This window comes from Streptomyces lunalinharesii, from assembly GCF_039532155.1.
Lineage (GTDB): Bacteria > Actinomycetota > Actinomycetes > Streptomycetales > Streptomycetaceae > Streptomyces > Streptomyces lunalinharesii.
In genome coordinates, this window is sequence record NZ_BAAARK010000041.1 from 1 (window position 1) to 51,923 (window position 51,923).

General features: G+C 72.8%; 51 protein-coding genes. 30 read left to right on the forward strand and 21 right to left on the reverse strand.

The annotated features are described in order from the left end of the window. Window positions 1-117: 117 nt before the first annotated feature. Window positions 118-1,227, reverse strand: a complete 1,110-nt coding sequence (locus tag ABD385_RS35085) for a DUF5937 family protein (RefSeq protein WP_344583553.1) — start codon at window positions 1,225-1,227, stop codon at window positions 118-120. 100 nt (window positions 1,228-1,327) lie between these two features. Between ABD385_RS35085 and ABD385_RS35090 the strand changes: the two genes are divergently transcribed. Next, complete coding sequence (locus tag ABD385_RS35090) at window positions 1,328-1,690, forward strand: hypothetical protein (protein ID WP_344583554.1); 363 nt, start codon at window positions 1,328-1,330, stop codon at window positions 1,688-1,690. Window positions 1,691-1,873: 183 nt separating this feature from the next. Here ABD385_RS35090 and ABD385_RS35095 read toward each other — a convergent pair whose 3' ends face one another. Further along, on the reverse strand, window positions 1,874-3,085 hold the full coding sequence (locus ABD385_RS35095; RefSeq protein WP_344583556.1) for a threonine aldolase family protein: 1,212 nt from the start codon (window positions 3,083-3,085) through the stop codon (window positions 1,874-1,876). Window positions 3,086-3,334: 249 nt separating this feature from the next. Here ABD385_RS35095 and ABD385_RS35100 point away from each other — a divergent pair, with 249 nt between their 5' ends. The 10 genes from ABD385_RS35100 (at window position 3,335) to ABD385_RS35145 (ending at window position 12,123) form a co-directional block, all read left to right on the forward strand. Further along, a complete protein-coding gene (locus ABD385_RS35100) occupies window positions 3,335-4,483 on the forward strand; it encodes a Rossmann-like and DUF2520 domain-containing protein (RefSeq protein WP_344583557.1) in 1,149 nt (382 codons plus the stop codon). Further along, complete coding sequence (gene panC / locus ABD385_RS35105; protein ID WP_344583558.1) at window positions 4,480-5,682, forward strand: pantoate--beta-alanine ligase; 1,203 nt, start codon at window positions 4,480-4,482, stop codon at window positions 5,680-5,682. The genes ABD385_RS35100 and panC overlap by 4 nt, the downstream gene beginning before the upstream one ends. Continuing rightward, window positions 5,679-7,493, forward strand: a complete 1,815-nt coding sequence (locus ABD385_RS35110; protein WP_344583560.1) for an L-aspartate oxidase — start codon at window positions 5,679-5,681, stop codon at window positions 7,491-7,493. Before panC ends, ABD385_RS35110 begins: the two co-directional genes overlap by 4 nt. Next, on the forward strand, window positions 7,490-8,554 hold the full coding sequence (gene nadC / locus ABD385_RS35115; RefSeq protein ID WP_344583562.1) for a carboxylating nicotinate-nucleotide diphosphorylase: 1,065 nt from the start codon (window positions 7,490-7,492) through the stop codon (window positions 8,552-8,554). The genes ABD385_RS35110 and nadC overlap by 4 nt, the downstream gene beginning before the upstream one ends. 2 nt (window positions 8,555-8,556) lie before the next feature. Next, window positions 8,557-9,354 (forward strand): type III pantothenate kinase, encoded by a 798-nt coding sequence (locus tag ABD385_RS35120; RefSeq protein ID WP_344583563.1) that lies wholly within the window; start codon window positions 8,557-8,559, stop codon window positions 9,352-9,354. 157 nt (window positions 9,355-9,511) lie between these two features. Further along, window positions 9,512-10,225, forward strand: a complete 714-nt coding sequence (locus ABD385_RS35125; RefSeq protein ID WP_344583624.1) for a hypothetical protein — start codon at window positions 9,512-9,514, stop codon at window positions 10,223-10,225. A gap of 60 nt (window positions 10,226-10,285) precedes the next feature. Beyond that, on the forward strand, window positions 10,286-10,465 hold the full coding sequence (locus ABD385_RS35130; RefSeq protein WP_344583564.1) for a hypothetical protein: 180 nt from the start codon (window positions 10,286-10,288) through the stop codon (window positions 10,463-10,465). A gap of 169 nt (window positions 10,466-10,634) precedes the next feature. Further along, a complete protein-coding gene (locus tag ABD385_RS35135; RefSeq protein WP_425585550.1) occupies window positions 10,635-11,105 on the forward strand; it encodes a BlaI/MecI/CopY family transcriptional regulator in 471 nt (156 codons plus the stop codon). Window positions 11,106-11,114: 9 nt separating this feature from the next. Continuing rightward, window positions 11,115-11,633: an amino-acid N-acetyltransferase gene (locus ABD385_RS35140; protein ID WP_344583567.1), complete on the forward strand. Its 519-nt coding sequence runs from the start codon at window positions 11,115-11,117 to the stop codon at window positions 11,631-11,633. A gap of 157 nt (window positions 11,634-11,790) precedes the next feature. Continuing rightward, entirely contained in the window at window positions 11,791-12,123 is a 333-nt protein-coding gene (locus ABD385_RS35145) for a histone-like nucleoid-structuring protein Lsr2 (RefSeq protein ID WP_344583568.1), read from the forward strand. Here the strand turns inward: ABD385_RS35145 and ABD385_RS35150 are convergent. Continuing rightward, window positions 12,054-12,734, reverse strand: a complete 681-nt coding sequence (locus ABD385_RS35150) for an SCO3374 family protein (RefSeq protein WP_344583569.1) — start codon at window positions 12,732-12,734, stop codon at window positions 12,054-12,056. The two genes, ABD385_RS35145 and ABD385_RS35150, sit on opposite strands and share 70 nt — an antisense overlap. A gap of 497 nt (window positions 12,735-13,231) precedes the next feature. Here ABD385_RS35150 and ABD385_RS35155 point away from each other — a divergent pair, with 497 nt between their 5' ends. Continuing rightward, on the forward strand, window positions 13,232-15,757 hold the full coding sequence (locus ABD385_RS35155) for an ATP-dependent Clp protease ATP-binding subunit (RefSeq protein WP_344583570.1): 2,526 nt from the start codon (window positions 13,232-13,234) through the stop codon (window positions 15,755-15,757). Between the two features lie 33 nt (window positions 15,758-15,790). Here the strand turns inward: ABD385_RS35155 and ABD385_RS35160 are convergent, their stop codons facing one another. Both ABD385_RS35160 and ABD385_RS41450 read right to left on the reverse strand, forming a co-directional pair. Further along, on the reverse strand, window positions 15,791-16,411 hold the full coding sequence (locus ABD385_RS35160; protein WP_344583571.1) for a hypothetical protein: 621 nt from the start codon (window positions 16,409-16,411) through the stop codon (window positions 15,791-15,793). After that, window positions 16,297-16,593: an NACHT N-terminal Helical domain 1-containing protein gene (locus ABD385_RS41450; protein ID WP_425585547.1), complete on the reverse strand. Its 297-nt coding sequence runs from the start codon at window positions 16,591-16,593 to the stop codon at window positions 16,297-16,299. The genes ABD385_RS35160 and ABD385_RS41450 overlap by 115 nt, the downstream gene beginning before the upstream one ends. Window positions 16,594-17,087: 494 nt before the next feature. On the opposite strand from ABD385_RS41450, the gene ABD385_RS35165 reads away from it, so the two are divergent. Further along, window positions 17,088-17,777 carry a M23 family metallopeptidase gene (locus ABD385_RS35165; RefSeq protein WP_344583572.1) on the forward strand — a complete coding sequence of 230 codons (690 nt, stop codon included), beginning with the start codon at window positions 17,088-17,090 and terminating at the stop codon, window positions 17,775-17,777. On the opposite strand, the gene ABD385_RS35170 is transcribed toward ABD385_RS35165, so the two are convergent. Further along, a complete protein-coding gene (locus ABD385_RS35170; RefSeq protein ID WP_344583574.1) occupies window positions 17,759-18,376 on the reverse strand; it encodes a TetR/AcrR family transcriptional regulator in 618 nt (205 codons plus the stop codon). The two genes, ABD385_RS35165 and ABD385_RS35170, sit on opposite strands and share 19 nt — an antisense overlap. A gap of 200 nt (window positions 18,377-18,576) precedes the next feature. On the opposite strand from ABD385_RS35170, the gene ABD385_RS35175 reads away from it, so the two are divergent. Continuing rightward, a complete protein-coding gene (locus tag ABD385_RS35175) occupies window positions 18,577-20,184 on the forward strand; it encodes an MDR family MFS transporter (protein WP_486388775.1) in 1,608 nt (535 codons plus the stop codon). Window positions 20,185-20,251: 67 nt separating this feature from the next. Here ABD385_RS35175 and ABD385_RS35180 read toward each other — a convergent pair whose 3' ends face one another. Then, window positions 20,252-20,551 (reverse strand): DUF397 domain-containing protein, encoded by a 300-nt coding sequence (locus tag ABD385_RS35180; RefSeq protein ID WP_344583578.1) that lies wholly within the window; start codon window positions 20,549-20,551, stop codon window positions 20,252-20,254. Next, window positions 20,529-21,323: a helix-turn-helix domain-containing protein gene (locus tag ABD385_RS35185; protein WP_344583579.1), complete on the reverse strand. Its 795-nt coding sequence runs from the start codon at window positions 21,321-21,323 to the stop codon at window positions 20,529-20,531. Before ABD385_RS35185 ends, ABD385_RS35180 begins: the two co-directional genes overlap by 23 nt. A gap of 174 nt (window positions 21,324-21,497) precedes the next feature. Between ABD385_RS35185 and ABD385_RS35190 the strand changes: the two genes are divergently transcribed. Next, window positions 21,498-21,692 (forward strand): hypothetical protein, encoded by a 195-nt coding sequence (locus ABD385_RS35190; protein ID WP_020930216.1) that lies wholly within the window; start codon window positions 21,498-21,500, stop codon window positions 21,690-21,692. Then, window positions 21,692-22,057 (forward strand): ATP-binding protein, encoded by a 366-nt coding sequence (locus ABD385_RS35195; protein WP_344583580.1) that lies wholly within the window; start codon window positions 21,692-21,694, stop codon window positions 22,055-22,057. Before ABD385_RS35190 ends, ABD385_RS35195 begins: the two co-directional genes overlap by 1 nt. A gap of 18 nt (window positions 22,058-22,075) precedes the next feature. On the opposite strand, the gene cseC is transcribed toward ABD385_RS35195, so the two are convergent. From cseC to ABD385_RS35210, 3 genes are read right to left on the reverse strand one after another with little or no spacing between them, the layout of a single operon-like run. Next, window positions 22,076-23,380 (reverse strand): two-component system sensor histidine kinase CseC, encoded by a 1,305-nt coding sequence (cseC, locus tag ABD385_RS35200; RefSeq protein ID WP_425585548.1) that lies wholly within the window; start codon window positions 23,378-23,380, stop codon window positions 22,076-22,078. A gap of 8 nt (window positions 23,381-23,388) precedes the next feature. Then, on the reverse strand, window positions 23,389-24,099 hold the full coding sequence (gene cseB / locus ABD385_RS35205) for a two-component system response regulator CseB (protein WP_344583582.1): 711 nt from the start codon (window positions 24,097-24,099) through the stop codon (window positions 23,389-23,391). Between the two features lie 7 nt (window positions 24,100-24,106). Beyond that, the gene (locus ABD385_RS35210; protein WP_344583584.1) at window positions 24,107-24,733 is read right to left on the reverse strand and encodes a hypothetical protein; all 627 of its coding nucleotides are present in this window, start codon (window positions 24,731-24,733) and stop codon (window positions 24,107-24,109) included. Window positions 24,734-24,740: 7 nt separating this feature from the next. On the opposite strand from ABD385_RS35210, the gene ABD385_RS35215 reads away from it, so the two are divergent. Further along, on the forward strand, window positions 24,741-24,905 hold the full coding sequence (locus tag ABD385_RS35215; RefSeq protein ID WP_344583585.1) for a hypothetical protein: 165 nt from the start codon (window positions 24,741-24,743) through the stop codon (window positions 24,903-24,905). A 120-nt stretch (window positions 24,906-25,025) separates the two neighbouring features. Here the strand turns inward: ABD385_RS35215 and ABD385_RS35220 are convergent, their stop codons facing one another. After that, complete coding sequence (locus ABD385_RS35220; RefSeq protein WP_344583625.1) at window positions 25,026-25,571, reverse strand: SigE family RNA polymerase sigma factor; 546 nt, start codon at window positions 25,569-25,571, stop codon at window positions 25,026-25,028. A gap of 489 nt (window positions 25,572-26,060) precedes the next feature. Further along, window positions 26,061-27,020, reverse strand: a complete 960-nt coding sequence (locus ABD385_RS35225) for an HhH-GPD family protein (protein WP_344583587.1) — start codon at window positions 27,018-27,020, stop codon at window positions 26,061-26,063. A 166-nt stretch (window positions 27,021-27,186) separates the two neighbouring features. Between ABD385_RS35225 and ABD385_RS35230 the strand changes: the two genes are divergently transcribed. Then, window positions 27,187-27,702, forward strand: a complete 516-nt coding sequence (locus ABD385_RS35230; RefSeq protein ID WP_344583589.1) for a pyridoxamine 5'-phosphate oxidase — start codon at window positions 27,187-27,189, stop codon at window positions 27,700-27,702. Between the two features lie 37 nt (window positions 27,703-27,739). Here ABD385_RS35230 and ABD385_RS35235 read toward each other — a convergent pair whose 3' ends face one another. Further along, window positions 27,740-28,324: a phosphatase PAP2 family protein gene (locus tag ABD385_RS35235; protein ID WP_344583591.1), complete on the reverse strand. Its 585-nt coding sequence runs from the start codon at window positions 28,322-28,324 to the stop codon at window positions 27,740-27,742. Between the two features lie 221 nt (window positions 28,325-28,545). Here ABD385_RS35235 and ABD385_RS35240 point away from each other — a divergent pair, with 221 nt between their 5' ends. From ABD385_RS35240 to ABD385_RS35250, 3 genes are all read left to right on the forward strand, one after another. Further along, window positions 28,546-29,373: a hypothetical protein gene (locus ABD385_RS35240; RefSeq protein WP_344583593.1), complete on the forward strand. Its 828-nt coding sequence runs from the start codon at window positions 28,546-28,548 to the stop codon at window positions 29,371-29,373. A 123-nt stretch (window positions 29,374-29,496) separates the two neighbouring features. Beyond that, window positions 29,497-30,489, forward strand: coding sequence for an NAD-dependent epimerase/dehydratase family protein (locus ABD385_RS35245; RefSeq protein WP_344583595.1), 993 nt, complete (start codon window positions 29,497-29,499; stop codon window positions 30,487-30,489). Window positions 30,490-30,645: 156 nt separating this feature from the next. Beyond that, window positions 30,646-31,059 carry a nuclear transport factor 2 family protein gene (locus ABD385_RS35250; RefSeq protein WP_344583597.1) on the forward strand — a complete coding sequence of 138 codons (414 nt, stop codon included), beginning with the start codon at window positions 30,646-30,648 and terminating at the stop codon, window positions 31,057-31,059. Window positions 31,060-31,360: 301 nt separating this feature from the next. On the opposite strand, the gene disA is transcribed toward ABD385_RS35250, so the two are convergent. Next, window positions 31,361-32,485, reverse strand: a complete 1,125-nt coding sequence (gene disA, locus ABD385_RS35255; protein ID WP_344583598.1) for a DNA integrity scanning diadenylate cyclase DisA — start codon at window positions 32,483-32,485, stop codon at window positions 31,361-31,363. A gap of 132 nt (window positions 32,486-32,617) precedes the next feature. After that, window positions 32,618-34,030 (reverse strand): DNA repair protein RadA, encoded by a 1,413-nt coding sequence (gene radA, locus ABD385_RS35260; RefSeq protein ID WP_344583599.1) that lies wholly within the window; start codon window positions 34,028-34,030, stop codon window positions 32,618-32,620. A gap of 230 nt (window positions 34,031-34,260) precedes the next feature. Between radA and ABD385_RS35265 the strand changes: the two genes are divergently transcribed. Next, a complete protein-coding gene (locus ABD385_RS35265) occupies window positions 34,261-36,009 on the forward strand; it encodes an RNA polymerase sigma factor (protein ID WP_344583600.1) in 1,749 nt (582 codons plus the stop codon). A 40-nt stretch (window positions 36,010-36,049) separates the two neighbouring features. Here the strand turns inward: ABD385_RS35265 and ABD385_RS35270 are convergent, their stop codons facing one another. Continuing rightward, the gene (locus ABD385_RS35270; protein WP_344583602.1) at window positions 36,050-36,916 is read right to left on the reverse strand and encodes a DUF3109 family protein; all 867 of its coding nucleotides are present in this window, start codon (window positions 36,914-36,916) and stop codon (window positions 36,050-36,052) included. A 57-nt stretch (window positions 36,917-36,973) separates the two neighbouring features. Here ABD385_RS35270 and ABD385_RS35275 point away from each other — a divergent pair, with 57 nt between their 5' ends. The 3 genes from ABD385_RS35275 to ilvD all read left to right on the forward strand — a co-directional run bounded on the left by ABD385_RS35275 (window position 36,974) and on the right by ilvD (window position 40,966). Beyond that, window positions 36,974-37,906 carry a Ppx/GppA family phosphatase gene (locus ABD385_RS35275; protein WP_344583604.1) on the forward strand — a complete coding sequence of 311 codons (933 nt, stop codon included), beginning with the start codon at window positions 36,974-36,976 and terminating at the stop codon, window positions 37,904-37,906. Window positions 37,907-38,128: 222 nt separating this feature from the next. After that, window positions 38,129-38,953: a sugar phosphate isomerase/epimerase family protein gene (locus ABD385_RS35280; RefSeq protein ID WP_174505038.1), complete on the forward strand. Its 825-nt coding sequence runs from the start codon at window positions 38,129-38,131 to the stop codon at window positions 38,951-38,953. A 162-nt stretch (window positions 38,954-39,115) separates the two neighbouring features. Continuing rightward, window positions 39,116-40,966 (forward strand): dihydroxy-acid dehydratase, encoded by a 1,851-nt coding sequence (gene ilvD, locus ABD385_RS35285; protein ID WP_344583607.1) that lies wholly within the window; start codon window positions 39,116-39,118, stop codon window positions 40,964-40,966. Window positions 40,967-41,086: 120 nt separating this feature from the next. On the opposite strand, the gene ABD385_RS35290 is transcribed toward ilvD, so the two are convergent. Then, a complete protein-coding gene (locus ABD385_RS35290) occupies window positions 41,087-43,369 on the reverse strand; it encodes a protein kinase domain-containing protein (RefSeq protein ID WP_344583608.1) in 2,283 nt (760 codons plus the stop codon). Between the two features lie 194 nt (window positions 43,370-43,563). Between ABD385_RS35290 and ABD385_RS35295 the strand changes: the two genes are divergently transcribed. Together ABD385_RS35295 and ABD385_RS35300 are read left to right on the forward strand one after the other, a co-directional pair. Then, a complete protein-coding gene (locus ABD385_RS35295; protein ID WP_344583610.1) occupies window positions 43,564-43,932 on the forward strand; it encodes an SH3 domain-containing protein in 369 nt (122 codons plus the stop codon). Window positions 43,933-43,985: 53 nt separating this feature from the next. Beyond that, window positions 43,986-44,513 (forward strand): hypothetical protein, encoded by a 528-nt coding sequence (locus ABD385_RS35300; RefSeq protein ID WP_344583612.1) that lies wholly within the window; start codon window positions 43,986-43,988, stop codon window positions 44,511-44,513. 5 nt (window positions 44,514-44,518) lie between these two features. Here the strand turns inward: ABD385_RS35300 and ABD385_RS35305 are convergent, their stop codons facing one another. Further along, window positions 44,519-45,508: a glycoside hydrolase family 113 protein gene (locus tag ABD385_RS35305; protein ID WP_344583614.1), complete on the reverse strand. Its 990-nt coding sequence runs from the start codon at window positions 45,506-45,508 to the stop codon at window positions 44,519-44,521. 101 nt (window positions 45,509-45,609) lie between these two features. Between ABD385_RS35305 and ABD385_RS35310 the strand changes: the two genes are divergently transcribed. Then, entirely contained in the window at window positions 45,610-46,431 is an 822-nt protein-coding gene (locus ABD385_RS35310) for a class I SAM-dependent methyltransferase (RefSeq protein WP_425585549.1), read from the forward strand. Window positions 46,432-46,546: 115 nt separating this feature from the next. Next, window positions 46,547-47,497 carry an RNA polymerase sigma factor SigJ gene (gene sigJ / locus ABD385_RS35315; protein WP_344583617.1) on the forward strand — a complete coding sequence of 317 codons (951 nt, stop codon included), beginning with the start codon at window positions 46,547-46,549 and terminating at the stop codon, window positions 47,495-47,497. 60 nt (window positions 47,498-47,557) lie between these two features. On the opposite strand, the gene ABD385_RS35320 is transcribed toward sigJ, so the two are convergent. Beyond that, a complete protein-coding gene (locus ABD385_RS35320) occupies window positions 47,558-48,976 on the reverse strand; it encodes a M1 family metallopeptidase (protein WP_344583619.1) in 1,419 nt (472 codons plus the stop codon). Between the two features lie 209 nt (window positions 48,977-49,185). On the opposite strand from ABD385_RS35320, the gene proC reads away from it, so the two are divergent. Next, entirely contained in the window at window positions 49,186-49,998 is an 813-nt protein-coding gene (proC, locus tag ABD385_RS35325) for a pyrroline-5-carboxylate reductase (RefSeq protein WP_344583621.1), read from the forward strand. A 257-nt stretch (window positions 49,999-50,255) separates the two neighbouring features. On the opposite strand, the gene trpS is transcribed toward proC, so the two are convergent. Further along, window positions 50,256-51,293: a tryptophan--tRNA ligase gene (gene trpS / locus ABD385_RS35330; RefSeq protein WP_344583622.1), complete on the reverse strand. Its 1,038-nt coding sequence runs from the start codon at window positions 51,291-51,293 to the stop codon at window positions 50,256-50,258. Window positions 51,294-51,923: the final 630 nt, after the last annotated feature.

Here is a 51,923-nt window from a genome sequence, read left to right on the forward strand (position 1 = left end):
CCGTCCGTTCGGGCCCCCCCCCGCCCCCTCCCCTCCCCACCCCCTCGGCCTCTCCTCCCCTCCTCCCTCCTCCCCGCCCCGGTTGCCGTCCGGTGCCACCGCTCACTTCAGCTCACTTCACCGCAGTACGCCCTCCAGGAAGTCGCTGCCCAGTCGGGCCACGACCTGGAGGTCCAGCTGGTGCAGGACGTAACGCCCGCGGCGCCGGGTCTGGAGCAGGCCGGCCTTCTTCAGCACCGCGATGTGGCGCGACACCTCCGGCGACGTGATGCCGAACGCGTTGGCCAGTTCTCCGGTCGTGTGCGGTCCCCGCGAGAGGGTGCGGCACAGCTGCATCCGCATCGGGTGGCCGAGTGCCTCCAGTCGTTGTTGGACGAGTTCCAGCGTGGCGGGTGCCGGCAACTCCGGGCTGGCGACGGGGTATTGGAGCACCGGGCGCCAGCCGGGTGCGTGGCTGAACACCAGATGTGGCCAACCGAACGACGTCGGGATGAACGTGAGGCCGGGGTCGGCCGGGTCGGCGAATCCCGTCGTGCGCCCACTGGCCAGCTTGTCGACCAGGATGCGGGTGGTGCCAGTGCCGTCTTGGGCCTCCTCCAGCGTCAGCGCCAGTGAGGTCGCGGTCAGCGTTTCCGCGAGCCCCTTGCGGCGCAACAACTCGGTCTTGTGTCGTGCGTCGGCGGCCAACTGGATGCTCACCCGCCGCCAGATGTCCCCGAAGAACGCGGCTTCGCAGTCCTCGAAGAGGCGGCGCAGCCACACCCGCAGGCCGTCGGGGTCGGTCAGCATCCGGTCCGTGAACGCCGCCTGCCGTGGTCCGCGAGCCGCCGCCATCTCCCGCACGCGTGCCCGCTCGTGCTCGTCGACCAGGGGCGACGGCGTGGGGCGGGTGTACTTGGGGGAGCAGCTGATCTCGAACGCGGCGGCCACGAACCGCTCGTCGTCGATCCCGTCGAGTTCGTCCAGTTCCTCGGCGAGGGTCGCTCCGGGGCGGGTGGGCAGCAGGATGTCCGAGCGGGCGGACCGCCACAGGAAGTCCGCTTCGCACAGCCGGTCCGCCAGGTCGGTCTTCAGCCCGGCGTTGGTCGCGGTGACCCAACCGTGCAGCCCGGGGTGGTGTCCCGGCTCGGACAGCGCGTGCAGCGCCGCACCCAGCTCCGCCAGCGGTGAGGGCGCGAAGACGAGGCGCTCCAGCGGCAGCCCGGTGATGTCGATGACGTTGGCCATGTGACCATCATGCGCGAGGCCGTGACCTGCGGCGTCGTCGATTGACGGCTCTCGTCAATCGGCGCGCCAGGGGTCGTCCGGCGGTCTCACAGTGAGGGCCATGGACACCATGCAGCAGCACCTCCTCGACAGCTACCGTGCCGCCCAGCGGGGCGAGGCCGCCCCGCCCGCCCCGGGTGAGGCCACCGTCCGCACCGTCCGGGAGATCCGGCAGTGGCGCCGCTTCAAGGCCGTGGTCACCGATCCCGCGGAACGCTGGTGGGGGAGTGACGGGCGCATCGCACGGGGGCTCGCGGCACGGCTGGCTCGCCGCGTCCGGCCCCTGGACGACAGCGCCGCCGCACCGGTCCGTCCCGCTCCCAGCCGACCGGTCGCCGACCGCGAGGCCGGCGCCCGCGGGAGTGCGGACCGTGCCACCACCGCGCTCGCAGGCCGGCCCAACGCCGGAGCGAGCGATGCCTGAGCGGGTCGCCCGGGAACGGTCGCCCAGGAACGGCCGCCCCGGAGCAGTCACCTCGGAGCAGTCACCCCGGAGCCACCTCCGAGCAGCCACCCCGGAGCAGGGCACACCGGGAACGACCGGGCCGCGGCCCTTCCCGCACGTGCCGCGAAGGCGTGGCTGTCACCGGTCCCGCTGCTGCCACCGTCAGTCGTCGATGCGCCGGACGAACTCGCCCACCGCCGTGCGTATCTCCTCCGCCGTCCATTCCAGTGCGGGGGAAGCGACCGTCACCTCCGTCATCGCGACGCCGGGCGGTCCGGTCGAGTCGGGTTCGTACCACTGTGGGAACAGCGCCGTGCGGGTCTCTTCCGCCTGACGGGTGCCGGCTTCGTTCAACACCTGCGGTGAGTGGGGCAGCCACAGCTGGAACTGGTGGGTGTGCGGCTCTTCGGGGTGCACCCGGAACCATGGCACGCCGGCCTCCGCCAGGCCCTCCCGCAAGGCCCGCGCGACGGTCTTGGCCTGGGCGGTGTACTCGGGTAGCCGAGGGAGCTCGTGGTCCAGCCCGACCAGGGCGGCGAGCGCGGTCGGCCACTGCTGGAACAGCTGACCGCCGTAGCGGTGGCGCCAGGCGCGGGCTTCCGCGACGAACTCCTCGGTGCCCGCCAGCGCGGCGCCCGCGATGCCGCCCAGCGACTTGTAGAAGGAGACGTAGACGCTGTCCGCGAGAGCGGCGATCTCCGGGAGCGGTTTGCCGAAGTGCGCGGTGCACTCCCAGAGTCGGGCGCCGTCGAAGTGCACCACCGCGTCGAGGTCCCGGGCCGCGGCGACCACCGACTTCAGCTCCGGCCAGCTGGGGAGGACGTATCCGGCGTCCCGCAGCGGGAGTTCGAGGGCGAGGGTGCCGAACGGTTCCTCCAGGTCGTAGACCTCCGCGGCGGTCGGCAGGCGCGGGGCGCGCGTCGGGTGCACCATGCGCAGTCCGCTGACCACGGCGTAGGCGTGGCGCTCGTGGACCTCCAGGTGGGACAGCGGGTGGCCGGCGACCGTGGCGTTGCCGGTGCGGCCTGCCCAGCAGCGGAGCGCCACCTGTTGCGCCATCGTGCCGGTCGGGAAGAACACGGCGGCCGCGGTGCCCAGGGCTTCGGCGGTGCGGCGCTCCAATGCGCCGACGATGCCGTCGTCGTTGCCGTAGAGGTCCGTCCAGTCGTCGAGGTCGTACGCGCCGGGGGCGTCGGTCGTCAGGCGGGCCAGCCGCTCGGCGAGCGTCTCCGGCGGGCGGGAGCCGGACAGCGTCCGCACCGCACCGCGGTACGCGGCGAACCGTCGCGCCCGGTCGTCGGCCGTGTCGCGCTCCCCGTCGTCCACCACTGGGGTGTCGAGCCCCGTCGTGCGCTGTTGTCCGTTCTCGGTCATGGCCCCCGCCTTCGCTCCGTCCCGCGCCGTCCGCGCCGGGTGTCGGGACCGATCATCGCGCAGCCGGCGACGGCGCCGCGAGGGCTGTGGATAACTCTCCGAACCGGTGCGGAGTGAGGGGTTCCGTTTGTCGTTCGAGACCCTCGTCTCACCCTCCGTACGGCTCTCCGGGCGGCGGGAGGCACTCGCGTAGCATGGCGACGAATCGTCCGGTACCCCTCGCGGACTGGAACGGAAGGCCGTCGCCCCGTGAACCCACATCCCTCCATCGAGGCCCAGGACCGGCCCGCCCGACTCACCGTCGGAGTCGTCGGCGCAGGTCGCGTCGGGCCCGCGCTCGCCGCGGCGCTGCGCCTCGCGGGGCATCGTCCGGTGGCCGTCTCGGGGGTCTCCGACGCCTCCGTCCGACGCGCCGCCGAGATGCTGCCCGGCGTCCCCCTGGTCACCCCGGGCGAGGTGCTCGCCCGTGCGGACCTCGTGTTGTTGACCGTCCCCGACGACGCCCTGGCGGACCTGGTGGCGGGGCTCGTCGAGACCGGTGCGGTACGCCCGGGCCAGCTGCTGGTGCACACCTCCGGCCGCTTCGGAACGGCCGTGCTGGAGCCGGCCACCAGGGCCGGTGCGCTGCCGCTGGCCCTGCACCCGGCCATGACGTTCACCGGGACGTCCGTGGACGTGCAGCGGCTGGCCGGCTGCCCGTTCGGGGTGACCGCCCCGGAGGAACTGCGGATGGCCGCGGAGGCGTTGGTCATCGAGATGGGCGGGGAGCCCGAGTGGATCGCGGAATCTGCCCGTCCGCTCTACCACGCGGCGCTCGCCATCGGCGCGAACTACCTGGTCACCCTGGTGGCGCAGGCCATGGAACTGCTCCAGAAGGCCGGCGTGCAGGCTCCGGACCGGATGCTCGGCCCGCTGCTCGGCGCGGCCCTGGACAACGCGCTGCGGTCCGGTGACGCCGCCCTGACGGGCCCGGTGGCCCGGGGCGACGCCGGCACGGTCGCGGCCCACGTGGCGGAGCTGCGCACGCACGCCCCGCAGGCCCTCGCCGGCTACCTGGCCATGGCCCGCACGACCGCCGACCGGGCGCTGGCGCACGGTCTGCTCAAGCCGGAACTGGCCGAGGAACTGCTGGACGTGCTCGCGGGACCCGCTCCCGACAGCGGTACCGACCCGGGCGCGCGGCCGGGGGAGCAGGGGTCCCCCGACGGCCCCCAGGGCGAGCGGTCCGAAGCCGCCGACCACCCCACCGGCGAACCGCCGGCCGCCCGCCCCCAGGGCACGGACCCCATGAACGCCGCCGGCCCCGCGCCCGCGGACGGTTCCGATGCCCCGGGCGACTCCGCGTCCCCCGACGACCCCGCGTCGCCCGACCACGGCCCCCACGGAGGCGGCTCATGACCTCCTCGCCCGTCAGCCCGCCCCCGGGCACCGCCCGACCGGCCCCGGGCCCCGAGCTCGTCCACACCGCCGCGGAGCTGCGGGCACTGCCGCGCCGCAGCGGCGTCCGCGCCGTTGTCATGACCATGGGTGCGCTGCACGACGGGCACGCCGCCCTGATCCGCGCCGCCCGGGAACGGGTCGGACCGCACGGCCAGGTAGTGGTCACGGTGTTCGTCAACCCCCTGCAGTTCGGGGCGGGCGAGGACCTCGACCGCTACCCGCGGACCCTGGACGACGACGTGGTGCTGGCCGCCGGGGCGGGCGCCGACGCCGTCTTCGCACCGTCGGCCGACGAGGTCTACCCGGGCGGGGAACCGCAGATCCGCATTTCCGCCGGCCCCATGGGCACCGTCCTGGAGGGCGCCAGCCGCCCCGGGCACTTCGACGGGGTGCTCACCGTCGTTGCCAAGCTGCTCCACCTGACCGCGCCGGACCTGGCGCTCTTCGGGGAGAAGGACGCCCAGCAGCTCGCCGTCATCCGACGGATGGCCGCCGACCTGAACTTCCCGGTCGAGATCGTCGGCGTCGCCACGGTCCGGGAGGCCGACGGACTGGCCCGCTCCAGCCGCAACCGCTACCTGTCCGGCCCGGAGCGCCACACCGCGCTCGCGCTGTCCGCGGCGCTGTTCGCCGCCCGCGACCGACTCACCGCCGAGGAGGCACTGCGCGACCGCGCCGCCTCCGCCGGACACCCCGGACAGGACCGTTCCGCGGCACTCGCCGCCCTCGGCGAGGACCGGGCGGCCGCCGACGCGCACGCCGTCGCCCACGCCGCCGGCCCCCTGCACGGCCCGTCCGTGGCCCGCGCCGCGGCCGGTGTGGTGCTGGAGGACGCCGCCCACCTGGACCCGCCGCTCGACCTGGACTACCTGGCGCTGATCGACCCCCGCGACTTCACCGAGGTCCGCGACGGGTACGAGGGCGAGGCGATCCTCGCGGTGGCCGCCAAGGTGGGCACCACCCGGCTCATCGACAACATCCGGCTCGTGTTCCCCGCCGGCGGGGACCCGTCCCCGGCCGTCGCCAAGGAGCCGCACACCGCCTCCCGGGAGGAGCCCGCCGCCTCCCAGGAGCCCACGGCCGGAGCGATCCCCGCAGCCCCCCGGAAAACCAGGAAGTCCACTCCACCTCACGGCCCCCTCGGAGCGACCCGATGACCGCTACCGGAACCGCCGCCGGCCCCACCGGCATACGCCTCACCGCCCCCGCCCCCGGCTGGTCCATCACGGCGGACGTCGTCGTGGTGGGCTCCGGCGTGGCCGGGCTGACCACCGCGCTGCGCTGCGCCGCCGCCGGCCGCCGGACCGTCGTCGTCACCAAGGCCCGGCTCGACGACGGCTCCACCCGTTGGGCACAAGGCGGCATCGCCGCGGCCCTGGGGGACGGCGACAGCCCCGAACAGCACCTGGCCGACACCCTCGTCGCGGGCGCCGGCCTGTGCGACGAGGAGGCCGTGCGGACGCTGGTGACCGAGGGCCCGGACGCCGTCCACCGGCTGATCGCGGCCGGCGCCCGCTTCGACACCGCCGCCGGGAGCGACGAGATCGCGCTCACCAGGGAGGGCGGCCACCACCGCCGCCGGATCGCGCACGCCGGCGGCGACGCGACCGGGGCGGAGATCTCCCGCGCGCTGGTCGCCGCGGTCCGCGCGGCCGACAGCGGCGCGCCCGACGCCCCCACGCCCCGGGGCGACGGCCGGCCGGCGGACCTGCGCACCATCGAGAACGCCCTGGTCCTCGACCTCCTCACGGACGCCGAGGGCCGCACGGCCGGCGTCACCCTGCACGTCATGGGGGAGGGCCAGCACGACGGCGTCGGTGCCGTCCACGCGCCAGCGGTGGTGCTCGCCACCGGGGGCATGGGCCAGGTGTTCTCCGCGACCACCAACCCGCCCGTCTCCACCGGCGACGGGGTGGGCCTGGCGCTGCGCGCCGGCGCCGAGGTCTCGGACCTCGAATTCGTCCAGTTCCACCCGACCGTGCTCTACCTGGGGCCGGACGCGGAGGGCCAACAGCCGCTGATCTCCGAGGCCGTGCGCGGCGAGGGCGCCCACCTGGTCGACGCGGACGGCACCCGCTTCATGGTCGGCCAGCACGAACTCGCCGAACTCGCCCCGCGCGACATCGTGGCCAAGGCGATCATGCGGCGCGCCCAGGAGCAGGGCGTCGGGCACATGTACCTGGACGCCCGGCACTTCGGCGCCCAGATGTGGGAGCACCGCTTCCCGACCATCCTGGCCGCCTGCCGCGCGCACGGCATCGACCCGGTCACCGAGCCGATCCCGGTAGCCCCGGCCGCCCACTACGCCTCCGGCGGCGTCCGCACCGACCTGTACGGCCGGACCACCGTGCCCGGCCTGTACGCGTGCGGCGAGGTGGCCTGCACCGGCGTTCACGGCGCCAACCGGCTGGCCTCCAACTCCCTCCTGGAGGGCCTGGTGTTCGCGGAGCGGATCGCCGCGGACATCACCGCCAACGGGACGACGGCCCCGGCCGCCGCCCCCGTGGAGGCCCGCGCCCCGCTGCCCCTCCTGGTGCCCGAGGCCCGTACCGCCGTCCAACGGATCATGACCGCCGGTGCCGGCGTGCTGCGCAGCGCAGCCAGCCTCGCCCGCGCCGCCGACGACCTCGACCGCCTCCAGCGGGAGGCCGCCGAGGCGGCTGTGGACGCCTCCCCGGCCGCCGCCAAGGCCCCCGAGCCCGGTGTGGAAGCCTGGGAGGCCACCAACCTGCTGTGCGTCGCCCGCGTCCTGGTCGCCGCCGCACGGCGCCGCGAGGAGACCCGCGGCTGCCATTGGCGCGAGGACCACCCGGACCGCGACGATGCCCTGTGGCGCCGGCACTTCCGCATCACCCTCGGCGCCGACCGCACCCTGAACATCCGCACCACACGGACCGCCGGCTTCCCGCCGACCGCCGGCACCGCCCCTCAGCCCGCCCCCACTCCCGATACGGAGCCCACCCCGTGAGCAGCACCCCCGACGACCTCCCCCTCCTCCAGATCGGCCGGCCCGGCGCCGCTGCCGCCGGTGGAGGCTGCGGCGACGCCTGCGGGTGCGCCGCCGACGACGGCGACGGCTACGAGCTGGACCCGCTGACCTGCGGGCTCGACCCCGACCTGGCCGCGCTCCTGCTGACCGCCGGGCTCGACCCCGTCCAGGTGGAGGACATCGCGCACATGGCCATCGAGGAGGACCTCGACCAGGGCGTGGACGTGACGACCGTGGCGACCGTCCCCGAAGACGCCGTCGCCACCGGGGACTTCACGGCCCGTGAGGACGGCACGATCGCCGGGCTGCGGATCGCAGAAGCGGTGCTGTCCGTGGTGTGCACCGACGAGTTCGCCGTCGAACGGCACGTCGAGGACGGCGAACGGGTCGTGGCCGGGCAGAAGTTGCTGTCCGTCACCACGCGCACCCGCGACCTGCTCACCGCCGAGCGCAGCGCGCTCAACCTCCTGGGCCGGCTGTCCGGCATCGCCACCCTGACCCGCACCTGGGCGGACGTCCTCGACGGCACCGCGGCCAAGGTCCGCGACACCCGCAAGACGACGCCGGGCCTGCGCGCCCTGGAGAAGTACGCGGTGCGCTGCGGCGGCGGCGTCAACCACCGCATGTCGCTGTCCGACGCGGCGCTCATCAAGGACAACCACGTCGTGGCGGCGGGCGGCGTCGCGGCGGCGTTCACGGCCGTGCGGAGCGAGTTCCCCGGCGTCCCGATCGAGGTCGAGGTCGACCGGATCGACCAGATCCCGCCGATCCTCGCCGAGGGCGCCGACCTGATCCTGCTGGACAACTTCACGCCGGAGCAGACCCGCGAGGCGGTGGAGCTGGTCGCCGGCCGCGCGATGCTGGAGTCCTCCGGCCGGCTCTCCCTCGACAACGCCGCCGCATACGCCCGGACCGGCGTCGACTACCTCGCGGTGGGCGCGCTCACCCACTCCGCCCGGGTCCTCGACATCGGCCTGGACCTGCGCGAGGGCGACGACGCCGACGCCCCCGCCGGCCCGCACGACGACGAGAGCCGCTGACCATGTTGCTGACCATCGACGTAGGCAACACGCACACCGTGCTGGGCCTGTTCGACGGTGACGAGATCGTCGAGCACTGGCGGATCTCCACCGACTCCCGGCGGACCGCCGACGAACTGGCCGTCCTGCTCCAGGGCCTGATGGGCATGCACCCGCTGCTCGGGGACGACCTGGGCGACAACATCGAGGGCATCTCCATCTGCTCCACGGTCCCCTCGGTGCTCCACGAGCTGCGCGAGGTGACCCGCCGCTACTACGGGGACGTCCCCGCCGTCCTGGTGGAACCGGGCGTCAAAACGGGCGTCCCGATCCTCATGGACAACCCCAAGGAGGTCGGCGCCGACCGGATCATCAACGCGCTGGCGGCCGTCGAGCTGTACGGCGGCCCCGCGGTCGTCGTCGACTTCGGCACCGCGACCACCTTCGACGCGGTGAGCACCCGAGGGGAGTACGTCGGCGGCGTGATCGCCCCCGGCATCGAGATCTCCGTGGACGCACTGGGCGTCAAGGGCGCCCAGCTCCGCAAGATCGAACTGGCCCGGCCGCGCAGCGTCATCGGCAAGAACACCGTCGAGGCGATGCAGTCCGGCATCCTCTACGGCTTCGCCGGCCAGGTGGACGGCGTGGTGCAGCGGATGGCCCGGGAACTGGCCGACGACCCCGACGACGTGACGGTGATCGCCACCGGCGGGCTGGCCCCGATGGTGCTCGGCGAGTCCTCGGTGATCGACGAGCACGAGCCCTGGCTCACCCTCATCGGCCTGCGGCTGGTGTACGAGCGCAACGTGGGCCGGCTGTAACCACGGCCCGCGGGCAGCAGGGGCGCGCCCGGCACCGCACTGGCGCGCCCGTGTGACGTGCGCCCCGCTGCCGCGCCACCGATCCAAATTAAGAGGCTTTTGTCCGAATTAGTCGTAAAGTCGCGGCATGCCAATGCCATACGGATCCCGCGGCGGCATGGCCTTCGGCGCCGATGAGTTGCGTGTTCTCCGTCGCGCCCTCGCCCATGCCCTCCAGACGACCTCCCGCGCCGCGCCCCTGGGCGTCCCCGCCCCCGACCGGTCGCAGGACGTCCAGGAATACCTCCGGCTGGCGGAGGCGGTGGACGAGGCGGTCCGCGAAGGCGCCCGCCTGCGCGCCTTCCTGCTCGCCGACCTCGCCCGCTACCGCGACGCCCTGCCCGGCGCCGCCACCGGCTACCTCGCGCGGCTCCAGGAGGCGCTGACGGCCGGTCACGTCCCCGGCCCCGACGACCTCGCCGCGCTGCGCGCGCTGCTCGCCCGGCCCGCCGTCGAGACCGAGCGCAAACGCCGCAGCGCCCTCCTCCGGCACTGCGAGCGACTGGCCGAACAATCCGTACGGGCCCGGCTGCGCGCGCTGCCCGGCGGGCGCTCCGGCGCCTCCCCGCACGCCCCGTCGAACGGCCGCACCGGCGCCCGCCCGCGCCCTCCGGCCCTGGCCTCCCGCAGCGCCGCGACCACCGGGGCGGACTCCGAGACGGACCCGAAGCAGGACCCCCAACAGGAACCGCGACCGGGACCCCGCCGGGAGCCGCCCAAGCCCGGGCAGCGCCCCAGGGAGCCCCGACCCGACCGCCCGATCCCGACGCCGGGCGAGGTGTTCCCGCCCCGCCGCAAGCCGGCCCCGCCCCCGGAGACCCGCACCGCCTGAGCGCTGCGTACTCTGGCGGGGTAGTCGTCGCGGGCTCATGCCCTGAAGGAGGCCCCTGCCATGGATTACGTTGCCGCGCTGCTCCCGCCCGTAGTGATGGCCGTCGCCTTCACCTGCCTGATCGTCACGATCATCAAGAGCCAGGGCGGTCAGAACAAGTCGAAGGAGGACGCGGCCGTCGACGAGGCGTTCGCCCGCGCCGAGGCCGCCGGGCAGGAGCCCAAGGCGTTCGGCGCCTGAACCGCCCCCATTTCCGGCGGATCACCCGCTCAGTACGGCCCGGGATTGACCGTCCCGGGCCGTACTTCCTTTTTCCGGACCAAACGCAACCAGATCAACCGGCATTCGCGACATCTCCCACTATTCTTCTTGTGTGCCGAGACGCTTGGGTGATCTGGAAGACGCGGTGATGACGCGGGTCTGGGAGTGGAACCGCCCGGTGACCGTTCGAGAAGTTCTGGAGGATCTCCAGAAGGAACGGTCGATCGCCTACACCACGGTCATGACCGTATTGGACAACCTGCATCAGAAGGGCTGGGTGCGCCGCGAAGCCGAAGGCCGCGCCTATCGATATGAGGCGGTCTCCACTCGCGCCGCCTACTCGGCCGCACTGATGAACGAAGCGTGGTCCGCCAGTGACAACCCCGCGGCCGCACTAGTGGCCTTCTTCGGCATGATGTCGACGGAACAACGGCAAGCCCTCCGCGATGCCGTACGGATGGTGCAGGTCGACGATCGGCCCGTCGCCGAGGAAGAACAGCCGGCGCCCCCGGAACACCCCGGGGAACCAGCCCGGGAAGAAGAGCCGCAAGCCGCGGATGAAGCGCCGGCCGGCGAAGGAGTTGAACCCGGAGCGGAGCCCGGCGGCAAGGAGCGATAGCGTCCGGGCATGCCAGCGCATTCAAAAGGCCTCACCGTCCGCCGTGCCCGGACCAGCGATGTACCGGCGGTCCGCCGCCTCATCGACGCCTACTCGCGCGACGGGATCCTGCTCGACAAAGCCACCGTCACGCTTTACGAGGACATCCAGGAGTTCTGGGTGGCGGAGCGCGACGAGGACGGCGAGGTCGTCGGCTGCGGAGCACTGCACGTCATGTGGGAAGACCTGGCCGAGGTCCGCACCCTGGCGGTGGACCGGACGGAACGCGGCACCGGGGTCGGCCACCACGTCCTGGCCAAGCTGCTGGCCACCGCCCGCTGGCTGGGAGTGCGGCGAATTTTCTGCCTCACCTTCGAAGTCGACTTCTTCGCCAAGCACGGCTTCGTGGAGATCGGCGAGACACCCGTAGACGGGGATGTGTACAGCGAACTGCTGCGTTCCTATGACGAGGGCGTTGCGGAGTTCCTCGGGCTCGAACGAGTGAAGCCCAACACCCTGGGCAACAGCCGCATGCTTCTGCACCTGTGATCAGCGTTCTATGTCCGAATCGCTCCCCTATCTCATGGCTACGGAAGCATGCGTTCCCCGTCGGGTGGGCAAGTGAACCCTACCCAAGGGTTTGTGTTTTTCCCGGAAAAGCGGTTTGCTTTCCGTCGTAATCCGCATTCGATGAAAGGGAATCCTGGTGGCACAGAAGGTTCAGGTTCTTCTTGTCGACGACCTCGACGGTGGCGAGGCCAACGAGACCGTGACGTTCGCTCTCGACGGTAAGTCCTACGAGATCGACCTCTCCGACGCCAACGCGGAGAAGCTTCGCGACTCGCTCGCCGACTTCGTGAAGGCCGGCCGCAAGACCGGTGGCCGTTCCGCTGGCCGCGGCAAGGCCCGCGCGGCTTCCGTCGGCTCCCCGGACACCGCGAAGATCCGCGCCTGGGCGAAGGAGAACGGCTACAACGTCAATGACCGTGGCCGTGTCCCCGCCGACATTCGCGAGGCATTCGAGAAGGCCAACGGCTGATCGCCGTACGCGCGATCCGATTGACCATTACGAGCACGTACCAATCGGGCCCGGTGGCACTCCGTTGCCGCCGTGCTCACGAGCCGTACGAGGTCGGGGGCGCCCCCACCGTCCCCGATTCCTGCCCCGATCCCCGTGGTGGGCAGGGAATTCTCCGCCTCGTACCCAGGTCGGGGAGGCCGCACCCACCCCGCGGCCTCCCGCGGGCCACAGTCGCCCGATGCGCGGCCCCGTGAGGGCAGCGCCGGCGCCGGCATCCGCCCGCCGGCCCCGCGCGCGGTGAGATCCGCCGCCAGGGTGCCCCACTCCAGCCAGTCCAGAATTCCCGGGAGTTCCTCCGCGCCGCCGGCCGCGATGAGCAGGAGCAGTTTCGGTCGATCCTGCGCCGCCTTCGCGCCCCCTCCGGGCCGCAGCAGCGCGACCGGGCCGGTCCGCGGCACCCGCCGCAGCACGGCGCCGCCCGCATCGGCGGGCATCTCCAGGACGTCGAAGCGCACCCCCGTGAGCAGCTCCAGCGGCTGGGTGCCGGTGGTCGCCCAGCCCAGCTCCTCCTCGTACCACCGGCGGACGGTGGCGCGAGGGGCGCGGGGTCGTGGAAGCGCGGGGGCCATGCCCGGTGCAACTCCCGACCCGGCGGAAGGTTACGTGGCGTGCGTGAACGGTTGCGTTGCGTATGCGCCTGAGGGGAGTGCGGAAGCATCCCTGGGTGCGCGGATGTTCGCCCGTAGCGGAGGGGAAAGGCCCACGCCGCATGGACTGTCAGTGGCAGCGGGTAAGAAAGTCTCAGTGGGAAGGGACGCTGTGACCGGCGCGCTCGGCGGTTTGTTGCCAGTTCTGGTCGGCGGCGGGCGGTGTGTCGGCGAGGGGCGCGTTCGCCACGGGCGTAGTGGCGGCATGCGTATATGCCTGGCCTGCGGGAACATCGTCTCGCACCATCGAGTTGGAGCAGATGTCAGCTGTTCGGCAGTAAATTTCCCCGTCGGAGCGGGGTGATCCGGACGGGTGTCGGCAGTTGGAATGAGCTGTCCCGCCCTGCGGGACTAGCATGCGGAAGGACAGGGAGGGGACCGACCCCTAACTGCCTGACCGCTCTGAGGAGCGATTAACGATGTTCGAGAGGTTCACCGACCGTGCGCGGCGGGTTGTCGTCCTGGCTCAGGAAGAAGCCCGGATGCTCAACCACAACTACATCGGCACCGAACACATCCTCCTGGGTCTGATCCACGAGGGTGAGGGTGTCGCCGCTAAGGCCCTGGAGAGCCTCGGCATTTCGCTCGAGGCGGTCCGCCAGCAGGTGGAGGAGATCATCGGTCAGGGTCAGCAGGCCCCGTCCGGTCACATTCCCTTCACCCCCCGTGCCAAGAAGGTCCTGGAGCTTTCGCTCCGCGAGGCCCTCCAGCTCGGCCACAACTACATCGGCACCGAGCACATTCTGCTCGGCCTGATCCGCGAGGGCGAGGGCGTCGCCGCCCAGGTCCTCGTGAAGCTGGGCGCCGACCTGAACCGGGTGCGGCAGCAGGTCATCCAGCTGCTCTCCGGCTACCAGGGCAAGGAGGCCGCCACCGCCGGCGGCCCCGCCGAGGGCACGCCTTCGACCTCCCTCGTCCTGGACCAGTTCGGCCGCAACCTCACGCAGGCCGCCCGGGAGACCAAGCTCGACCCGGTCATCGGGCGCGAGAAGGAAATCGAGCGGGTCATGCAGGTGCTGTCCCGCCGCACCAAGAACAACCCGGTCCTCATCGGCGAGCCCGGCGTCGGCAAGACGGCGGTCGTCGAGGGCCTGGCGCAGGCCATCGTCAAGGGCGAGGTGCCCGAGACCCTCAAGGACAAGCACCTCTACACCCTCGACCTGGGTGCCCTGGTCGCCGGCTCCCGGTACCGCGGTGACTTCGAAGAGCGCCTGAAGAAGGTCCTCAAGGAGATCCGCACCCGCGGCGACATCATCCTGTTCATCGACGAGCTGCACACCCTGGTCGGCGCGGGCGCCGCCGAGGGCGCCATCGACGCGGCCAGCATCCTCAAGCCGATGCTGGCGCGCGGCGAGCTGCAGACCATCGGTGCGACGACGCTCGACGAGTACCGCAAGCACCTGGAGAAGGACGCGGCCCTGGAGCGCCGCTTCCAGCCGATCCAGGTCGCCGAGCCGTCGCTGCCGCACACCATCGAGATCCTCAAGGGCCTGCGGGACCGCTACGAGGCGCACCACCGCGTGTCCATCACGGACGCCGCCCTGGTCGCCGCGGCCACCCTCGCCGACCGCTACATCTCCGACCGCTTCTTGCCGGACAAGGCGATCGACCTGATCGACGAGGCCGGTTCCCGGATGCGCATCCGTCGGATGACCGCGCCGCCGGACCTGCGCGAGTTCGACGAGAAGATCGCCGACGTGCGCCGCGAGAAGGAGTCCGCGATCGACTCGCAGGACTTCGAGATGGCCGCCGGCCTGCGCGACAAGGAGAAGCAGCTCCTGGCCGCGAAGGCGAAGCGGGAGAAGGAGTGGAAGGCCGGCGACATGGACGTCGTCGCCGAGGTCGACGAGGAGCTGATCGCCGAGGTCCTCGCCACGGCGACGGGCATCCCGGTCTTCAAGCTCACCGAGGAGGAGTCCTCGCGGCTCCTGCGGATGGAAGACGAGCTGCACAAGCGCGTCATCGGTCAGAAGGACGCCATCAAGGCGCTCTCCCAGGCCATCCGCCGTACCCGTGCCGGTCTGAAGGACCCCAAGCGTCCCGGTGGCTCGTTCATCTTCGCCGGTCCGTCCGGTGTCGGTAAGACCGAGCTGTCCAAGACGCTCGCCGAGTTCCTCTTCGGCGACGAGGACGCGCTGATCTCCCTCGACATGTCGGAGTTCAGCGAGAAGCACACGGTCTCCCGGCTCTTCGGTTCGCCCCCCGGCTACGTGGGCTACGAAGAGGGCGGCCAGCTGACCGAGAAGGTCCGGCGCAAGCCGTTCTCGGTGGTCCTCTTCGACGAGGTCGAGAAGGCCCACCCGGACATCTTCAACTCGCTGTTGCAGATCCTGGAGGACGGTCGCCTGACCGACTCCCAGGGCCGGGTCGTGGACTTCAAGAACACGGTCATCATCATGACCACCAACCTCGGCACCCGGGACATCTCCAAGGGCTTCAACCTGGGCTTCGCCGCCCAGGGCGACGTCAAGACCGGCTACGAGCGGATGAAGGCCAAGGTCAACGAGGAGCTCAAGCAGCACTTCCGGCCCGAGTTCCTCAACCGTGTCGACGACACCGTCGTCTTCCACCAGCTCACCGAGGAAGACATCATCCAGATCGTCGACCTCATGATCAACAAGGTGGACGAGCGGCTCAAGGACCGCGACATGGGCATCGAGCTCAGCAGCGAGGCCAAGTCGCTGCTGGCCAAGCGCGGGTACGACCCGGTGCTCGGCGCCCGTCCGCTGCGCCGCACGATCCAGCGTGAGATCGAGGACGCCCTCTCGGAGAAGATCCTCTTCAGCGAGCTGCGTCCGGGCCACATCGTGGTCGTCGACGTGGAGGGTGAGGGCGAGGCCACCAAGTTCACCTTCCGCGGCGAGGAGAAGGCGGCGGTGCCGAGTGCCCCGCCGGTGGAATCCGCGACGGGTGGCTCCGGTCCCAACCTGAGCAAGGACGCGTAGTTCCGCTCTACGTCGAACCGCCCCGGAACCGTTCTACGGTTCCGGGGCGGTTTTGCGTTGCCCGGGTTCCGGGGCGGGGCGGTTGCTCGTATTGGTGAGGCTGAGGGTTTTCATCACCTGGGGGAGACGGACGCCCCGGGGAATGCGGGAGGCTGATTCTCCTTCCGTCAGGCCGAAGGGGAAGTCCTCCAGGTCGTCGAGGCGAGAGAGGGCACGCCACTGGTCCGCGGCGAAATCGCCGGCGGCTTCGCCGAGATCGTCCATTCCGCGCGGGGCGCGCACGCCGACGCCGCGGGGGCCGCTGATCCCCGGATATCGCAGCGGTAGGCCGGTGAGTGGTGCGACGGATGTGACGGCGGGGCAGTCACGGAGGGCCAGGGATTCCAGCGCCGGGAACTCGCGGAGGAATGCCAGGTCGCCGACGACGGGATTGTCGGCCGGTACGAGACGCCCGAGCTGCTCCGGGACGAGTCCGTCGAGGAGATCCGCGACGGGGAATTCGCCACTGACGGTGATGCGGCTTCGCCCACCGACCGATTTCAGCAGGCGCAGTTCGGCAGGGGAGGGAACGGCGAGGCTGGTGTCGGCGCCGAGGTGCTGGAGGATCTCCTCCGCGTAGCGCTCGGTGCCGTGCTTCGCCCATTGAGCGCCCAACTGGGAGCGGAGGGTGGGCGATCCGCCAGCGCGGCGGGGCCGAGGGCGACGGCCTGGACGCCGTCCATGGCGAGGGGGCCGAGGCCGGCGAGGGTGGCGGCGGGGGCGTTGGCGACGGCCGTCTCCACGAGCGGTGCGACGGCGCCGGACGTGAGGCGGATGCCCAGTGCTGACGGGTCCATGTGTGGTCCGTTCCCCCCCCGGCCGGTACGGCCTGCTGGCTGTGGTGTTGTCCGGGCCAGGTCAGGAGGGTGGGCGGGGGCCGGTCAGGCGTTTTCGGATATTGCGGGGGCGGTGGATCGGTAATTGCGTAACCAGGGTCACAGATTTCCCGTAACCCGGGTCACATTGGTTCTCGGAATTGTGTAGCGCGGGTCACTCGGCGGCTCTTTGTTCTCGTGACATGACGCACAGGGATTTTGGTCCTACTAGGGGGAGTAGGGGTGTTGCGGGGGGTGGGAGGTGTGCCCGGTGGGGGTGTAAAAGTGCAGGTGGAAGTGGGTTTGGGGGGTGGCTGGGGGCGGGCTCGGGGTGAGTCCTGAGCGCGGTGGATATTACGGGGCCCGGTAGTAGAAAGGGGGCCTTGGCGCCAGGGCGGAGGCGGGTTACCAAGGAATGGCGATCCCGGACCGCAGCCGGGAAAACCAATTCACTTCTCCCTGGAGGAAAAACCCGCATGCCGAAGTTTGCCGCGATACGCAATTCCAAGAACTCCACCAAGACCGGCAAGTCCGCGCTGCGTCACCGGGTGGCCCTCGTGGCCGCCGGCGCCGGCATCACCGCCGCGCTGGGCGCCGGTGTCGCCACCGCCGCCGACAGTGGGCTGCTGCACCTGACCGCGGGCGCCGGCAAGGCCGTCGCCGCGCAGGCCGACGCGCAGGCCAAGGCCGCCACGGACGCCAAGGCGGCCGCGGCGAAGGCCAAGGTGGACGCGGCGAAGAAGGCCAACGCCTGGGTGAAGCCGGTCGAGAGCTACGTCCTCGGCGAGCCCTTCGGCATCCCCGGCAGCCACTGGGCCCACAAGCACAGCGGTCAGGACTTCGTCGTGCCGACCGGCACCCAGGTCCACGCCGTCCACGCGGGCACGGTCGTCAAGGCCGGTCCGAACGGCGGCGGCGACGGTCCGGCCTACGGCAACGCGATCGTGATCAAGCACGCCGACGGGATGTACACCCAGTACGCGCACCTGTCACAGATCCAGGTCCAGGTGGGTCAGCAGGTCTCCACCGGCCAGCAGATCGGCCTGTCCGGCAGCACCGGCAACTCCACCGGCCCGCACCTGCACTTCGAGGTCCGCACCGGCCCCAACTACGGGTCGGGCATCGAGCCGACCGGATTCCTGCGGGCTCACGGCGACGCCGTCTGAGCTGAATCCGGCCGGGCTGGCCGGCGGCCCGGCGGGTTCGCCGCCGTGACCAGTTCTGTGGCGACCCTGAGGACGGCTTCGCGCTTGTCCTCGGGGTCGCCCTCCATTTCCTGCATCGCGAACATCCCCGCGTGCATGGTGAACAGCGCGGTGAGGCAGCGCACCTGGTCCACCAGCTCGGCGTCGTCCTCCTTGAGCAGGCCGTAGAGCGTCAGCATCCGCTCCTTGAAGCGCAGCCCGATGGTCAGGTCACGGACGGTGGCCTGGTTTTCCTGCATGAAACGGAAAAGGGCCTCGGCGGACCGCAGCGACTCGTGGTAGCGGCGGATGACCTCCTGCTTCGTCTCCAAGGTGCGCGGCTGCTCCTGTGCCCAGACGATCAGCTCGTCGACGGGCCGCCCCAGGTCCTCGAAGAGGCTGACGACGATGTCTTCCTTGGTCTTGAAGTGGTAATAGAGCGCGGCCTTGGTGACGTCGAGCTGTTCGGCGATCTCCCGTAGCGAGGTCTTCTCGTAGCCGTGTTCGGAGAACAGCTCCAGGGCGACGTCCTGGATGCGCTGACGGGTGTTCCCCCGGCGCGGCTGTGATGCGCTGCTCATGCTGCTCTCCTGCGTGACGGCGGTGTCGGTGCGGGGTCGGGCGCGGCCCGTTCCTCCAGCAATCATCTGCTGCCCCGCTGGTCACGGACCTACCCACCCCGGCGCCAAGAAACTTACTTGACGCCCGGCTAGTAACCCTCTTATCTTGCACTGTACAGAACTAGCCGGGCGGCAAGTAAGTAAGAAACGATGGGGAAGTGATGGGGATGTCGCGGAAAGCGACCCCAGCGGGGGAAATACGGGAGCCGGCGCAGGACACGGGCAAACAGCCCGCCAGCGTCCGGATGGTGCTCTTCGCACTGATGATCGCGATGCTCCTCGCGATGCTGGACAACATGATCGTCGGCACCGCGATGCCGACGATCGTGGGTGAACTGGGCGGGCTGGAGCACCTGTCCTGGGTCGTCACGGCCTACACGCTGGCCACCGCGGCGTCCACGCCGATCTGGGGCAAGCTCGGCGATATGTACGGCCGGAAGGGCGTCTTCCTGACGTCCATCGTGATCTTCCTGATCGGTTCCGCGCTGTCCGGCATGGCGCAGGACATGGGTCAGTTGATCGGCTTCCGCGCCGTGCAGGGCCTGGGTGCCGGCGGTCTGATGGTCGGCGTCATGGCCATCATCGGTGACCTGATTCCGCCGCGGGAGCGCGGCAAGTACCAGGGCATGATGGCCGGTGTCATGGCCGTCGCGATGATCGGCGGCCCGCTGGTCGGCGGCACCATCACCGACCACCTCGGCTGGCGCTGGAGCTTCTACATCAACCTGCCGCTCGGCGCGATCGCACTGATCATGGTCACCGCGGTGCTGCACCTGCCGAAGAAGCGGTCCGCGGCCCGGATCGACTACGCCGGCGCGGCCCTGCTGACCATCGGCATCACCTCGCTGGTGCTGCTCACCACCTGGGGCGGCACCGAGTACGAGTGGCTGTCGAAGCAGATCGTGGGCCTGGGCGTGCTGGCCGTCGTCGCGCTGGTCGGCTTCGTCTTCGTCGAGCGCAAGGTCAGCGACCCGGTCATCCCGCTGCGGATCTTCCGGAACGCCAACTTCTCCCTCGTCACGGTCGTCGGCTTCCTGGTCGGCTTCGTGATGTTCGGCTCGATGACCTTCCTGCCGCTGTTCCAGCAGACCGTGCAGGGCGCCTCGGCCACCAACTCCGGCCTGCTGCTCCTGCCGATGCTGCTGGCGATGATGGTGGTCTCGCTGATCGCGGGCCGGGTCACCACCCAGTCCGGCCGGTACAAGATCTTCGTGACCGGCGGCGCCGGCCTGATCACGGTGGGCCTGGTGCTGCTGTCCCTGATGGGCGTCGGCACCACGCGCCTGACCTCGGGCCTCTACATGGCGGTGCTCGGTGCCGGCATGGGCTTCCTGATGCAGACCACGATGCTGATCGCGCAGAACAGCGTCGAGATGAAGGACATGGGCGTCGGCTCCTCGTCGGCCACCCTGTTCCGCACCATCGGCGGCTCGTTCGGCGTCGCGATCATGGGCGCGCTCTTCACCAACCAGGTGAAGGACACGATGATCGAGAAGCTCGGCGCCGCGGCCGGCGCGAAGATGACCGGTGGCGGTGCCCAGATGGACCCGAAGACGCTGCCGAGCCTGCCGGCGCCGGTGAAGGACGCGTACGCGCACGCGGTGTCGTCCGGTACGCACCAGGTGTTCCTGTGGGGCGCGATCATCAGCGTGATCGGCTTCGTCGCGGCGTGGTTCCTGAAGGAGGTCCCGCTGCGCGGCGGCCCGTCCGCCAAGCCGGGCGAGGCTGACGCCTCGGTCGAGCGGCCGGTGGTCGTCGAGGCCGTCTGAGCCTCGTGAGACGGAGAACGGCCCCTGGTGTACGTGCGGTTACGTACACCAGGGGCCGTTCGCGTACTCAGGCGCTGGTCAACTGCCCGCCCTTGACGGCCCCGACGAACGCCGACCAGCCGGCCGCCGGGAACACGAGCGCCGGCCCGAACGGGTCCTTGCTGTCACGGACGGGGACGAGGCCGGGGAGGGTGTCCGATACCTCGATGCAGTTGGCGCCGTCGCCGTTGCTGTAGGTGCTCTTGCGCCAGGTGGCCGCGCAGAGGAAGTCGTCGGAGACTTCGACGCAGTTGCCGCCGTCGGGGTTGCTGTAGCTGCTCTTGCGCCAGGTGGCCGTGCCCAGGTCAATCCTGTTGCTGCGCTTCATGTCGGTAGCCCCTTGCCGCTTCTTCGATCATGGCTAGGGACGCCTCAGGCGGCAGTGCGGCGGCCCTGAGCAGATCGTACGACCTTCGGTACTCCGTCACGAGCGGCGGAAAGTCGATGACTTGGCCACTGTGAACGTTCTCGGTGTAGGCGATCGGGGGCGCATCCGGGAAGGTCCTGACCCGCAGGTCACCCATCATCAGCGGGTCACTTGCCTTGGTTTCAGGCAAGAGCTGCAGGAGGCACCGGGTGGACTGGGCCACTGCCACGATGTGTTCCAACTGGTCGGCCATCTGGGCCGGTGGTAGCGACGGCCTGCGGATGAGTCCCTCGTGGAGGACGCCCCAGTAGTAGGCGCGATCGTCCTGCTTCCAGAACGCGGCGCGAGCGATGCGTGCGCGGACAAGTTCTTCGACCCCAGTGGATTTCATCCAGGGCTTCCCCATCCGGATGAGCCTGCGGACGTACGCCTCGGTCTGCAAAAGTCCGGGGAAAGCGCCGGGCGCCCACTCTTCAATCGTCGTCGCGCGCTCCTCCATCTCCGCGACGTCCGCGAAGTATGCGGCGATGCCCGAGCGGCGCGCTTGTTGGACGTTCTCGCAGTGGCGTTGGAAGAAGCCACCTGTGCTGAGCTTCTTGTCGATGTGAATGGCCAGGTCGATCGGCATGCCCAGCTCGCCACGTTCGATCTTGCTCAGGAGGGGAGCGCCGCGGAAGCTCCCCTCCACTAACTGCTCCTGCGTGAGGCCCGCGTTTTCTCGCAGGAAGCGCAACTCGGCTCCGTAGAAGCACGGGACGCTGGAAGACGGGTCAGGGTCCTTACGGGGGGACATGACTCACCACCACTTGCTCGTCGGGCCTGCAAGCCCGGTTCTCTTCCCAACGTACGGCGCGTGACGCCAGCCTGTGAGCAGTTCGTCACAATGCGCACAGGAAGGTGAACGGTCATGGATGACGTGCAGGAATGCGTCGAGGGGCTGCGGTCCGCGCTGGAGGCCAACGGGATCACGCTGCCCTCGCTCGGCGTCGATCTGCCCTCGTTCGCGGGGACGTACCCGCCCCCGCTGGTCGCGCTGGGCAACTGCAACACGGCCACCGCGCGGCAGTTGGTCGAGGTGCTGCACAAGGCGGCCGGGCAGTGATGACGGTCCGGTTGCTCGCCGTGCCGAAGGAGGTGCCGTTGCTGCGGCGGGCGGTGCGGGCGCACCTCGGGGCGGGGGCCGCCGGCGAGGTCGAGCTCTGCGTCAGCGAGCTGGTCGGGAACGTGATCCGGCACGTCGGGGAGGGCACGCCGGTCACCGTGCACGTCGGCAGGACCGGGGACGGGCGGGTGCGCGTCGAGGTGACCGATCCGGATCCGCGCGCCCTGCCGGTCCTGCTGCGGGCCGCCGCCGACGACGAGAACGGGCGCGGGATAGCGCTGTTGGACGCCGTCGCACTGCGGTGGGGCGTGCGGCCGGGGGCGGCGGGCAAGACGGTGTGGTGCGAGGTGGCGGCGCAGCCGTGAGGCGGGCGCCACGGCCCGTCAGCGGTCCGGGAGTTGGATGACCGGGAAGCTGCCGGTGGCGGTCGGGGCGTTCTCCGGGAGCCAGAGGACCGAGACCGCGCCGGTGGAGCCGTCCGTCAGCTCGTCGGCGTTGCGGAAGGTGAGCCGGGCGCCCAGGACGCGGGCCTGGCCCACCGCGATGGTCAGGCCGAGGCCGTGGCCGACGCCGGCCCGGTCGCTGCTGCCGGTGCGGAAGCGGCTGGGGCCCTCGCGGAGCAGGGCCTCGGGGAAGCCGGTGCCGTGGTCGCGGACCCGGATGACGCGGCCCTCGACGGTGACCTCGATGGGCGGCTTGCCGTGCCGGGAGGCGTTGGCGATGAGGTTGCCCAGGATGCGTTCGAGGCGGCGGGGGTCGGTGGAGACCTCGGCGTCGCGCAGCACCTCGACGCTGACGCCGGCGTCGAGGGTGCGGACCCGGCGGGTGACGAACTCGCCCAGGGCGACGTCCTGGAGTTCGGCGCGCTCGGCGTGGCCGTCCAGGCGGGCCACCTCCAGGACGTCCTCGACGAGGGTGCGCATGGCCTGGGCCCGGTCGCGGACGAGTTCGGAGGGGCGGCCGGGGGGCAGCAGCTCGGCGGCGGTCAGCAGGCCCGTGACCGGGGTGCGGAGTTCGTGCGCGATGTCGGCGGTGACCCGTCGCTCGGCCTCGATGCGCTGCTGGAGGGCGTCGGACATGGCGTCCACGGCCCAGGCCAGGTCGTCCGTCTCGTCGTGGACCCGGCCGCCGCCGACCTCGTCGCGGATCCGGACGGAGGTGTCGCCTTCGGCGAGCTTCCCGGCGGCCGCCGCCGCCTTGCGCAGCCGCTTGGAGAGCCGGCCGCCGACCAGGACGCCCAGCGCGCAGCCGCCGACGACCACGGCCGTGGAGCCGATCAGCAGCGCCTGGTCGAGGTCGTCGAGGACGGCGAAGCGGTCGGGGAAGCGGTCGTGGAGGGAGAGCACGCGGCCGTTGCCGAGGGGGGAGGCCGCCCAGACCTCGGGGGCGGTCTGGCCGGTGTCCTCCAGGTAGGTGGCCCGTTCGCCCTCGTTGACCTCCTTGCGGAGGGCCTTGGGCAGCGCCGGGTCGTCGATCTTCGCGCCGAACTGGAGGCGGTTGGTGGACTCGAAGATCTTCTGCGTGAAGTTGAGCCGCTCTATCTGGACGTCGCGGCTGTTGTCGAGCATGGAGACCCGCGCGGCGTTGTGCACGACAAGGCTCAACGCCACGGCGACCAGCGCCCCGACGAGTGCGATCGCGGCGCTGAGTTTCCATCTGAGGCCCGTTCGCAGGGCCAGCCTGACCACCGGAGGTGTCAGCCTCTCAGCTTGTATCCGAAGCCGCGGACCGTCTCGATCCGGTCCTGGCCGATCTTGCCGCGCAGCCGTTGGACGTGGACGTCGACGACGCGGGTGTCGCCGCCCCAGCCGTAGTCCCACACCCGCTCCAGCAGCCGGTCGCGGGAGAGGACGGTGTTCGGCGCGCTGGAGAACTCCAGCAGCAGCCGCATCTCGGTCGGGGTGAGCCCGACCGTCTCGCCGCCCTTGCGGACCTCCATGCCCTCGGTGTCGACCTCCAGGTCACCGAAGCGCAGCACCGCCTCGGCGAGGGCGTCGGCGTCGCCGGCCGCGCCGGCGCGGTCGTCCGGGCCGCTGGCGTGGCCGAAGCGGCGCAGCACCGCGCGGATCCGGGCCACCAGCACCGCACCGTCGAACGGCTTGGTGACGTAGTCGTCGGCGCCGGCCTCCAGGCCGAGCACCACGTCGATGGAGTCGGCACGCGCCGACAGCATGATCACGGGGACCGTGGACTCGTCACGGATGCGGCGGCACAGGCTGACGCCGTCGAGCCCGGGGACCATCACGTCGAGCAGGGCGATGTCGGGACGGTTGGCGCGGAACGCCTCCAGGCCCGCGAGCCCGTCGGGCATGGCGGTGACCACGAACCCGTCGCGCTCCAGCGCGAGTTGGGTGGCCTCGCGGATGACGTCGTCGTCCTCGACGAAGAGGACGTGGGTGTCGGCCATGCGGTTGTCAGCCCTCCGCTCCCGTGGTGCCGACGACGGGGCCGGCGGTGTCGTCCGGGGTGTCGTCGACGGTGGTCTTGCTGTAGTCGGTGTGGTACCGGTCGTACTCGGTGAAGTGGTCGTTCGCCCAGCGGTACGTCATCACATCTTCCCCCGAGGGGCAGCACACCTTGTCGCCGGTGTCGTAGGTCTGGCGGGAGACCTCCAGCTCACCCTTGTCCACACCGGCGTAGACCGACGGCTGCTCGTTCGCGTACACGTTGTCATACCCGTCCGCGGAGCCGGGCCGCTCCCGGTAGACGTACGCGCCGAGACCGACGGAATCCGCGCAGGTCATGACGTTGACGATGACGTCGGGGGACTTGCTGTTGGTCAGCGAGGCGTAGGTCACCTCTATCGGGTACTCGTTCGCCGCGCACGGCTTGGCGACGGCGCGCTTCACGTCCGCGCTGACCTTCGGGTCGGCGGCGAGCAGCTTGACCGCGTTGACCTTCTTGTAGTGCGTGCCGGGCGCGGGCGCCGGCGCGGCGCTCACCGCGCCCCGGGGTGCGGGAGTGTTGCTGGCGGTGCCCTCCTTGCGGATGCCCTCGCCACCGGGATTGCAGCCGGCCAGCAAAAGGCCGACGGCGGCCACACCCGCAGTGGCCGCGCCGCCCTTGGTCAAGCTGCTTCTGGTCAGGCTTCTGGTCAGCCTGTTTCTGGACAATCCGCTCCTGCTCACCGTGCCGCTCGCACAGCCGCCGTTCCTGTTGCCACCGGGTGCCCGGCCGCCGGTCTACCTGAGATTGTCGCGCGCCAAGCTGTGAGCCGGGCTGTGGGCTTGGTTACGTCACCGGCCGTGCCGCCGGGAGTGCTTCCCGTCGCACCGCGGGGCGCGGTCCGCTCGCGCGGCGCGCCCTCGGTGGCCCGGCCCGTTGCGTCGCCGCTCAGGCCGCGCAACGCTCCTGCTCCCCGCGCTCCAGGATCCGTGCGTCTATGTCGCGGTTCTCCAGCTCCTGGCGGAGCCGGGCGAGCGCGCGGTGCAGGGTGCTCTTGACGGTGCCGGTGGACATGCCGAGCGCCGCCGCGGTCTCCTCGGTGCTCATCTGCTCCCAGTGGCGCAGCACGACGACGCTGCGCTGCTTGGGGGCGAGCACGCCGAGGATGTCCATCAGCAGGGCGCGGTCGGCGCGCTGCTCGGTGCCGTCGTCGACGCTGGCGTCCGGGAGCTGCTCGGTGGGCACCTCTTCGAGCTTGCGGGCGCGCCACCACTCGGTCCGCGTGTTGATCATGACGCGGCGGAGGTAGGCGTCCGCCAGCGACTTGTCCGCGATGCCGTCCCAGCGGCCGTAGGTGCGGACCAGGGCCGTCTGGAGGAGGTCCTGGGCGTCGACGGGATCCGGCACCAGGCGCCGGGCGCTGCGCAGCAGGGCATCCTGCCGGGTCCGCACGTACTCTTCAAAGTCCAGTACCTTGCCGCCGCTGGTCGCCATCCCGACGCCTCCGATCCGCTTTCGTTTCCCCGCGTTGTCCGTGCCGGTGGTCATCTCCAGCACGAGAAAGACGCTACGGAGGGGGTGTTGCGGCGTAATGTGCGTCGGCCACTCAACGAGTGCACGGAAAACCGTCGGTTGTGTAACAGCCCGCCGGGGGTCATACCTCGGACGGACGGAGGCCGGAACGGCGTCATACTCGCGGCGGATGAGAGGCCCCCACCAGGGGGGACGAAGGTCCCGTGCGGGACTCATGAGGCGCCAGGGACCGCCCGCGAAGGACAGAACCCGCCATATCGGGACGCTATTCAGTCAGTTCCGCGGGTGAGCGGTTTGCGACGGTGCCCCGTAGGCGTGCGGCCACCGGCCGGTGGACGCACGCCTACGGGCGCGGGCCCAAAGGGGTCCGCGCCCGTAGAAGACGAGAGAAACGGCGACGACGTCACATGACGGGACCGTGACGTAGCCGACGCCGGCCGATCGGAACCCTCATGCGTGCGGCAGCCGGTACCGGCCGCCGCCCAGCGGCTCCACCAGACCGTCCGACACCAGCCCGTCCAGTGCGCGGGCCCGCTGCACCGGCTCGTCCCACACCGCGTCCAGGGCACCCTGCGGCACCGGCGTGACGGCCTCCCGCAGGACCGCGAGCAACTTGCCGCGCACCTGGCGGTCGGTCCCGGCGTACGCCTGGGTGCGGCGCGGCGGCCCCTCGTGGGCCGGCGACCCGGCCTGCTGCCAGGCGCACTCCGCGACGATCGGGCAGCGGTGGCACTCGGGGCTGCGCGCGGTGCACACCAGCGCGCCCAGCTCCATGGTCGCCGCCGCCCAGCGCGCCGCGAGGTCCTCGTCCCCGGGGAGCAGGGCGCGGGCGAGCTTGCGCTCGGCGGCGGTGGTGGCGTTCGGCGGGTACTGGCGGCCGGTGACGGCGCGGGCGAAGACCCGCCGGACGTTGGTGTCGAGCACCGCGTGCCGCTGCCCGTAGGCGAAGGAGGCGACGGCCGCCGCGGTGTACTCGCCGACGCCGGGCAGCGCCAGCAGCTGGGCGTGTTCACGGGGGACGTCGCCGCCGTGGCGCTCCTGTATGGCGGAGGCCGCGGCGTGCAGGCGCAGCGCGCGCCGCGGGTAGCCGAGCCGGCCCCAGGCGCGCACCGCCTCACCGGGCGGCTCCGCGGCGAGGTCGGCCGGCCGCGGCCAGCGGGCCAGCCACTGCTCGTACACCGGCAGCACCCGGCTGACCGGCGTCTGCTGGAGCATGAACTCGCTCACCATCACGCCCCAGGCACCCGCCTCGGGGCGGCGCCAGGGCAGGTCGCGGGCGTGCTCGGCGAACCAGTCGGTGACCGGGCCGTGCAGCCCGCTCCCGTCCGTGGCCCCCGCGGCCGATGCGGCGGCGGAGGCGTTCTCGGCGGTGGAGGTCAGGGCACTGGGAATGGCATGCGTGGAAGTCATGGCACTGCCGATCCTGGCACGCCCGCCCGCCCCCGAGAAACGCACCGGCCCCGCCCCGCCGCGCGCCCACCCACTCGCAGGAAGGGCGGCCGGTGCCGGGCGGCGCTCGGCGGGGCCGCGCGGGGCCGGTGCGCACCAGACGGCGGGGGCGTACGAGGATGCCGGTATGGAGGAGACGAGCGGAACCCAGGGCGCCGGCGGCCGAGCGGAAGGGGCCGCCCGCGCGGGCTGCCCGGACGGCATCCGACGGGCGCTGGCCGAGCACACCACCGTGACGCTGGCCTACGCGGACGAGGACGGGCCGCAGGCGTGCGCGGTCCTCTACGCCGCCGGCACGGCCCCCGACGGGGCGCCGGTGCTGTACTTCGTCACCGCGGCGCACACCCGGCACGGCCGGGCCCTGGGCGGGCCCGGCGCCCGGGCCGCGTTCACGGTGCAGCGGGACGGCCAGGAGTGGAGCGGGCTGACCGGAATCCAGGGGCGCGGCGGCTGTCGCCCGCTGCACGGCGCCGAACGGGACGCCGGCTGGCGCGCCTACACCGCGCGCTTCCCCTTCGTCGCCGCCGACGACCGGCTGCGCGCGGCCCTGGAACGGACCGCGCTGTGGGAGCTGCGCCCGGACTGGCTGCGGCTGATCGACAACGCGCAGGGCTTTGGACATAAGGAGGAGTGGGGGGCGTAGGGCCCCTCGGGGGCGCGCCCGGTGGGGCGGGCGCCGGCTACGCCGTCACCAGGACTCGCCAGCGGCCGTCCCGCAGCCGCAGGACCAGGCGGGTCACCGGCCCGGTGAGCAGCGCCGCGCACAGCGCCGCGACCAGGGCACCCACACCGAGGCCGACCAGGACGTCGTGCGGGTAGTGCACGCCGACGAAGATCCGCGAGAAGCCGGTGAGCAGCGCGAGGGGCAGGGCCAGCCACAGGGCCGCCCGCCAGGCCAGGACGATGCCGACGGCCAGCGCCGCGGCGAGCGTCGAGTGGTTGCTGGGGAAGGACCAGTCGCCGTGCGGCGGGCACGGCACGATCGGGGCGGGCGCGCCGACCACCGCACGGCACGGCCGCTCCTCGGTCACCAGGCTCTTGACGACCTCGCTCAGGACGTAGGCGAGCAGGGTGGCCACCGGCACCAGCAGCGCCCGGGCGACCCGGTGCGCGTCGAGGCCGCGGGCCCGCCACCACCCCAGCACGGCGACCGCCATGAGGAGCAGCAGCCCGCCGGAGGTGCCGAGGTCGGCCAGGGTGCGGAGCCAGTGTGGGGACCGGTGGGCGAGGCCGGTCACGTCGAGGTAGAGCGCGGTGCTGTTCATGGCGGCTGACGGTACGGAACCAGGCGGCCGGCACGATATCTGACGGCGAGTCAGTCGTGGTGGTGGGCCGGGCGGTGCGGGAGCGGGACGGGCGGCGGCGCGGGCGAGAAGTGCCGGTATGGGCGACTGCGGACCGTCACCGGGCTGATGATGGGAAAAGTTGCTGCCCGATGCGGCGGGTACTGGCCGGTGCCGGTCCGGATCTCTCGTAGAGTTTTCGCGTGGGATCACTGCGCAATCCGATCGGGCCGCTTCCCTCCTCCATCTACTGGCGGCGGAGGGCCGTCGCGCTGGCCGTCGTCGTCCTCCTCCTCGCCCTGGTGGTGTGGGTGCTCGCCCTGGGCGGCAACGACGAGAAGACGGCCAACGAGGGCAAGGGCGCGCAAGGATCCGGACCCGCTGCCTCCATCACGCCGGGGCCGGCGCCCAGCGGCCCGGCGATCGGTCAAAAGCCCGGCGGCCGCGACGAGTCGGGTGCCGGCGGCTCCGACGGCGGTTCGGGCGGCGGGACGGGCGGCGCCGGCTCGGACGGCGGTAGTGGAGGCGGCGGCGCCGGCGGCGGCTCGGGGGCCGGCGGTGCCGGTTCCGGTCCCGCGCCGATCGGCCAGGCGGCCGGCGGGGACGTCGTCGCGGCCGGCCCGTCCCTCGCCAACTGTGGCTCCGACACCGTGAAGTTGACGCTGAAGAGCGTCAAGAACTCCTACGCGCCCGGCGACAAGCCGAAGTTCGAACTGGCCGTGCAGAACTCCGGCGGCTCGGCCTGCAAGGTGGACCTCGGGCGCAAGGCGGCGGTGCTCACCATCACCGACACCGCCGGCGACGACCGGGTGTGGGCCTCCGACGACTGCACGACCGGCGCCGGCCCGGCACTGCTCCAGATCCCCGCCAAGGCCACGGTGACCCGCACCGTCGAGTGGGACCGGCACGCCAGCGGCCCCCAGTGCGCCACGCCCAGCGCGGCCGCGGTCCCGGCCGGCACGTACCTGATCGAGGCCAAGGCGCCGGGGCTGGCGGCGGTCCACACGTCGTTCGTCCTGGCCAAGGACTGAGGCAGGGGCCGCGCGGCCCCTGGAACGTGCGGAGGCACCCCCTCCGCACGTTCCGCTCTCAGAGGATCTGCTCACAGCAGGCGCCGGTGGTGACGGCCCGTCCGTGCGGGCACAGTCGCCGACATGAAGCTTCTGATTCTGGGCGGCACGGAGTTCGTGGGACGGGCGGTGGCCGAGGCGGCGCTGGCCCGCGGCTGGGACGTCACGGTCTTCCACCGAGGACGGCACGCGGCCCCCGAGGGGGTCACCGTGCGGCACGGCGACCGGTTGGCGGCGGGCGGACTGGCCGCCCTGGAGGACGGCGCGTGGGACGCCGTCGTGGACACCTGGAGCGGCGCGCCGGTGGCGGTCTCGGACGCGGCCCGGCTGCTGGCCGACCGGGCGGTGACGTACGCGTACGTCTCCACCGTCTCGGTGTACGCCTACCCGCCCACCCAGCGGATCAGCGAGACGGCACCGTTGGTGACGGGTGCCGACCCGGCGGCCAGCGACGCCGACGACTACGCGCGGGCCAAGCGGGGCGGCGAACTCGCCGCGCTCGACGCGTTCGGGGACGACCGGACGCTGCTGATCCGCCCCGGGCTGATCCTCGGTCCGTACGAGAACGTCGGGCGGCTGCCGTGGTGGCTGACCCGGATCGCCCGTGGCGGCCCGGTCCTCGCGCCCGGCCCCCGCGACCTGCCGTTGCAGTACGTCGACGCCCGCGACCTCGCGGAATGGACCCTGGACGCCGTGGCCACCGGGCGGTTGGGCCCGTACAACCTGGTGAGCGAGTCCGGGCACACCACGATGGGCGAACTGTTGGAGAGCTGCGTGCGGGCCACCGGGGCGTCGGCCGAACTGCGCTGGATGGCGCCCGAGGACGTACTGGCGGCGGGCATCGCACCGTGGACGGAGCTGCCGGTCTGGCTGCCGCCGGGCGAGCTGCACGGCGTGATGCACGGTGTCGACGTCGCCGCGGCGCTGACGGCCGGGCTGCGCTGCCGGCCGGTCGACGAGACGGTGGCGGACACCTGGGCGTGGCTCGACCGCTTCGGAGGGGTGGCGCCGCAGCGCCCGGACCGGCCGGCGCTGGGGCTGTCGGCGGAGAAGGAGGCGGCGGCGCTGGAGCGGTGACCGGCGGCACCGCGCCGGGGCCCGGCCCGACCGGCGATTGATCGCGATCGGTGATGACTGCGGGTGCGGAACGCGCGTTGTTCGCCGCCGCCGGCACGGCTTGACTTGGGGTCAGGCGGACGCACCGCCGGACCCCAGCCAGAACGGGAGCACCCCATGAACAGCACCGGACCCAAGGACGTGGTGCAGCGCTACTTCGCGGCGCTGGCGGCCGGCGACCAGGACGCCATCCGCAACTCCTGGGCCGAGGACGGCAGTTGCTGGTACGGCGGCGACCTCCCGATCTCCGGCACGTGGCAGGGCCGGGACCAGGTGATCGACGGTTTCCTCGCGACCGCCTTCGCCCACCTCGACCCGGACCGGGAGGTCGGCGTGCGGGTCACCAACGTCTTCGGCGAGGGCGAGCAGGTGCTCGTCGAATGGGACTCCTGGGCGACCGGGAGGACCGGCCGGCCCTACGACCAGAAGAACACCGCCGTCTTCACCGTCCGCGGCGGCAGGATCGTCGGCATGCGGGAGTACGCCGACACCCAGCACTGGGAACGCGCACTCGTCGCCGACCCGGCCTGAATGTGGGGGCTTCCCAAGGGGGTGGGGGCTTCCCCAAGGGGGCGGTGGCTTTGCTGAGGGCGGCGGCCTCACTAACGGGGGCCGGCTTCCCTAAGGGGGGTGCGAACGGATCCCGTAGGGGGTGCGAGCGCCCCCTACGGGGCCTCAACGGGGCGGCGGGCGAGGGTATTCCGGGCTCTTGGACGCCGCCCCTGGACGCCTCCCTAGGCGGACGCCCCTGGACGGACACCCCTGGACGGACACCCCCAGCCGGACACCCCCAGCCGGACCCCCCTAGCCGGAAGCTCCCAGCCGGAAGCCCCTAGACGTACCGTTCCAGGATCGACGACTCCGCCAGGCGGGAGAGGCCCTCGCGGACCGAGCGGGCGCGGGTTTCGCCGACGCCCTCGACGGCCTGGAGGTCGTCGACGCTGGCGGCGAGGAGCTTCTGGAGGCCGCCGAAGTGGTCGACCAGGCGGTCGATGACCGCGCCGGGGAGGCGGGGGACCTTCGCCAGCAGTCTGAAACCGCGCGGCGAGACCGCCGAGTCCAGCGTCTCGGGGGCGCCGCTGTAACCCAACGCGCGGGCCACGATGGGGAGTTCGAGCAACTCCGGGTGACTGAGGGCGTCCAGATCGGCCAGCGCCTCGGCGACCGTGCGGGAGCGCTTGGCGGTGGGCTCGGGGACGTAGTCCCGGGCGACCAGCTCGCGCTCCGGCTCCACGCCGGCGATCAGCTCTTCGAGCTGGAGGGTCAGCAGGCGGCCGTCGGTGCCCAACTCGACGACGTACTCGGCGATCTCGGTGGCGATCCGGCGGACCATCTCCAGGCGCTGGGCGACCGCGGAGACGTCGCGGACCGTGACCAGGTCCTCGATCTCCAGGGCCGACAGGGTGCCGGCGACCTCGTCCAGGCGGAGCTTGTAGCGCTCCAGGGTGGCCAGCGCCTGGTTGGCGCGGGAGAGGATCGCCGCGGACTCCTCCAGCACGCGCCGCTCGCCGTCCACGTAGAGCGCGATCAACCGCATCGACTGGCTGACCGAGACCACCGGGAAGTTGGTCTGGATGGAGACCCGCTGCGCGGTGCGGTGGCGGGTGCCGGTCTCCTCGGTGGGAATGGAGGCGTCCGGCACCAACTGGACGCCGGCCCGCAGGATCTTGGTGATGTCCTTGTCGAGCACCAGCGCGCCGTCGAGCTTGCACAGCTCGCGCAGCCGGGTCGCGGTGAACTCGACGTCCAGCACGAAGCCGCCGGTGCACATCGACTCGACGGACTTGTCGAAGCCGAGGACGATCAGGCCGCCGGTGTTGCCGCGGAGAATGCGCTCCAGGCCGTCCCGCAGGGCCGTGCCGGGCGCGACGGCGCTGAGCGAGGCGCGCATCAGGCTCTCGGTGCCGGAGGTCCCTGTGGACCTGCCGGGAGACGACGCCCGGTCGTTCGCTGCCACTGCACTCCTCCGTCGCATGGTCTGTCGGTCCGGGCCGCCCGGCCGGTGCCGCGGTGCGTACCACAGGAGGGTATCCGGGGAGTGACGCAGCCGGCGGTGGGACGGCGGTGACGGGCGAGACCGGGGCAAAGTCTACCGGCGCGCCTCCTCCTCCCGCGGGGCCTCCCGGCGGACCCGCTTGGGCAGCACGGAGAGCGCCTGGCCGACGTCGGCGACCTCCAGGACCCGCATCCCGTCGGGGATCTTGCCGGGGTCGGACGGGACCAGGGCGTGCGTGAAGCCGAGCCGGGCGGCTTCCGAGAGGCGGCGCTGGACGCCGGTGACCCGCCGGACCTCCCCGGCCAGGCCGACCTCGCCGATCGCGACGAGGTTCTTGGGCAGCGGGGTGTCACTGGCGGCGCTGGCCAGCGCGAGGGCGATCGCGAGGTCGGCGGCCGGCTCGCTGAGCTTCACCCCGCCGACCGTGGCGCTGTAGATGTCGCGCTTGCCGAGGGCGCTGATCCGGCCGCGCTGCTCCAGGACGGCGAGCATCATCGACACCCGGGAGGTCTCCAGGCCGGAGGTGGTGCGCCGGGGGGAGGGGATCTGCGAGTCGACGGTCAGCGCCTGCACCTCGGCGACCAGCGGGCGGCGGCCCTCCAGAGTGACCGTCAGGCAGGTGCCGGGCACCGGCTCGGCGCGGCGGGTCAGGAACAGGCCGGAGGGGTCGGCGAGGCCGGTGATGCCCTCGTCGTGCAGCTCGAAGCAGCCGACCTCGTCGGTGGTGCCGTAGCGGTTCTTCACGCCGCGGACCAGACGGAGCCGGGCGTGCCGGTCGCCCTCGAAGTGCAGGACGACGTCGACCAGGTGCTCCAGCAGGCGCGGGCCGGCGATGGCACCGTCCTTGGTGACGTGGCCGACCAGGAGGGTGGACATGCCGCGCTCCTTGGACGCCCGGATCAGGGCGCCGGCGACCTCCCGGACCTGGGCCATGCCGCCGGGGGCGCCGTCGATCTCGGGCGAGGCGACGGTCTGCACGGAGTCCATGACCAGCAGCGAGGGCTTGACGGTGTCCAGGTGGCCGAGGACGGCGGACAGGTCCGTCTCGGCGGCGAGGTAGAGGTCCTCGTCGAGGGCGCCGATGCGGTCGGCGCGCAGCCGGACCTGGCTGGCGGACTCCTCACCGGTCACGTAGAGCGTGCGGTGCTGGGCGGAGGCGGCCTTGGCGGCGACGTCCAACAGGAGGGTGGACTTGCCGACGCCGGGCTCGCCGGCCAGCAGCACCACCGCGCCGGGCACCAGCCCGCCGCCCAGCACGCGGTCCAGCTCGGGCACGCCGGTCGAGCGGGCGGTGGCCTGCTTGCCGTCGACCTGGCCGATGGGCAGCGCGGCGGTGGTGACCCGGCCGGGCGCGGTGGTGCGCACCGCGGGGGCGCCGCCGAACTCCTCGACCGTGCCCCACGCCTGGCACTCCGGGCACCGGCCGAGCCACTTGGCGGTGGTCCAGCCGCACTCGGTGCAGCGGTACGAGGGGCGCTCCTTGGCCGACGATTTGCGAGTTGCCATGACGCCACCGTAGCGGCGGGGTGTGACAGCGGGTGGTGCGCGGTCCCCGGCGGGCGCGGGGAGACGGCCGCGGGCGGTCGTTGCGCCGACCGGGTGGCGTGCGCCGTGCGCAAGCGACGGGCATTTAGCAGATCCGTGTCCCCTTTTGAGGGAGATGGTCACCCGTAAGGGTTAAAAGTGCCCCTGCTGCACAGGTGTGGCTGCATCATCCGCCTACCGTCGCCGGGGTGATGAGCAGCAGGCCCGAGCACCCTACGCACACCACCGGCGCACTCCGGTCGCGCACCGCCGCGCCGCGCCGGCACCGGCCGCAGACCGAAGGGCGGCCCGGCCACCTTGAGCACCAGGACCGCTACGAGCCCCATCTGGACGGGTTGTTCACCTACTGCCTGTCCGTGCTGTGCGAGCACGACGCGGCGGCCGTGGTCCTCGGCGAGACCCTCGCGCTCGCCGAGCGCCAGTACGGCCGCCGCCCCGGAGATCCCGCCCTCTTCCGCCCCTGGCTCTACGCCCTGGTCCGCTGGGCGTGCCTGCGCCGGCTCGCCGAGCAGGCCGCCCCGGACGCCGTCGCCCCACCCGATCCCGGACGGACGCCGGCCCGGCAGCGCGAACTCGCCGCGCTGGCCTGGCCGGAGGCGGCCGGCACCACTCCCGAGCAGCGCGAGGTGCTGGAGCTGGCGGTGCGCCACCGGCTCGCACCGGAGGACATCGCCGCGGTGACCGGCGCCGAGCAGGCCGCCACCCGCACGCTGCTGGCCGCGGCGTCCTGCGAGGTGGAGCGGACCCGGGCGGCGCTGGCGGTGGTGGAGTTCGGGCGGTGTCCGGACGTCGCCCGGCTGGCCGGGGACGGCCAGATGCTGCTGGGCGCGGCGCTCCGCCGGGAACTGGTGCGGCACGTCGACGACTGCGCGGAGTGCCGCCGGACCGCCGAGCGGGCCACCGCCGCGGGACCCTGGCCGGGCACCGCACCGGCCGAACAGGGCGGGCTGCCGCTGGTCACCGCGGACCGGGCGGCGGTGTGCGCGGCGCTGGCGGCGGCCCGGACGTCCCGGTCCGGGCGGGTCGTGGGACTGCCGGGGACCGCTCCCGCCGGCGCCGGCCGGAGCGGTGGAGCAAACGGTTCTCCACGCTATGACCGCAGGGGATTCCCGGTCGCGCCCACCGACCGGACCGCGCGCCGCCGGCGCCGCCGCCACCGGGCGCTGACCACCACCATCGTGGCCACGGTGCTGGCGGCGCCGGTGCTCGCCCTGTGGGCGGCGTACCGCAACGCCCCGGAGACGGGCGAGACGGACGTACTGCCGACGGTCGCGGCCCACGAGGCCCAGGGCGCGCTCACGGGCGACCGGCTCGACGGCCGCCCCTACGAGAACGCGGGCAACGCCCGGCCGACGTCCCCGCGCCCGGACCCCCCGGTCGGCGACGGGACCTCGGACGTCTCGGTCGCGGTGCAGAGCCCGGAGGCCGGCCCGACACCGCCCGACGGCCGGGAGCAGCGCGGGCCGGGCCGGCTGACGGTCGACGCGCAGCCCGCCGAGGGCACCACCGTCATCACCATCCGCGCCTCCGGCGGCACCCCGGTGCGCTGGCGGGCGGCGACCGGCGCACCCTGGCTCCAGATGAGCCACACCGCGGGCGAGCTGCAACCGGGCCAGAGCGCGCGGATCACCGTCTACGTCGACCACGACCGGGAACCCGAGGGCCACTGGCGCACCAAGGTCGCCATCGAGCCCGGCGGCACCGTCGTGAAGCTGGAGGGGCACGGCGTGCCGGAGCCCGCCCCGGGGCCGGGCGTGCCCGCGTCCGGCGATCCCGGCCCGGAGCCCACCCGGCCGGCGCCGCGGCCGACCCGGCCCGCCCCGACGCACCCGGCGCCGTCCCCGACGCCGACGCACACCGGCCCCACCGGCAGCCCCACGCCGACCACGGGACCCAGCCCGCGGCCCAAGCCGTCGCACACCACGAGGCCGGCGCGGTGAGGCCCGGGCGCCGGGGCGCGCCGGGCTGGGGAGCCGTCGGCTACTCGGCGCCGGCGGCCGGCGGCTTCGGGTCGGCCGGGTGCGGCGCCAGCGGCAGTTGCGCGGCCAACCGCTCCTCGCACAGCTCGACGAGCTTGGCGTAGCCGGCCTCGCCCATCAGCTCGGTCAGCTCCGGGCGGTAGGTGACGTAGACGGGGTCGCCGGCACCGTGCGCGGAGGTCGCGGAGGTGCACCACCAGTGCAGGTCGTGGCCGCCGGGGCCCCAGCCGCGGCGGTCGTACTCGCCGATGGTGACCTGGAGGATCCGGGTGTCGTCCGGCCGGTCGATCCAGTCGTAGGTGCGCCGGACCGGCAGCTGCCAGCAGACATCCGGCTTGGTCTCCAGGGGCTCGCGGCCCTCACTGAGCGCGAGGATGTGCAGCGAACAGCCGGCGCCGCCCGCGAAGCCGGGGCGGTTCTGGAAGATGCAGGAGCCCTGCCAGCGGCGGGTCTGCCGCTCGCCGTCCTCGTCCTCCTCGGTCCACCCGCTGTCGGTGCCGACGTCGTGGAACTGCCACAGGTCGGGGGTGAGCCGCGCCACGTGCCCGGCGACCCGCTCCTCGTCCTCCTCGTCGGAGAAGTGCGCGCCGAGCGTGCAGCAGCCGTCGTCCGCGCGGCCGGCCTGGATGCCCTGGCAACCGCTGCCGAAGATGCAGGTCCAGCGAGACGTCAGCCAGGTCAGGTCGCAGCGGAAGAGCTGCTTGTCGTCGCCGGGGTCGGGGAAGGTGACCCAGGCGCGGGCGAAGTCGAGGCCGACCTCGTCGGCCGTGGCCCCGTCGCCGGACCGCGCGACCGCAGCGGCCTTGGCGCGCCGCTTTTCTTCCTTCTTCAGGGCTTTTTCGTGCTTCGCCTGTTTCGTCTTTGCCACGGGTCCAGCGTACGGCCGGCACCCAGTGTCTCCCGTCGCGGCAGTAGGTTTCCCCGTATGAGACTCGGTGTCCTCGATGTGGGTTCGAACACGGTCCACCTGCTGGTGGTCGACGCACACCCCGGCGCGCGCCCGTTGCCCGCCTACTCGCACAAGGCGGAACTGCGCCTGGCCGAACTCCTCGACGAGGACGGTGCCATAAACGAGGCCGGCGTCCACCGCCTGGTGCGCACCATCCAGGAGGCGATGCAGGTCGCCGAGGACAAGGGCGTCGAGGACGTGCTCCCGTTCGCCACCTCCGCGGTCCGCGAGGCCACCAACGGCGAGGAGGTGCTGCGCCACCTCACCGAGGAGACCGGGGTCACCCTCCAGGTGCTCTCCGGCGAGGACGAGGCGCGGCTGACGTTCCTGGCCGCCCGCCGCTGGCTGGGCTGGTCGGCCGGCCGGCTGCTCGTCCTGGACATCGGCGGCGGCTCGCTGGAGATCGCCTACGGCCTGGACGAGGACCCGGACGTGGGCGTCTCCCTGCCGTACGGCGCGGGCCGGCTGACCGGCAGCGGGCTGCGGGCCGACCCGCCGGACCCGGAGGACGTCCGGGCGCTGCGCCGCCAGGTGCGCGCCGGCATCGCCCGGGTGGTGAGCGACTTCTCCCGCTACGGCACGCCCGACCAGATCGTCGGGACGTCCAAGACCTTCAAGGCGCTGGCCCGGATCGCGGGCGCGGCGCGCTCGGCGGAGGGCCTGTACGTCCAGCGGGAGCTGTCCCGCAAGAAGTTGGAGGAGTGGGTGCCGCGGCTGGCGCGGATGAGCGCGCAGGAACGGGCCGCGCTGCCGGGCGTCTCCGAGGGGCGGGCGCGGCAGCTGCTGGCCGGGGCGCTGGTGGCCGAGGCCGCGATGGACCTGTTCGGCGTGGAGACGTTGGAGATCTGTCCGTGGGCGCTGCGGGAGGGCGTCATCCTGCGGCGGCTGGATCACTTGCCGGTGCCGTAGGGGCGGGCGGCCCGCGCGCCGCGGTGGTGGACGCGCGGCCCTCGCGGGGGCGCGGTGGCCCGCCCCCGCCCCGGCGATGCGGTGGAGATCACATCGCGAGCGGGGAGCCGGGACGCCACAGGCGTTGCACGGGGTCCATGGCGTCACAGGCGTCCCGTCGGGTCGCCGTGGCGGTCCTCACGTCCTGCCCCGTGCGGGATTGTGGCCCGTACGCTGTCCCTCGTGACAGAGCCAGTGGTGCGCATCCCTGACGCGAAGGTCGCGCTGTCCACGGCTTCGGTCTACCCGGAGTCGACGGCGACGGCCTTCGAGATCGCCGCGCGCCTGGGCTACGACGGCGTCGAGGTCATGGTGTGGACCGACCCGGTCAGCCAGGACATAGAGGCGCTCCGCCGGCTCTCCGACTACCACGGCGTGCCGGTGCTGGCCGTGCACGCGCCCTGCCTCCTGATCACCCAGCGGGTCTGGTCCACCGACCCGTGGGTCAAGCTCCAGCGCGCCCGCACGGCGGCGGAGAAGCTGGGGGCCTCCACGGTCGTGGTGCACCCGCCGTTCCGCTGGCAGCGCGGCTACGCGCGGGAGTTCGTCCGCGGCATCTGGCGGATGGAGGGCGAGACGGACGTCCGGTTCGCGGTCGAGAACATGTACCCGTGGCGCTACCGCGACCGCGAGATGCTCGCCTACGCCCCGGACTGGGACCCCACCAACGACGACTACCGGCACTTCACCGTCGACCTCTCGCACACCGCCACCGCGCGCCACGACGCCATGGCGATGGTGGAGCGGATGGGCGACCGGCTGGCCCACGTCCACCTCGCCGACGGCAACGGCTCCGCCAAGGACGAGCACCTGGTGCCGGGGCGCGGCAGCCAGCCCTGCGCGGAGCTGCTGGAGCGGCTGGCCGGCACCGGGTTCGACGGCCACGTGGTGGTCGAGGTCAACACCCGCCGGGCGATGTCCGCCGCCGAACGCGAGGCCGACCTGGCCGAGGCGCTGGCCTTCACCCGCCTCCACCTGGCGTCCCCGACCTGGGTCCCCGGCAAGTAGCCGCCCCGCGACGCACCGTCGCGGCGAGGGGCCGTCCGCACTGCGGTCGGGCATCTCACATACCGGAGACAGTGTCCGGATCTTGGATCAAGAGCGTAATCTCGGGATCAGCTGCCGTACGGCACCGCTGCCGTACCTACGTAACCCGAGGGAGTGACCATCGTGCCCGAGCTGAGGTCCCGCACCGTTACCCATGGCCGCAACATGGCGGGCGCCCGCGCCCTTATGCGGGCGTCGGGCGTAGCGAGCGAGGACATCGGCAAGCCGATCGTCGCGGTCGCCAACTCCTTCACCGAGTTCGTGCCCGGCCACACCCACCTCGCCCCCGTCGGCCGGATCGTCTCCGACGCCATCCGGGCCGCCGGCGCGGTGCCCCGCGAGTTCAACACCATCGCCGTCGACGACGGCATCGCGATGGGCCACGGCGGCATGCTGTACTCCCTGCCGTCCCGCGACCTGATCGCGGACTCGGTCGAGTACATGGTCGAGGCGCACTGCGCCGACGCGCTGATCTGCATCTCCAACTGCGACAAGATCACCCCGGGCATGCTGATGGCCGCGATGCGGCTCAACATCCCGGTGGTCTTCGTCTCCGGCGGCCCGATGGAGGCCGGCCAGGCCACCCTCGTCGACGGCACCGTCCGCAAGCTGGACCTGATCGACGCGATGGTCGACGCCGCCAACGACAGCATCTCCGACGCCGACGTGCTGCGGATCGAGGAGAACGCCTGCCCGACCTGCGGCTCCTGTTCCGGCATGTTCACCGCCAACTCCATGAACTGCCTGACGGAGGCCATCGGCCTCTCGCTGCCCGGCAACGGCTCGGTGCTCGCCACCCACACCGCCCGCCGCGCCCTCTACGAGAACGCCGGCCGCACGGTCGTGGAGATCACCAAGCGCTACTACGAGGACGGCGACGAGTCCGTCCTGCCGCGCAACATCGCCACCCGCGCCTCCTTCGAGAACGCCATGGCCCTCGACATCGCCATGGGCGGCTCGACCAACACGATCCTGCACCTGCTGGCCGCCGCCCAGGAGGCCGGCCTCGACTACGACCTCACGGACATCGACGCGGTCTCCCGCCGCGTCCCGTGCCTGGCCAAGGTCGCCCCGAACGTCGCCCCCGGCGGCACGTACTACATGGAGGACGTGCACCGCGCCGGCGGCATCCCCGCCATCCTCGGCGAGCTGTACCGCGGCGGCATGCTCAACGAGGACGTGCACTCCGTGCACGCCGCCACCCTCGCCGAGTGGATCAAGACCTGGGACGTGCGCGGCGGTTCGCCGTCCGCCGAGGCCGTCGAGCTGTGGCACGCCGCCCCCGGCTGCCAGCGCTCGGCCAGCGCGTTCTCGCAGTCCGAGCGCTGGGACACCCTCGACGTGGACGCCGCGGGCGGCTGCATCCGCTCCGTCGAGCACGCCTACTCCAAGGACGGTGGCCTCGCCGTCCTCCGCGGCAACCTCGCGGTCGACGGCGCCGTGGTGAAGACCGCCGGCGTCGACGAGTCGATCTGGACCTTCGAGGGCCCGGCGGTGGTCTGCGAGTCCCAGGACGAGGCCGTCGACAAGATCCTCAACAAGCAGATCAAGGAGGGCGACGTCGTCGTCATCCGCTACGAGGGCCCCAAGGGCGGCCCCGGCATGCAGGAGATGCTCTACCCGACGTCGTTCCTCAAGGGCCGCGGCCTGGGCAAGACCTGCGCGCTGGTCACCGACGGCCGCTTCTCCGGCGGCACCTCCGGCCTCTCCATCGGCCACGCCTCCCCCGAGGCGGCCTCCGGCGGCACCATCGCCCTGGTCGAGGACGGCGACCGGATCCGCATCGACATCCCCAGCCGCTCGATCGAACTCCTGGTCAGCGACGAGGAGTTGGCCGCGCGCCGGGAGGCGCTCGGCGGCGTCTACGCCCCGAAGCAGCGCGAGCGGAAGGTCTCGGCGGCCCTGCGCGCCTACGCGGCCATGGCCACCAGCGCGGACAAGGGCGCGGTGCGGGACGTGAGCAAGCTCGGCTGACCACCGTGACATGACGGGCCACTGGCCGCCCCCGCGCTCGCGTCGGGGGCGGCCAGTGCGTTGTCGCCGCGCGGTGCCGTCGCCGCGCGGTGCAGTGCACGACCGCGCCGGACGCGGTGCCTACCAGCGGGCCGGGTCGGCCGTCGCCACGCCGAAGACCGTGCCGTCCGGGGACGCCGCGTAGACGCGACCGCGGGCCGGGTCCAGCACGGGGGCCGGGACGGCCTGGAGGAAGCCGTTGTGGCGGGCGGCGGACAGACGGGGCGGGGTCTGGCCCAGCAGGGCGCCGGTGGTGGTGTCGACGGCGAGCAGCCGGCCGTCGGCGGCGGTGAAGAAGAGGTGGTTGCCGCTGACGACGGGCGCCGAGCCGCGGCTGACCGAGGTCTCGGTGTCCCACCTGCGCTCGCCGACCGCCTGGAGGGCGCCGCCCTCCGCCAACAGGTACGCCGTCTCGCCGTGGACGACGGCGGCCACCCCGCGCAGCGGCGCGGCCAGCGGCAGCGTGCGGGTCCGGCCGGTGGCCGGGTCGTAGCGGAGCACGCCGGTGACGTCGCCGTCGTAGGTGGGGTCGCCGACGGTGAGGAAGAGCGCGCCGGAGGCGCCGGGGCCGGCCAGGGCGAGGGTGCCGGGGAGCTGGTGGGACCAGCGGACCGCGCCGTCGGACGGGTCGATGGCGGTGAGCCGGGTGGCGGGGGCCGGGCCGGCGGTGAGGGCTTCCGCGGCGTAGGCGGTGCGTGGGTCGCCGTAGCTGCGGAACCGGGGGAGGCGGTGGCCGGGGAAGCGCTTGCGCCACCGCTGGGCGTGCGTGGCGGTGTCCAGCGCGGTGACGGTGCCGTCGGCGGCGGTCAGGAGGATGCGGTCGGCGACCACCGCGGCGCCGCCCTCGTAGCCGGAGACGTCCAGGCTCCAGCGGCGCGCGCCGTTGCCGTGCGGCGCCGGATCGAGGGCCAGCAAGCGTTTTCCGTCGGCGGTGAAGACGTAGAGGAAGCCACCGGAGAGCACCGGGGCGGTCGGGGAGATCGCCTCCGGGCCCGCCGCGGGGCCCTCGTGACGCCAGGTCACCGCGCCGGAGTCGGGGGAGAGGCGGGCGGCGGGGAGCTCGGACTGGCCGCAGAAGACGGCGCCGGCACCGGTCGTGCAGTACGGCATCTCGGCGGCGTGACCGGAGGGACGTTCGATGATCGTGGTGCGCCAGGGATGGAAGGCGACGCGCGGGGTGCGCGGGGCGTGGGTCTGGAGGGCCGGGGAGTCCGCGTCCGTGGTCAGGAACCAGGAGGTCGCGCCGGCCCCGACCACGACGGCGAGGGCGGCGGCGGCCCACAGCAGTCGGCGACGCCCCCTGCGGGGCACGGGAGCGGCCTGCGCGACGCCCTCGGGCACGGCCGGCGGGGGCGGCGGGTCGACGGCCGGCGCCCGGGCCCCGGCCGCGTCCGGGGTGCGGGCGCGGACATGGGTGGTCTCGGCGCGCGGGGCGGCCTCGGCGCGGATCGGCTGGCGCTGGGCGGGTATCCGGGCGCCGGGCACCGTCTCCGGCAGCGCCTCGCCGCGGGTCGGCAGGGCGGCGGGCAGCGTCATCGGCGCGTTGGTGCACAGCAGTTGCATGAGCCGGTCCGGCGTCGGACGGTCCGCCGGGTCCTTCGCCAGGCAGCTCTCGATCAACGGCACCAGCGCGTCCGGCACGCCCGACAGGTCCGCCTCGTCGTGCACCACCTGGTAGGCGACGAGGTACGGGCTCTCGGAGTCGAACGGGCCGCGGCCGGTGGCGGCGTGCACCAGCACCGAGCCGAGCGCGAAGACGTCCGCGGCGGGGCCGACCTCGCGCGGGCGCTGGAACTGCTCGGGGGCCATGAACGGCGGCGTGCCGATCAGCTTCCCGGTCTCTGTGCGCATCTCGCTGTCGGACGGCCGGGAGATGCCGAAGTCGATGACTTTCGGACCGTCCGCGGCGAGCAGCACGTTGCCGGGCTTGAGATCGCGGTGGACGACGCCCGCGCGGTGGATGTCGCGCAGCGCCTCGGCGAGGCCCGCGCCCAGCCGACGCACCTCGTCGGGCGTCAGCGGGCCGTTCCGCTTGACGTGTTCGGAGAGGGTCGGGCCGGCGATGTGGAGGGTCGCCATCCAGGGGCGCTCGGCGTCCGGATCGGCATCGACGACCGGCGCGGTGAAGGCGCCGCTGACCCGTCGGGCGGCGGCCACCTCCTGCCGGAACCGGCCGCGGAACTCCGGGTCTTGGGCGAAGTCGGCGTGGATGACCTTGACCGCGAGCGTCAGTCCGGAGGAGGACCGGGCCAGGTGGACCACGCCCATTCCCCCGGAGCCCAGCCGCGCCTCCAGACGGTAGTGCCCGGCGTACTCCGGACGCTCCGCTTCCGGGCCGAACCCGGAATCGCGCAGCGGCGGCATCGATCCACCCCCGTGTCTTCCCCGTGTGAGCGCCCTGCGGATTCGGACGCAGGTGCGACGCGCGGAGCCTAGTCCATGGTGCGTCCCGTACGGGTGAGGCTTGCTAGCGTGCGCGTCGTGGGCGTCGAACGGGCGCCCGGACACGCACCGTCGACCACGACGGGCAGCCATCCAGCACACGGGGGGACAGCGAGATGACCACACAGGACGGGCCGGACGGCACCGGCACCGCACCGCAGACGGTCGGCGACGGCGCCGGGGACCTGGTGACCGAGGCGGCGCCGGCCGCGTTCGGCGCGGCGCTCGCCGGCGCCGCGACGTACCCCCTCGCGCCCGGCTACCGCGTCAACGTCCGACAGGGCGCCGGCACCAACACCCCGCTCGTGCGCCAGCTGCCCGCGGGCACCCGGGTCCAGATCCGCTGCCAGCAGCGCGGCCAGTGGGTCGTCGGCCCCTACGGCACCTCCAACCTCTGGGACAACATCGGGCCCGGCGAGTACGTCTCCGACTCCTACGTCCGCACGGGCAGCAGCGGCATGGTCGCGCCCGGCTGCCTGAGCTGACCCGGCGCCGACCGCACGGCACGGTCGGCGGGCCACCGGGGATAATCGACGCCATGAGCGACGCGCAGCACACGGCGGCCCCGGGCGACCCGGAACCACAGGAGATCCGTTTCTTCGGCACCTCCTGGGTCGACCACGACGGCGGCTACGCGCTGCGCCGGGCCGGTGTCGCGGTCGGCTCACTGGTGCTCGCCGCGGCCGGGGCGCTGGTGCTGCGGTTCGCCTTCCAAGGGTTGGAGATCGCCGCGGCCGGCTCGTTCGTCAACGTCCTGGTGGTGGCCGGCTTCGCGGTCTGCAGCGCACTGGCGTTCCGCCGCACCTGGGACGGGTTCGTGCGCCGCCCGGGCCCGGCCGCCGACAGCGGCGCCGAACGCTCGATGCAGAGCCTGATGCTCATCGGCTTCATCGGCACGCTGCTCGCCTACTTCTGCCGCAGCCTGGCCGAAGCGCCCGGCGAGAAGCTCCGCCGCGCCGAATACGCGGCGGCGCGCGAGCGGCACGCCCGCCGCCGTGAGACCCGCGCCGGGAACCCGGCGGCGCGCAAGCCCAAGCCGAAGGGCACGGGCAAGAAGCGCCGCTAGGGCGCCTACGCGGTGCCCCGGCCCGCCGCCGCGCCGTTTCCGCCGTCCCGGGCCGCGGCGTAGCGCGCGGCCATCGCCCGGAACACCGCCCGCGGCTCCCAGCGCGCCTCCGCGTCGACCATCCGCACCACGCCGTACGAGGAGAGGTCCGCGTCCGGCGTCACCTTGCCGAACCCGGCGAAGGTGAACCACAGCGCGGTGTCGACGCCCGCCGCCTCGAAGGCGTCGAGGAGCTCGGTGAAGTACCGCACCTGCTCGCCCTCGTCCGGCACCGCGTCGGCCGGCGGCCGCCACGCCAGGCCGCCCCGCGCGCCCGCGCCCTCGTACGGGCAGGTGCCGAACTCGGTCACCGCGACCGGCTTGCCGTGCGCGGCGTACCCGCGCAGCTCCTCCCGGAAGGTGTCGACGTTGTGCGCGGCCCGGTAGGCGTCCACCCCGACCAGGTCGAACGGTGTCCAGTCGATCGCCTCCCACGGCCCGGAGGCGTAGCTGACCCGGCCCCCGAAACGCGCCCGGACCACCTGGACCACCTCGGCGAGGAAGGCGTTCAACCGCTCCACCACCGGGCCGAGCGACAGCCACCACTCCAGGTCGGCGGTGGCCATCGCGCGGAGCCGGTCGGCGTAGGTCTCCCCGGGGACGAAGCCCGCGCCGAACGCGCTCAGTTCGCACCCGGTGACGAAGACCACCTCGGTCCCGGAGCGCCGGACCCGCTCCGCCCGCTCGGCGCACTCGGCGAAGAACGGCAGCATCCGGTCGGGCGCGAGGTCCACGGGGAACGGCGCGCACCACACCTCCAGCCCGACCTCGGCCGCGCACCGCGCCGCGACCTCCAGCCGCTCCGGCCGCCCGCCGGAGATCCGTACCGCGTCGCAGTGCAGCTCCCGGGCGATCACCGCCATGTCCCGGCGGACCACCGACTCGGTGAAGTCCTTCCGCGAGAGCGCATCCCCCGGCAGGAGCCCGGTGTCGTAGGTGATGCCGCGTGCGCGCATCGCGTCCTTCCTTCCCCTTCGAAGCGCCGTCGCCCGGAAGCGGTCCGGCCCGCCGGGCCATTCTCCGGGACCGGGCTGCGCAGGCCGCGTTCGCGGGCAGGATGCCGGTCATGACGCCTCCGCAGCCCGCCACGCCCCCCGAACCGCCGCGGCCCCCCGAGCACGCCACCCTCGCCCGGGCCTTCGACGCGGTCGCCACCCAGTACGCGGCCGCCCGGCCGGGCTACCCACCGGCGCTCTTCGACGCGGTCGAGGAACTGGCCGGGCGGCCGCTGGCCGGGGCCCGGGTACTGGACGTCGGCGCCGGCACCGGCATCGCCAGCGCACTGCTGCGGGCCCGCGGCGCCCGGGTCACGGCCGTCGAACCGGGCGCCGGGATGGCCGCCGCGCTCCGCGCCGGACACCCCGGCGTTCCGCTCGTCCGGGCCGTCGGCGACGCCCTGCCGTTCGCCGACCGGGCCGCCTTCGACCTGGTCAGCTACGCCCAGGCGTGGCACTGGACCGACCCGGCCCGCTCGGTCCCGGAGGCCCTGCGGGTGCTGCGGCCGGGCGGCGCGCTGGCGCTCTGGTGGAACGTGCCCGATCCGGACGTCCCGTGGGCCGCCGCCCAGGAGGCCCGGATCGCCCGCCGACTGCCCGGCTACCACGCCCACGACGCCGCGGCGGGCGCCGCCGACCTGATCCGCGGCCTGGCACCGGGGCTGCACCCACGGTCCCGGGTGCTGCGCTGGACCCGCACCGTCCCGCTCGCCACCCACCTGGCGATGCTCGGCAGCCGCTCGTACTTCGCGGCCCTCGGCCCGGCGGCCGCCGCCCCCGTCCTCGCCGACGAACGGGCCGCCCTCCTGGAGGTCTTCCCCGACGGCCGGGTCGAGGAGGCGTACGTCCTCGACCTCACGGTCACCCGGCGCCCGGCCGCCTGAGCCGCCGGCACCGGCGCGCCTCGACCCGGCACACTCGGCCGCGTAGCGTCGACCCCGTCCCGGCGGCCACCGGCGAACGCGCCGCGGCCCGGGACCAGGGAGGCGGGAGCACACGATGACGGAACGGGGAGACGGGCCGGTCGACGCGCCGGTCCGGTCCGGTCGGCTGGCGCAGTTCGAGGAGGTGCGGGGGCGCCTGTGGGGCGTGGCGTACCGGATCACGGGGACGGTCAGCGACGCGGAGGACGCGGTGCAGGAGACCTGGCTGCGCTGGCAGTTGCTCCCCGACGAACCACCGGTGGAGAACCCGCGCGCCTTCCTCACCACCGTGGTGAGCCGCATCTGCTACGACCTGCTGGGGTCGGCCCGGGCGCGCCGCGAGACGTACGTGGGGCCGTGGCTGCCGGAGCCGGTGCTCGACGGCGCGCCCGGCGCCGGCCGCACCGCCCTCCCCGAAGGCCCCGAGGACCGGGTGACCCTCGACGAGTCGGTCGGCATGGCGCTGCTCACCGTCCTGGAGCGGCTCACCCCGGCCGAACGCACCACGCTCGTCCTCTACGACGTCTTCGCCGTGCCGTTCCCGGAGATCGCCGAGGCGCTCGGCCGCACCCCGGAGTCGGTGCGGCAGCTCGCCTCGCGCGCCCGGCGCCGGGTCCGGGCCCAGGCGCCGCGGCGCACCGTCGACCGGGGTGAGCACCAGCGCACCGTGGAGGCGTTCCTGACGGCCGTCGCGGGCGGGGACTTCGAGGAGCTGCTGGCCGTCCTCGACCCGGAGGTGGTGTGGCACTCGGACGGCGGCGGCAAGGTCTCCGCGGCCCGCCGGCCGGTGTTCGGCCGGGACAAGGTCAGCCGCTACCTCCGGGGCCTGCTCACCCGCTTCGACGCGACGACCATGCGGCTGGCGGTCCGGGACGTCAACGGCGCCCCGGGGATGGTCTTCGCCGACGCGTCGGAGGAGTACCCGGCCGGCGTCTTCGCCTTCACGGTGCACGACGGGTTGATCACCGAGGTGCACGCGGTCGTCAACCCGGACAAGCTCGGACACCTGGACTTCGGGGACCTGTGACCGCCGCCCGCCCGGCGGGACGCGCACCGGCCCGGCCGGGCCCGCGCCGTCCCGCCGGGCTCAGGCGGCGTCGTACTCCCAGTCCGGCTGTCCCTCGCCGTAGAGCCAGTCGTCGAACAGGTCGGTCAGGTCCTCGTCGGTGCGGTCCTGGCAGAAGGCGATGAAGTCCTCGGTGTCGGCGTTGGCGTGCCGGTACTTCGCGGGCCACTCCTTGAGGATCGAGAAGAACGTGTCGTCCCCGACCGCGTTGCGCAGCTGCTGGAGCACCATCGCGCCGCGCTCGTAGACCGGCGTCCCGGTCACGTCCGCGGCGCTCTCCGGCTCGCCCGGCGGGAAGTCCCAGCGCTCGTGGTCCTCGTCGCCGTCGTAGAGCGCGTCGAACTGCTCCTGCGGGGACCGGCCGCCCTCGTGCTCCTCCCACAGCCATTCGGCGTAGGTCGCGAAGCCCTCGTTGAGCCAGGTGTCCCGCCAGGTCTTCGGCGTCACCGAGTCGCCGAACCACTGGTGGGCGGTCTCGTGCACCACCGTCACGGTGTCCGGCGCCCCGGCGTACACCGGTTTGGTCTGGGTCTCCAACGCGCCCCAGTCCACCCGGTCCGGGGTGTGGTCCACGATCGCGCCCGCCGACGCGAACGGGTACGGGCCGAACAGCTCCGTCGCCCACGCCAGGATCTCCGGCAACCGGGACAGCGGCTTCCGGCTGGCCGCGGCCTCCTTCGGGTCCACCGCGACGTAGACCGGCAGCCCCTGCGGCGTGTGGGACTCCTGGACGTCGAACGTCCCGATCGTCGCGGTGGCGAGGTAGCTGGCCATCGGCTCCGCGCTGTGCCACTCGTAGGTGGTGCGCCCGCCGGTGGTCCGCTTCGACCGCAGCTGCCCGTTGGCGACCGCGGTGTAGCGCTCCGGCACGGTGATCCGGAAGTCGTAGGCGGCCTTGTCGCTGGGGTGGTTGTTGCCGGGGAACCACGTCATCGACCCGGCCGGCTCCCCGGCGACGAACGCGCCGTCGGCGGTCTTGACCCAGCCCTCCACGGCCCCGTCCGCGTCCCGCATCTCCTGCGGCGTGCCGCGGTAGCTGACGGTCGTCCGGAACGTGTCGCCCTTGCCTATGGCGGTGGCCGGCCGGACCACCAGCTTGTGTCCCTTGCGGCTGAACTCCGCGGCGCGGCCGTCGACCCGGACGTCGGTCACCGTCATCCCCTGGAGGTCCAGCTGGAACGACCGCAGGGCGGCGCCGGCCCGCGCGGTGATGGCCGCGGTGCCGTCCAGGTGCCGCTCGGCCACGTCGTAGTCGAGGTCGAGCCCGTAGTGGTCGACGCGGTAGCCGCCGTTGCCCAGTGCCGGGAAGAGCGGGTCGGCCAGCCCGCCACCGCCCGCGGCCCCTTTGACCGCCGTGCCGCCGGACGTGCAGGAGGACAGCAGCAGGGCGACGGACAACGCGGCGACGGCACCGCATCTACGCACGGGGCGACGGGGCAACGGCACTCCTCAGGCCGGGGACGGACGGCGAACACAAGTTCCCAGACCATACGGGCATTTCCGTCGCACCGACCCGCCACTTCCGGCTACGACCGCACCGCACGCCGCGCCCGCGCCGCCTGACCGCTCCGTGGACACCCCGACACGCCGCCGCCCGACGGTGCGAGGATGGCCCCGAATCGACCAGGCACCACCGGCGAGGTGAACGCATGACCCAGAAGGTCGCCGTACTCGGCACCGGAAAAATCGGCGAGGCCCTGCTCAGCGGCATGATCCGCGGCGGTTGGGCGCCCTCCGACCTCCTGGTCACCGCCCGCCGCCCGGAGCGCGCCGAGCAACTCCGCACCCGCTACGGCGTCGAAGCGGTCAGCAACGCCGAGGCCGCCAAGGCCGCCGACACCCTGATCCTCACGGTCAAGCCCCAGGACATGGGCACCCTGCTCACCGAGCTGGCGCCGCACGTCCCCGCCGACCGCCTGGTCATCAGCGGCGCCGCCGGCATCCCGACCGCCTTCTTCGAGGAGCGGCTGACCGCCGGCACCCCGGTCGTCCGGGTCATGACGAACACCCCGGCCCTGGTCGACGAGGCGATGTCCGTCATCTCCGCCGGCACCCACGCCACCGCCGGGCACCTCACCCTCACCGAGGAGATCTTCTCCACGGTCGGCAAGACGCTGCGCGTCCCGGAGTCCCAGCAGGACGCCGCCACCGCCCTCTCCGGCTCCGGCCCGGCCTACTTCTACTTCCTCGTCGAGGCGATGACCGACGCCGGCATCCTGCTCGGCCTGCCCCGCGACAAGGCCCACGACCTGATCGTCCAGGCCGCCATCGGTGCCTCGGTGATGCTCCGCGACAGCGGCGAACACCCCGTCAAGCTCCGCGAGAACGTCACCTCCCCCGCGGGCACCACCATCAACGCCATCCGGGAACTGGAGAACCACGGCGTCCGCGCCGCCCTGATCGCCGCCCTCGAAGCCGCCCGCGACCGCAGCCGCGAACTAGCCTCCGGCACCGGCAACTAACCCCACTCCCACCCCGGGCACACCCCGAGCACCCCTCGCCCCCCACCCGGGCAAGCATCGGGCACACCCGGGGCAGCACCCGGGCACGCCTCGCCCCCACCCGGGCAGGCCTCGGGCACACCCCAGGCATCCCCCGGGGCACGCCAACGCCACGGGAATACCGCCCCACCCCACCACCGTTGTGGATCCCGAAGGGGGCCCTGCCACCCCCTACGGGATCCGTTCCCCTCCCCCCTACGGGACCGGGGAACAGGGGACTACCGCCCCACGGGCAACAGCCCCACCGCCTCGTACGCCGCGTCCACCCGCGGCCTGGCCATCGCCCGCGCCCGCTCCGCCCCGGCCCGCAACACGCCGTCGACGTACCCCGGATCGGCCGCCAGCTCCGCGTGCCGCTTCCGCACCGGCCGCAACAGCTCCACCACCGCCTCCGCCACGTCCCGCTTGAGCGCCCCGTACGACGCGTAGCCCGCCGCCAACCCGGCCGGATCGGCCTCCGCCCGACACGCCGCCAACACCTGCAGCAGGTTCGCCACCCCCGGCCGCTCGTCCGGGTCGTACACCACGTCCGATCCGCGGTCCGTCACCGCCCGCAGCACCTTCCGCCGCACCACGTCCGGCTCGTCCAACAGATGGATGACCCCGGCGCCGCCGTCCCGCACGACCGTCCCCTTGCCCATCTTCGAACGGGGGTCCTGTAGGTCCCGCACCCGCGCCGCAACCGGCGGCCGCGTCGCCCGCGGCACCACGAACACCCGCCCGTACCGCCCGTTGAACCGAACCGCCAGATTCCGCGTCAGCTCCACGTGCTGCGCCTGGTCCTCACCCACGGGCACCTCGTCCGTCCCGTACGCCAGGATGTCCGCCGCCATCAACGCCGGATACGTCAACAGCGACAGCCGCACACCCGCCGTCTCCTCCCGCGCGGCCTTCTCCTTGAACTGCACCATCCGCCGCATCTCACCGACGCTGGCGGTGCACTCCATCAGGTACGCCAGCCGCGCGTGCTCGTCCACGTGGCTCTGCACGAACACCGTGCACCGCTCCGGATCGAGCCCCGCCGCCAACAACAAGGTCGCCGCCTGCCGACTGAGCCTGCGCACCCGCGCCGGATCGTGGTCCACGGTCAACGCGTGCAGGTCCACCACGCAGAACAGCGCGTCCGCACGGTGCTGGTCCACCACGACCCACCGCTGCACCGCCCCGAGGTAGTTCCCCAGCGTCAGGTGGCCCGTCGGCTTCACCCCGCTGAACACCCGCGCGGCCGTCCCCGCCGTCTCGACCTTCTCGCTCATCCGTCCCTCACTCTCGCCGGGACCGCCGCTCACACCGGCCGGTGACGAAGGAGAAACGCGAACGGCCGCCGAAGCGGCGGCCGTGGTCATGCATGCGCTACAGGTGCGGCCGCCGTCAGGCGGGCCACCACAGCTGTACGAGCACATGCGCGGTCATGCGCCTCAACGTACCGGTCGACCCCGCCTCCCGCACGGGCTTGATGCACCCCGTCCGCTCGTGTAGTGTTCTCCGAGTTGTCACGGAGCCGTTGGCCCCGTACAGCCATCCCGCCGCATCGCGGCACCTCACTACTGCACGGCTCCTCAACGGGATCGAATTTCGCATGCCGAAATTCATTCCGGGCGTCTGATTAGGCGTCACCGAGGAATTCCGCTAACGTAGTGAACACCCCGCCGACGGGGAATCGGATCGAAATTCGAACCGCTCGCAACTCATCGAGATGCGGACCGGAACGGAAAGAAGATCTGATAAAGTCGGAAAGGTCGAAGAGCGAAAGCGAATCGGCCGGACCCCGCTCCAGCAGGGGGCCAGAGACGGAAACGGATCTGGTAAGGTTGGAACCGCGAGAAAGCCGAAAGGCCGGATCGCACCGGCGAAAGTCAGGGCCGAAAGGATCTGATAGAGTCGGA

Excerpts from the sequence above, each read along its gene's own strand:
- ABD385_RS35090 (WP_344583554.1), top strand. The coding sequence starts at position 1,328 with ATGGACACCATGCAGCAGCACCTCCTCGACAGCTACCGTGCCGCCCAG.
- ABD385_RS41450 (WP_425585547.1), bottom strand. The coding sequence starts at position 16,593 with ATGGACCCGTCAGCACTGGGCATCCGCCTCACGTCCGGCGCCGTCGCA.
- ABD385_RS35085 (WP_344583553.1), bottom strand. The coding sequence starts at position 1,227 with ATGGCCAACGTCATCGACATCACCGGGCTGCCGCTGGAGCGCCTCGTC.
- ABD385_RS35170 (WP_344583574.1), bottom strand. The coding sequence starts at position 18,376 with ATGAGCAGCGCATCACAGCCGCGCCGGGGGAACACCCGTCAGCGCATC.
- sigJ (WP_344583617.1), top strand. The coding sequence starts at position 46,547 with ATGACGGAACGGGGAGACGGGCCGGTCGACGCGCCGGTCCGGTCCGGT.
- ABD385_RS35150 (WP_344583569.1), bottom strand. The coding sequence starts at position 12,734 with ATGGCCCCCGCGCTTCCACGACCCCGCGCCCCTCGCGCCACCGTCCGC.
- ABD385_RS35095 (WP_344583556.1), bottom strand. The coding sequence starts at position 3,085 with ATGACCGAGAACGGACAACAGCGCACGACGGGGCTCGACACCCCAGTG.
- proC (WP_344583621.1), top strand. The coding sequence starts at position 49,186 with ATGACCCAGAAGGTCGCCGTACTCGGCACCGGAAAAATCGGCGAGGCC.
- ABD385_RS35265 (WP_344583600.1), top strand. The coding sequence starts at position 34,261 with ATGAGCAGCAGGCCCGAGCACCCTACGCACACCACCGGCGCACTCCGG.
- ABD385_RS35295 (WP_344583610.1), top strand. The coding sequence starts at position 43,564 with ATGACCACACAGGACGGGCCGGACGGCACCGGCACCGCACCGCAGACG.
- ABD385_RS35290 (WP_344583608.1), bottom strand. The coding sequence starts at position 43,369 with ATGCCGCCGCTGCGCGATTCCGGGTTCGGCCCGGAAGCGGAGCGTCCG.
- ABD385_RS35165 (WP_344583572.1), top strand. The coding sequence starts at position 17,088 with ATGCCGAAGTTTGCCGCGATACGCAATTCCAAGAACTCCACCAAGACC.
- ABD385_RS35135 (WP_425585550.1), top strand. The coding sequence starts at position 10,635 with ATGACGCGGGTCTGGGAGTGGAACCGCCCGGTGACCGTTCGAGAAGTT.
- ABD385_RS35195 (WP_344583580.1), top strand. The coding sequence starts at position 21,692 with ATGACGGTCCGGTTGCTCGCCGTGCCGAAGGAGGTGCCGTTGCTGCGG.
- ABD385_RS35220 (WP_344583625.1), bottom strand. The coding sequence starts at position 25,571 with ATGGCGACCAGCGGCGGCAAGGTACTGGACTTTGAAGAGTACGTGCGG.
- cseB (WP_344583582.1), bottom strand. The coding sequence starts at position 24,099 with ATGGCCGACACCCACGTCCTCTTCGTCGAGGACGACGACGTCATCCGC.
- ABD385_RS35245 (WP_344583595.1), top strand. The coding sequence starts at position 29,497 with ATGAAGCTTCTGATTCTGGGCGGCACGGAGTTCGTGGGACGGGCGGTG.
- ABD385_RS35155 (WP_344583570.1), top strand. The coding sequence starts at position 13,232 with ATGTTCGAGAGGTTCACCGACCGTGCGCGGCGGGTTGTCGTCCTGGCT.
- ABD385_RS35250 (WP_344583597.1), top strand. The coding sequence starts at position 30,646 with ATGAACAGCACCGGACCCAAGGACGTGGTGCAGCGCTACTTCGCGGCG.
- ABD385_RS35300 (WP_344583612.1), top strand. The coding sequence starts at position 43,986 with ATGAGCGACGCGCAGCACACGGCGGCCCCGGGCGACCCGGAACCACAG.
- ABD385_RS35140 (WP_344583567.1), top strand. The coding sequence starts at position 11,115 with ATGCCAGCGCATTCAAAAGGCCTCACCGTCCGCCGTGCCCGGACCAGC.
- ABD385_RS35225 (WP_344583587.1), bottom strand. The coding sequence starts at position 27,020 with ATGACTTCCACGCATGCCATTCCCAGTGCCCTGACCTCCACCGCCGAG.
- trpS (WP_344583622.1), bottom strand. The coding sequence starts at position 51,293 with ATGAGCGAGAAGGTCGAGACGGCGGGGACGGCCGCGCGGGTGTTCAGC.
- ABD385_RS35310 (WP_425585549.1), top strand. The coding sequence starts at position 45,610 with ATGCCGGTCATGACGCCTCCGCAGCCCGCCACGCCCCCCGAACCGCCG.
- ABD385_RS35190 (WP_020930216.1), top strand. The coding sequence starts at position 21,498 with ATGGATGACGTGCAGGAATGCGTCGAGGGGCTGCGGTCCGCGCTGGAG.
- ABD385_RS35110 (WP_344583560.1), top strand. The coding sequence starts at position 5,679 with ATGACCGCTACCGGAACCGCCGCCGGCCCCACCGGCATACGCCTCACC.
- ABD385_RS35125 (WP_344583624.1), top strand. The coding sequence starts at position 9,512 with ATGGCCTTCGGCGCCGATGAGTTGCGTGTTCTCCGTCGCGCCCTCGCC.
- ABD385_RS35230 (WP_344583589.1), top strand. The coding sequence starts at position 27,187 with ATGGAGGAGACGAGCGGAACCCAGGGCGCCGGCGGCCGAGCGGAAGGG.
- ABD385_RS35175 (WP_486388775.1), top strand. The coding sequence starts at position 18,577 with ATGGGGATGTCGCGGAAAGCGACCCCAGCGGGGGAAATACGGGAGCCG.
- radA (WP_344583599.1), bottom strand. The coding sequence starts at position 34,030 with ATGGCAACTCGCAAATCGTCGGCCAAGGAGCGCCCCTCGTACCGCTGC.
- ABD385_RS35130 (WP_344583564.1), top strand. The coding sequence starts at position 10,286 with ATGGATTACGTTGCCGCGCTGCTCCCGCCCGTAGTGATGGCCGTCGCC.
- ABD385_RS35305 (WP_344583614.1), bottom strand. The coding sequence starts at position 45,508 with ATGCGCGCACGCGGCATCACCTACGACACCGGGCTCCTGCCGGGGGAT.
- panC (WP_344583558.1), top strand. The coding sequence starts at position 4,480 with ATGACCTCCTCGCCCGTCAGCCCGCCCCCGGGCACCGCCCGACCGGCC.
- ABD385_RS35235 (WP_344583591.1), bottom strand. The coding sequence starts at position 28,324 with ATGAACAGCACCGCGCTCTACCTCGACGTGACCGGCCTCGCCCACCGG.
- ABD385_RS35180 (WP_344583578.1), bottom strand. The coding sequence starts at position 20,551 with ATGAAGCGCAGCAACAGGATTGACCTGGGCACGGCCACCTGGCGCAAG.
- ABD385_RS35275 (WP_344583604.1), top strand. The coding sequence starts at position 36,974 with ATGAGACTCGGTGTCCTCGATGTGGGTTCGAACACGGTCCACCTGCTG.
- ABD385_RS35120 (WP_344583563.1), top strand. The coding sequence starts at position 8,557 with ATGTTGCTGACCATCGACGTAGGCAACACGCACACCGTGCTGGGCCTG.